The sequence below is a fragment of the Streptomyces sp. BI87 genome (genome assembly GCF_025957665.1).
Lineage (GTDB): Bacteria > Actinomycetota > Actinomycetes > Streptomycetales > Streptomycetaceae > Streptomyces > Streptomyces albidoflavus.
The window spans coordinates 2,953,016-3,005,972 of the sequence record NZ_CP110079.1 but is presented as its reverse complement, the minus strand read 5'-3'; the positions used below and the strand labels follow the sequence as shown (position 1 = coordinate 3,005,972).

Below are 52,957 nucleotides of genomic sequence, written 5' to 3'. Positions count from 1 at the left end.
GCCACCCTCGTCCTCGCCTCCGCGATCCGCGAGGGCGACGCGGTCCGCCTCGACCTGACCAGCGCCGGGCACCCGCCGCCGCTGCTGGTCCGCGCCGACGGCACCGTCGAGGCGGCCGACACCCGGGGGTCGCTGGTCGGCGCGCTGCCCGAGGTCGAGGCCACCACCGCCCGGGTCACGCTGCGCGCCGGGGAGACCTGCCTGCTCTACACCGACGGCGTCACGGAGGCGCGCGGCGGCCCCTTCGGGGACCGGCTGTTCGGCGAGGAGCGGCTGCGCGAGGCGCTCGCCGAATGCGCCGGGATGCCCGCCGAGGCCGTCGTCGAGCGCGTCCAGATGCTGGCCGCCCAGTGGGTCGGCGCCGGGGAGCACGACGACATGGCCATGGTCGCCGTCACCGTGCCGAGGAAATCCCCGGGAGGTGTGGTGACCGCCGCCGGCCGGGGCAGGGGCAGCGCATGACCACCCGTACGCCCGAGGAGACCGCCACGGCCGCCGGGCCGTTGCGCGCGCTTCTCTGGGACGCCCTGCTGGCCGGCGACGAGTACGCCGCCGTCGACCTCCTCTTCGCCGCCCTCGACGGCGGGCTCAGCGCCGAGGAGGCGCTGCTCGACGTGATCGGGCCCGTCCAGGCGGAGGTGGGGCTCGGCTGGGCGGCCAACCGGCTCACCGTCGTCCAGGAGCACGCCGCCACCGCGATGAACGACCGGATCATCGCCGCCCTCGCCCACCGCTCGCCGCCGCCCGGCGAGGGACGCGGGCGGATCGCGGTGGCCTGCGTGGAGGGCGAGTGGCACGCGCTGCCCGCCCGGCTGCTCGCCGAGACGCTGCGGCTGCGCGGCTGGCGCGTCGACTTCCTCGGCGCCCAGGCCCCCACCCCGCACCTCATCGCCCACCTCCACCAGACCGGCCCCGACCTGGTCGCACTCTCCTCCTCGATCCCCACCCGGCTGCCCACCGCGCACGCCGCCATCACCGCCTGCCAGGCCGCCGGGGTGCCCGTCCTCGCGGGAGGGGCCGCCTTCGGCGCCGACGGGCGGTACGCGCGGCTGCTGGGCGCCGACGGCTGGGCCCCGGACGCCCGGGCCGCCGCCGAGGTGGCCGCGGGTGGACTCGGGGTGCCCTCGGGCGCCGTCGCCCACGAACCGGTCGACGACCTGCCGCACCTCGCCGACCAGGAGTACACGCTGGTCAGCCGCGGCCGGACCCGCCTCGTCCGCGAGACCGTGGACGGGCTCGCCGACCGCTTCCCGGCGATGCGCGGCTACACCGAGCGCCAGCGCGAGCGCACCGCCGAGGACATCGCCCACATCGTCGACTTCCTCGCCACCGCCCTCTACGTGGACGACGACGCGCTGTTCACCTCCTTCCTCACCTGGACCGCGGGCATCCTCGACGCGCGCGGCGTCCCCGCCCGCTCCCTCACCCCGGCCCTGGAACTCCTCGGCGACCCGCTGCGCGACTTCCCCCGCGCCACCCGCCTCCTCGACCGGGGCGGCGCGGCCCTCGCCCCCCTCACCGGCGGCTGACCCCCGCCCTCGCCCGACCACCCGCCCCCACCGGCCCCGGATAACCCGCATGACCCCTCTGAACGACCCCGACGACCTCGGCGGCACCGGCCTGGCCCTCACCCCCGAGCCCGCCGCCCCCGGCACCCTCTCCGTGCGGCTCACCGGCGCCCTCGACCACGAGAGCGCCGACGCGCTGGTACGGGAGGTCGCCCGCCGCCTGGCGAAGCGTCCCGCACCCTGGCTGCTGCGGCTGGACTGCGCGGGGCTCACCGCCTGCGACTCGCTGGGCCTGGCCGCCCTCCTCATGATCGGCCGCCGCACCGGCGCCGCTGCCTGCGCCCTGCGCCTCGACCGCCGCCCGCCCCACCTGGACCGGCTGCTGGCGGTCACCGGGACCCACCGCTACCTGGTCGGCCCGGAAGAGGAGCCCGGCCCGGCCTGACGGCCGCAATTCCCCATTCCGGCCCCGGCGCCCGCCTCCCGGAAAGCGAATTCCCCGGGATTCGCAGGTTTCGATCCGGGAATCCGGGGCCTTCCCGCCGGGCTCCCGGCCGCCACCTCCGTGCGTCCTCGCTGGTCGGGGGCGGTGCGTGGCCGCCCACTTTCCGCTTCCGAACAGGACGTGAACCCCTCGCGAGGGCCGGAATCCGGGCCACCGGCGGGCCGCTCCTCCGGCGCGTCGGGACCTTTCCCGCGTACGCCCGGTGCGCTCCCCGGCATTTCCCTCTCCACGCCGCCCGCCGTTTGAACAGGGAGATCGTGGCAAAAAGCGCTGAACGGAACGGACCGTCCGAACCGAGGAGTGGGATTCGTGGAACGCCAGGAGAAGCAGTCCGGCCGCGAGAACCGCACCGTGCGCGGCCACCGGCGAGGTCCGCGGGCCCGCAGCCCGGGTCTCCGCGCGGACCGAGACAGAGGGTGCCGCGTCGTCCCGGGCGGAGAAGGAGGACAGGAGCATGCTGGAGAGATCCGGGATGGACATCACTACGAGCGCGGAACTCTCCGCCTTCGTCATCGGGGTCCACGGCGACGTGGACCTGCACACCGCACCCGCGCTGGACGCCGCACTCGCGCAGGCGCTGCGCGAGCAGGCGTCCCGGACGGTCGTGGACCTCTCCGGGACCGGCTTCGCCGACTCCAGCATTCTGGGCAGCCTGCTACGGGCCCTGCGCGACCACGGCGAACAGGGGCGGCGCCTCATCCTCGCCGGACCGATGAGCGATCTCGTCACCCGGCTCTTCGAGGTGACCGGCACCCTCGCCGTGTTCGAGACGGCACCCGACGTCCGGGCGGCCAGGGAGCAATGAACCCGGCCGCTCCCGGGTACCCGGTCTCCCGGCGGCAGCCCCGCCGGGAGACCGGCCCAGGGCCACGACCAGGCCGTACCGCAACCGCAGAGCCGAGCAGCCGCACCGACGCGCAAGGGGGCCAGTCGTGACAGTCGACGAAGGCGACGGAGACCTGATCCACTACCGGACGGGTCCCGCCCGCGCCGAGAACGGCCGCCGTCCCGCGTGGGCACCCCGGATCGTCGAGGCGCCGCAGCACCGGCCGGCCCGGCGCGCCCCGCAGGTGCCCGGCACGGCGGGCGAGGCCCGTGCCCTGGTGCAGCAGGCCCTGCGCGACAGCTTCGGCCCGGACGCCACCGGGGAGACCGGCGACGGGCTCGGCGACACCGTGGTCTTCGCCGACGCCCTGCTGGTCACCTCGGAACTGGTCACCAACGCGATCCGGCACGGCGGCGGCCTCACCGGCTTCGACGTCCAGCTGGAGGACTCCCACCTCACGCTGCACGTCAGCGACGCCAGCCCGGAGTTCCCCACCGCCACCCGCCCCGACGGCCCCTTCGACCTCGACCGCCCGCTGGTCGGCGGCTACGGCTGGCCGCTGGTACGCCGCCTCTGCCGGGAGGTCTCGGTGCGGCCCCTGCCCGACGGCGGCAAGTGCGTGACCATCACCCTGTCCCTGGTCTGAGCCGTCTGGTCTGAGCCGTCGGCGGGCTGAGCCGTCAGTCGCGGGTGGCTCCGCCGCCGGAGACGGAGGAGGCGTCGCGCAGCCGCTCGTTGACGCGGAGGGCCTCTTCGAGCTGGTCCTCCAGGATCACGATGCGGCAGGCGGCCTCGACGGGCGTGCCCTGGTCGACCAGTTCCCGGGCGCGCGCGGCCACCCGGAGCTGATAGCGCGAGTAGCGGCGGTGGCCGCCGGCGGAGCGCAACGGCGTGATCAGCCGGGCCTCGCCCACGGCCCGCAGGAACGCCGGGGTGGTGCCGATCATCTCGGCCGCGCGCCCCATCGTGTACGCGGGGTAGTCCTCGTCGTCGAACTTGTCCGCCGGGTCCGGCGGGGTCTTTCGGGTCACCTGCACCTCTTCGTGGGACGGATCGCTGCTCCTTCCGGAGGAAGTTCTCCCGGCCCATTCCGCTGCCTGCGGCGGGCTCGGGACTCCGGCGGAGCACAGCACCCGGAAGGAAAAGGCTAACTCCGGGACGGTCCCATGTCTAACGTGGCCGTGACAGTTTTTGGCGGAGTGTCGCGGGGTTCGAACCGCCGCGACGCGGGTACCGCGGGTCCTCGCGGGGTGGGAGCGGGCGGCCGGCCCCGGCGGAACCCTCGCGACCGGTCGCTGAATATCTGTCGTGGCTGGTGCAGAAAGAGGCCGCGCGGCGGGTGCGGATTTCCTCACGGGGCTGCGGACGGTAATCCGCAAGGGCCGCCGGAATGAACACTTTCGGCCCCTGTGCCGCCGGAGGGTGCGTGCTAGTGTCGGTCGAGTTGCAGTTGTGGTTGCCAGAATTTCACGCTCTTCGCGGAGGGTCCGCCGGGAAACCGACGGCCATCAGCAGGAACGCTTGTGTATTTCCGGAGATTTTTCTCCGGGCGGGGTAATCATCGCGGCGGCGCGGGATACGCACAGTGTGTGTCCCGGTGAATTGCCCCGAAGGAGAAATTGACATGGCTACTGGCACCGTGAAGTGGTTCAACGCGGAAAAGGGCTTCGGCTTCATCGAGCAGGACGGCGGCGGCGCCGACGTCTTCGCCCACTACTCCAACATCTCGGCCCAGGGCTTCCGTGAGCTCGTCGAGGGCCAGAAGGTCAGCTTCGACGTCACGCAGGGCCAGAAGGGCCCGCAGGCCGAGAACATCGTCGTCGCCTGACGACGCTCAGCACCGACGCAGCTGGGGCCCGCACCTTGGGTGCGGGCCCCAGCTCGTGCTTTCCCCCCAGCGCCCGACCGGCGCGCCCGCTCCACCGGTGAGCGGGACGACCGCGATCCCCGCACCGCGAAGGCACCCCGTGCCCGCCTGAGCGCGCTCCGCGCGCCTTGTCGCGAGTGGTCGCACAGAGCAGCACCGGCCCCGTTCTCAGTGGGCCTTCCACGGCAGTACGCGAGCGCGTCACCGGCGTATCGACGCCCCCCCTCGCGCATTCCCGGACGTTCGACCGATCAGCCGCCCGGCTCTCAGCTGTCCAGCTCTTCGGCGTTGCCCCGCATTTTCTTCGGTTCGTATCGGTGACTCTTCCGCGTTTCAGCTCCGCGCGGCCGGGATTCCCCGGCGTTCCGCAACGAGGAGGTTCCCATGAACCAGAACCGCGCGAGTCGTAGCGACGACCGCACCGGCCGACGCTCCGGCGGCGGCTACCGGGGCGTCGGCGCCCCCCGCTCCACCAACCCCGACCGCTTCCGCTCCCCGGGCCGCGGCGGCCCGCAGGGCGCCCGCCGCTCCGGCGGGGAGCGCACCCGCGCCGGAGCCCGCGGCGAGTTCGCCCCGCCCGTCACCGGCACCCCCGCGCTCCCGCCCGTCGACACCTTCGACCAGCTCGGCCTGCCCGCCCCGCTGCTGGCCTGCCTGACCGCGCAGGGCGTCACCGAGCCGTTCCCGATCCAGGCGGCGACCCTGCCGAACTCGCTGGCCGGGCGCGACATCCTCGGCCGGGGCCGCACCGGCTCCGGCAAGACCCTCGCCTTCGGCCTCGCCCTGCTGGCCCGGCTGGAGGGGCAGCGCGCCGAGCCGCGCAGCCCGCTCGGCCTGGTGCTGGTCCCCACCCGCGAGCTGGCCCAGCAGGTCACCGAGGCGCTCACGCCGTACGCCCGCGCGCTGCGGCTGCGGATGACCACGGTGGTCGGGGGGCTCTCGCTCGGGCGGCAGGCGTCGGCGCTGCGCGGCGGCGCCGAGGTCGTCGTGGCGACGCCGGGGCGGCTCAAGGACCTCATCGACCGGGGCGACTGCCGTCTGGACCAGGTCGGCGCCACCGTGCTGGACGAGGCCGACCAGATGGCCGACATGGGGTTCATGCCGCAGGTCACCGCGTTGCTCGACCAGGTGCGTCCGGGTGGGCAGCGGCTGCTCTTCTCGGCGACCCTCGACCGCAACGTCGACCTGTTGGTCCGCCGCTACCTGGACGACCCGACGGTCCACTCCGTCGACCCCTCGGCCGGCGCGGTCACCACGATGGAGCACCACCTGTTCCAGGTCCACGGGCCCGACAAGCACGCCCTGGCCACCGAGATCGCCGCCCGCGACGGCCGGGTGATCCTCTTCCTGGACACCAAGCACGCCGTGGACCGGCTCGCCGAGCACCTGCTCCGCAACGGGGTACGCGCCGCCGCACTGCACGGTGGCCGCTCGCAGGCCCAGCGCACCCGTACCCTCACCCAGTTCCGCGACGGGCACGTCACCGCGCTGGTCGCCACCAACGTGGCCGCGCGCGGCATCCACGTCGACGACCTCGACCTGGTCGTCAACGTCGACCCGCCCGCCGACCACAAGGACTACCTCCACCGTGGCGGCCGCACCGCCCGCGCCGGAGCCTCCGGCAGCGTCGTCACCCTCGTCCTGCCCGAGCAGCGGCGCTCGATGAGCCGCCTGATGGCCGACGCGGGCATCACCCCGCAGACCACCCGGGTCCGCTCCGGCGAGGCCGAGCTGAGCCGTATCACCGGCGCCCGGACGCCCTCCGGCGTCCCCGTCGTCGTCCGGGCCCCCGCGCCCGCCTCCCCGCGTCGCGGCGCCTCCTCCTCGCGCGGCCGCCGCAGCCCGGCAGCCCAGGCGCGCCGCGCGGCGGCCGTCCGGGCCCGTCCTGCCGCCTGAGCGGCCCGCTGCGGGCAGAACGCCTGCCCGAATCCTCCCCCCGCGGAGCGCGCGGACGGATACGCTCAGGCTGTCCTCGCGCTCCCCTACCCGACCGGCATCCCAGGGGCGCAGTCCGGCGCCGGTCCCCTTCGAAACCCCGTGAGTTGAGGCACCCATGCGCTGTGTCATCGCCCGCTTCCCCTTCGACCTCGTCAAGAGCGAGGTGGTGGCGAAGATGAAGGGCGTCAAGCCCGAGCCGGTCACCGGCGAGTACGTGATCATCGGCCGCCACCACTACCCGGTCAAGCAGGTCGGCGAGGTCATCACCCGCCAGGACCGGCGCGACTTCAGCGCCGGTGAGGTCACGCGGGCCCTGACCCGCCTCGGCTTCACCTGCCGCCCCGCCCCCGGCACCGAGCCCGCTCCCGTCGAGCGCACCGCCGTGGAGACGGCCTCCGCCCAGCTCGGGGGCGCCGCGGAGCAGGGCTGACGGACCCGCCGAGCCCGGCCGGACCAGGTCGCCCGCGACCGGTCCGGCCGGGCTTCCGTACGTCCTGGGCCTCCGCCCTAGCCCGCCCGGCGGGCCTCGATGGCGAGGCGGGTCTCCTCGGTGACGAGGTCCATGTTGAGCACGGCGGCGGCCCGGACGGCGGCGCCCGCCGAGATGACGACCTGGTCGGTCGGGCTGGCCACGTTGCCCGCCGCCCAGACGCCCGGGACGCTGGTCAGCCCCGTCGCGTCGGTGTCCAGACGGCTGCCGATGACCGTGCCGCCGACCTCCACCGGGACCGTCTCCAGGCCGAGCCCCGCCAGGAAACCGGCGCGGGCGGTGAGCGTGCCGCCGGTGGCCAGGGCGCGGACCGGGACGAGGCTGCCGTCGGCGAGCCGTACGCCCGTGAGGCGCCCCTCCTCGCCGGTCTCCACCCCGGTGACCTCGCCGTCGACGATCCGGGTGCCCCGGGCCTCCAGCTGCTCGCGCTCCTCGGGGGTGGGGCCGGCGGTGGTGTGGGTGAAGAGGGTCAGGTCGTCGGTCCACTGGCGCCACAGCAGGGCCTGGTGGACCGAGAGCGGGCCGGTGGCGAGGACGCCGGTCGGCAGGTCCTGGGCCTCCCAGCCGTGGCAGTACGGGCAGTGCAGGACGTCCTTGCCCCAGAGGGCGGCCAGGCCCTGGACCGGCGGCAGCTCGTCGGTGATGCCGGTGGTGACCAGCAGGCGGCGGGCGCTGACCTCGCTCCCGTCGGCCAGGGTGACGACGAACCCGTCCCCCTCCCGGCGGGCGTCGGTGACCGTGCCCTCGCGGATCTCGCCGCCGTACGCGGTGACCTCGTCCCGGCCGGTCCGCAGCAGTTCGGCGGGGCTGACGCCCTCGCGGCTCAGGAAGGTGTGGACGCCTGCGGCGGGGGCGTTGCGGGGGGTGCCCGCGTCCACGACCAGGACGGTGCGGCGGGCGCGGCCCAGGGTGACGGCGCCTGCGAGGCCGGCTGCGCCGCCGCCCACTACGACTACGTCGTAGGCGTGGGGGTGTGTGTGCGGGTGCGGGGTGGGCATGAGGGGCTCCCTTCGGTGGGTGGTAGGGCCGAGGATGCGGGTGGGGTGGCTATTCAGGCAAAGGTGGTTGCCGTTCCGGCAAGGTTCACGGGTGCGGTGCTGGTCGCACCGGGTGCTGGGGGGTGGCCTCAAGCGTCGGCCGGGCTGTCTTTGGCCGGGCTTGAATGGGTGGCCTCATGCCACGGCCGGGCTGGGAAGGTGGCCGAGGGGATTGGTGGGGCCGCTAGCCTCCTGGGGGCGTGGGCAGGGTTGGCTGGGCGGGGATCAGGAGAGGGCCGGGATGTCGGTGGTGCGGTATGTGGCGTTGGGGGACAGTCAGACCGAGGGGCTGGGGGACGGGGACGAGGTGAGGGGGCTGCGCGGGTGGGCCGATCGGCTTGCCGAGTTGCTGGACGCGGCCGAGCCCGGACTTCAGTACGCCAATCTCGCCGTGCGGGGGCAGCTGGCCGGGCAGGTGCGGGCCACCCAGCTCGACGCGGCCCTGGCGTTGCGGCCGGACCTCGCCACGGTCGTCGCGGGCATGAACGACCTGCTGCGTCCCCGTTTCGACGCGGACGCGACCGGGGCCGAGCTGGAGGCGATGTTCGCCGCGCTGACCGGGGTCGGGGCGCGCGTCGCGACCCTGACCTTCCCGGCGATGGAACGGCTGGTCCCGCTGGCCCGGCCGCTGGCGCCGCGCGTCCCCGCGCTCAACGCCCGTATCCGTGAGGCGGCCGCCCGGCACGGGGTGCTGGTGGTGGAGACGTACGGCGAGGAGGTCGTCGTCGACCCGCGCCTGTGGAGCCCGGACCGCCTCCACGCGGCACCGCTCGGGCACGCCCGCATCGCCGCCGCCTTCGCCCACGCCCTCGCCCTGCCCGGCAGTGACCGGGGCTGGGCCGTACCGCTGCCCGCCGTGGCTCCGGTGCGAGGCGTACGCGCCCTGGCCGCCGAGGCGCGGTGGGTGGCGGGGTTCCTCGGGCCGTGGCTGGGGCGCAGAGTGCGGGGCCGCTCGTCGGCGGACGGGCGGGTGGCGAAGCGGCCGGGGCTGGCGCCGCTGGGCACCGACCGGCCGGCCGGCGACTGAGGGCCCCCCTCAAGCCGGGCCGGCGTTGGAGGCCGGTCGGTGACCGGCACGGTCGAGACGGAGTCCGGCCAATGACAGCCCGGCCGGCGATTGAGGCCAGTCGGTGACCGGCACAGTCACCACCGGAAGGTCGGGGAGCCGAGCGCAGCCACACCCCACCGAATCCCAGCCCGGCCGGCGCTTGAGGCCGTCAGTGACCCGCAGGGCCAGGGCGGGCAGGCGGAGGCGGAGCCCCCGTCCCCTCGCAGCCCACCCCAGCCCGGCCGGCGTTGGAGGCCAGTCGGTGACCGGCACGGGCAAACCGGCACGGGCAAAGACCGGCACGGGCAAAGACCGGCACGGGCAAAGACCGGCACCGCACCCCAAGGCGCGGCGCAGCCCCGGCGAAGGGGTCAGGCAGGGCAAGCCGAGGGGGCGGCCGGGGTCGCGGGGGCCGGGGCCTCGTCCGCCCCCGGCCTGGTGACCTGGGCGGAGGCCAGCATCTGGTCGATGAGCTCGTCGGCGTCGAGCCGCTTCTCGAAGCCGGCCACGTCCTCGAGCTTGGTCCGCAGGGACACCTGCCGCGGAGCGAGCAACTGGCAGCAGTCCTCGTCCGGCAGGACGGAGATCTCGGCGGTGCCCACCCGACGCGCCTCGTCGATGATCTCCTGCTTCTCCCAGCCGATGAGCGGCCGCAGCACGGGCAGGGTGGCGGCCTCGTCGACGAGGGCCATGTTGCTGAGCGTCTGGCTGGCAACCTGTCCGAGCGCGTCCCCGGTGACCAGCGCCTGGGCGCGCAGCCGCCGGGCGAGGACGGAGGCGGCCTTGACCATGAGGCGTCGCTGCCCGACGACCTGGAACCGCCCGGCCCCGGCCACGGCGAGCTGCTTCTGCGCGTGCCCGAGGGCGACGATGTGGAGCTTGCCGGGCGGCTGGTACCGGTTGAGCTCGCGGGCCAGCGCGTACGCCTTGAAGGCGGAGGCGGCGTTGGTGTACGGCGCCCCGGTGAAGTGGACGAAGTCGCACCGCAGCCCGCGCCGCATGGCGCGATGGGCGGCGACCGGCGAGTCGTAGCCGCCGGAGAGGAGGACGAGGGCGCGGCCGCTGGTGCCGACGGGGAGGCCGCCCTGGCCGGTGTGGCGCAGGCCGGAGACGTAGGACTCCTTGCGGTCTATCTCGACCTCGACGCGTACGTCGGGGCGGGTCAGGTCGACGGGCAGCCCGTGGGCCTCCTGTATGCGCGCGCCGACGAGGCGTTCCAGCTGGGTGGAGGTGAGCGGGAAGGGCTTGTGGCGGCGGCGGGCGCGGACCGCGAAGGTGGTGCCGGGCGCGGCCCCGTCCAGGGCGGCGACGGCGGCGGCGACGATCGCCTCCTCGCTGGTCTCCACGCGCATCGCCGGCTGCACGGCGACGAAGCCCATGACGCGCCGGGCCCGTGCGATCAGCTCGTCCTGCGGCGCGTCCCCGCCGAGGACGGTGACGTTCTGCATCTCCTTGATCCAGGTGGAGCCGGCCACGCCGCGCAGGGCGCCACGGAGGTTGTCGTGGAGGCGCTCGACGAAGAGGTGCCGGTTGCGGCCCTTGAGGAAGACCTCGCCGTGCTTCAGCAGCACACAGGGCCCGATCGGTACGGGTCCGGCCAGATCGGGGACGCCCTGAGCGGGCACGACGGCGTTCACGGTTACTCCTCGCGTGACACGGCCCCGCCGGCGGGCGGGCCGTCTCCAGGTTAAACGGGCCCTCCCGCAGGCCACCCGGCCCCGCCCGGCCACCCACCGTGTGATGTTTCACGCGAAACACGTGGTTTCACGTGAAACATCGCGAGGTGGTACGGAAGGTCCGGGCCGAGACGTTCCGCACCACCTCGCGTCGGGCCGCCCCGCGCGGCCCGGTCTCAGCCCGGCAGCCGCAGCCTGCTCCGGCGGGCCGCCGCCACCAGTTCGGGCACGGTGGCGAACTTGGTGCGGACCCGCCCGTCGCGCCGCCCGCTCTCCCGCTCGGCCCGCTCGATGGCGGCGAGCCCCCGGGCGTCGACGAGGCGCCGGTTGCGGCGCCGGGCGAGCCGGGCGAACTCCTTGGCGGTGCCGGAAGGCGTGGGCAGCTCGCCCGCGACCGCGTCGGCGAGCAGGGTGGTCACGGTCTCGGCGGCGCAGGCGCGGTTGGCGCCGATGCCGCCGGAGGGGCCGCGCTTGATCCAGCCGACCACGTACTCGCCTGCGCGCCCGCGCACCCGCCCGCCCTCGTGCGGCACGGTCCCGGTGGTCTCGTCGAAGGGCAGTCCGGGCAAGGCCACGCCCCGGTGACCGATCGAGCGGACCACCAGCTGGGCCGGGATCTCGGTCCCGCCGGTGACCTGGACCCCGGTGACGGCCTGCTCGCCGGTGAGGGCGAGCGGCGCGGAGTGGAAGCGGAAGACGATGCGGCGGCCCGGCGCGGGCGGCTGCGACCAGTCGACGGCGGTACGGGTGACCCCGCCGAGTATGCCTGCCTTGTCCAGCGGCCCGGCGGCGTCGATGGCGGCGCCGATGCGCGGGTCGTGGTCGTCGACGACGAGGTCGACCCCGTCGAGGTGGCCGAGGGCGAGCAGTTCGGTCCGGGTGTACGCGGCGTCCTCCGGGCCCCGGCGCCCGAGCAGCACCACTTCGCGGACCCGCCGCCCGCGCAGGGCGTCCAGCGCGTGACCGGCGATGTCGGTGGCGGCGAGGGTGTCGGGGTCGGAGACGAGGATGCGGGCGACGTCGAGGGTGACGTTGCCGTTGCCGACCACGACGACGCGTTCGGCGTCGAGGGAGACGGCGTCGGGGGCGTGGTCGGGGTGGGCGTTGTACCAGGCGACGAGCCCGGTGGCGGAGACCGAGCCGGGCAGTTCCTCGCCGGGTATGCCGAGCCGCCGGTCGGTGGCGGCGCCGACCGCGTAGATGACCGCGTCGTGGTGGGCGGCGAGTTCGGCGGCGGACAGTTCCTTGCCGACCTCCAGGCCGAGCTGCATGCGGACGCGCGGGTGGTGGTGGAAGCGGGCGAACGCCTCGCCGACCTTCTTGGTGGCCGGGTGGTCGGGCGCCACGCCGTACCGGATGAGGCCGCCCGCGACGGGGAGCCGGTCGACCAGGGTGACCTGGGCGTTGGTGTGCAGCAGCAGGTCCTCGGCGGCGTACATGCCGGCCGGGCCGGTGCCGACGACGGCGACCCGCAGCGGGGCGAAGTCGGAGGGCAGGGAGCGGGCGAAGCCGGGCGCGTCCCATTCGCGGAAGAGGGGGCCGGTGCGCTCGGCCGTCTCAGCCTCGGCTTCGGCCTCGGCGCCGACCTTGGTCGCCGCGGCAGCGGGCGTCGCCGCCCCCTCCCGTTCCGTCGCCGGCTGCTCCTCGTAGTAGGCGGCGTTGAGGGCGGCGTACTCGCGGTGGGCGGGCTTGAGGCGGTCCACCGGGAAGATCGCGTCGACCGGGCAGGCGTCGGCGCAGGCGCCGCAGTCGATGCAGGAGCGCGGGTCGATGTGCAGCATCTCGGTGCTGCCGAAGGCGCGTTCCTCGGGGGTGGGGTGGATGCAGTTGACCGGGCACACCGCGACACAGGTCGCGTCGTTGCAGCAGGTCTGGGTGATGGCGTAGGTCATGGTCCGCTTCCGGCTCGGTCGTACGGGCCCGGGGCGGCCCGGACCAGGAGGGGGTGCGGGCCCGTCCAGGACGCGGACCGCGAGGGTACGGCGACGGGCGGCGGCGGGCGCTTGGCCCGCCGCCGTGGTGTCGCCGGGGCGGGTCAGAGCAGGTTGGCCCGCCGGTAGACCGCCGCCGCCGGGCGGGTGAGGAGCTTGGCGGAGGCGAGGAAGTCCATCAGCCCCGAGCAGCTGGAGCGGATCATGGACTTGTGGTGCTGGTTCTCCTTGGCCTCGGCCAGCGCCCGTTCGGTGTTCAGGCCGGCGTTGCGGTACACGTCGCGGTTCCACATGCTCGTGATGACGAAGTACGCGCAGATGGCGATGACCAGCGCCTGGACGTTCCGGCGCAGCCAGCCCGCCTTCTCCAGCCGCTTGATCGTCTCGTCCCGGGCGAACTTCATGTGCCGGGACTCCTCGACGACGTGGATGTTGTTGATGGTGCGCACGAAGGGCACCACCCGCTCGTCGCGCATCCAGTCGCGCTGCATCACGTCGAGGACTTCCTCGGCGACGAGGATCGAGGCGTACGCGGCCTCGCCGACCGCCAGCGTCTTGAAGAGGCGGCCCAGTTCCATCACCGCGCGGCGCGGCTTGTAGGCCGGGGCGCCGAGCTTGCGGACGCCGCGCGCGAACATGATGGAGTGCCGGCACTCGTCGGCGATCTCGGTGAGCGCCCACTGGAACTCGGGGCTGCCCGGGTCCTTGGCGTAGATGTCCCGCAGCACCATCTGCTGGAGGATCACCTCGAACCAGATGCCGGTGCTCGCCACCGACCCGGACTCCTGCCGGGTCAGTTCCTTGCGCTGGTCCTCCGTCAGTTCGTCCCAGTAGCGGGTCCCGTAGAGGGAGCTCCACTCCGGGCTCATGCCGTGGAAGGACTTGTCGAGCGGGGTGTCCCAGTCCACCTCGGTGGCTGGGTCGTAGGAGAGCTTCGCCGAGGATTCGAGCAGCCGGCGGGTGATGTCGTTGATGTCGTGCCCGCCCTCGTCCTGGGCGGTGGGCTGTGCGTCGGTCGTTGCCATGGGAGCGGCCCCTTCGTCCGGATTCGGGCGATACCACACACGTGGTGTTACCGATGGTAAGAAGGCGGGTCGCCCGAGGGAACCCCTTGCGCGTTGTTATTTACAGAAAGTCGACAGGGGTGTTGCCGGGGGGCGGCCGGACGGGCGGAAGCGCTGAACGGGCCCCGCCCGCCCCTCAGTAGGCGCCCACCGACCAGAAGACGCCCACTTCGTCGGCGCTCACCGCGATCAGGCCCAAGTCCTCGTACAGGTCCAGTCCGTTGACGTATACCCCGGTCAGGAAGGTGTACGAGCCGGTGCCGCGCAGCCCCGCCGCGACGAAGTCCGGGTCCGGGCCGGAGCCGGCCGCGATCGCGTTGGTCCAGTACTCCGCGTCCGGCCCGTACCGGTCGAGCAGGGTCCGCGCGTCGGCCAGGACGGCCTCGCGGTCCGGGCGGGAGCGGACGGGCGCGGGCTCGGACTGCCACTCCTCGCTCATGACGGCGAGCGCGCCGGCCGCCGCCGCCCGCTCCAGCGGCCGCAGGTACGCGGGGAACCGCTCGGCGGGCGGCGGCGCGAACGGGTAGGCGGGCACCTGCTCGCGGCCCGGACCGGCGCGGTCCGCGTCCAGCCCTTGCCAGCCGCGCGGGTCGGCCACCTCGCGCCGCAGCACCGCGAGGACGTCCCGCGCCCACTCCTCGTGGCGCCTCGGCCCGCTCGCCACGAAGACGTAGGGGTCGCTCAGGAGGCGCCGGAGGGCCACGTTCCAGCCGGGCTCGGGGCCGGGGCCCGGCGGGTCGGCGGGTGCGGGGGCGGCGGGCGGACGCATGCCGTCAGGCTAGGCCGACCAGCACGGGCGTAACCTCCCCCCATGCCCCACCCGCCCCACACCCCGGACGGCGTGGCCCCCGACCCCGCCGGGACGCACCGCGCCAACCTCCCCCTCCCGCCCCCGGAGCCGGTCGATCCCGATCTGGGGCCCGGACTCGCGCCGGGGGAGCGGCCGGAGAGGCAGTTGCCCGTGCTGGTCGCGATCTCGCTGGGGGGCGGCGTCGGGGCCGCCGTCCGGTACGGGGCGATCGTGCTGTGGCCGACGCCGACCGGGGCGTTCCCCTGGACGGTCCTCCTCGTCAACGCGGCCGGGTGCGCTGCCATGGGCGTGCTGATGTCGCTTCTCACCGAGGTGTGGACGGACGCGCCCCGGCTGGTACGGCCCTTCCTCGGCACCGGAGTGCTCGGCGGCTTCACCACCTTCTCCACCTACGCGGTCGACGTGCAGACCCTGTTCGACGGCGGTCGCCCCGGCCGCGCCCTCGGTTACCTCGCCCTGACCGTCGCCGCCGCGCTCGCCGCCGTCACCGCCGGGGCGTGGCTCACCCGGTGGGCGGTCCGTCTGCGGCCCGGCCGCGCGGAAGGGAGCACGGCGTGAACTGGCTGCTCGTCGTCGTCGGCGGCATGATCGGGGCGCCCTTGCGGTACCTCACCGACCGTGCTGTCCAGCGCCGCCACTCCTCCGGCTTCCCCCGGGGCACCCTCGCCGTCAACATGACCGGCTCCCTCGTCCTCGGCGTGCTGATCGGCGCCCTGCTGACCGGCGCCGCCTCGCAGAACCTGCTGCTCTTCGCCGGCACCGGCATCTGCGGCGCGTACACCACCTACTCGACCTTCTCCTACGAAACCCTGCGCCTCGCCGAGACCGGCGCCCGCCGGGCCGCCTTCGCCAACGTCGCCCTCGGCGTCACCGCCGCCCTCGGCGCCGCCGTCATCGGGCTCGGTCTGGCCAAGGCCGTCTGGGGCGGCTGACCTCGTAGCCCGGGAACGGACGGGTCAGCGACGGATCAGGCCGCGTTCCAGGGCCGCCGCGACCGCCGCCGTACGGGAGTCGACGCCGAGCTCGGCGTAGATGTGCACCAGGTGGGACTTGACGGTGGCCTGACTCAGGTGGAGGCGCTCGCTGATGCGGAGGTTGGACATGCCCTCCGCGACCAGCCCCAGCACCTCCGTCTCGCGCCTGCTCAGCGCCGTACCCGGGGTGCGCATCCGGCGCAGCAGCCGGTCCGCGACGGCGGGCGCCAGCGTGGTCCGGCCCGAAGCGGCCGTACGGACCGCCTCCGCCAGTTCCTCCGGCGGGGCGTCCTTGAGCAGGTAGCCGGTGGCGCCCGCCTCGATGGCCGGGAGCGTGTCGGCGTCCGAGTCGTACGTGGTCACCACCAGGACGCGCGGCGCCCCGGGCCGGGCGGTGATGGCGGCGGTGGCCTCGGAGCCGTTCATCCGCGCGCCGGGCCCGAACTGGAGGTCCATCAGCACGACGTCCACCGCCAGTCGCTCCGCCAGCGCCACCGCCTCCTCCGCGCTGGCCGCCTCCCCGGCGATCTCGAAGTCCGGCTCGGTCTCCAGCACGGCCCGCAGCCCCGCCCGCACGATCGGATGGTCGTCGGCGAGCAGCAGACGGATGGCGGTCATCGTGGGGCCTCCGGTACGGGGTCGGGGTCAGGTGCGGTCGCCACTGGCGGCACCGGCAGCTGGGCGGCGACCGCCGTGCCTCCGCCCGGCCGGGACTCGATCGTCAGCGTGCCGCCGAGGGCGCGGGTCCGGGCGCGCATCGCGGGGATGCCGAAGCCGCCCCGGTCCGGGGCGGGCGCGGGCAGGGCGGCCGGGTCGAACCCGCGCCCGTCGTCCACCACGTCCAGCGCCACCGCGTCCCCGAGCCCGCTCAGCGTCACCTCGGCCGTCCGCGCCGCGGCGTGCCGCACGGTGTTCCCGAGCGCCGCCTGCGCGATCCGCAGCAGCGCCACCTCGTAGGCGGCGGGCAGCGGGCCCGGGTCGTGGGCGAGGTGGAAGCGGACGGTGAGGGGAGCGGTCGCCGAGGTGGTGGCGCAGAGCCGTTCCAGCGCCCCGGCCAGCGTGGTCCCCTCCAGGTCCTGCGGGACGAGGGCGGCGACGAACCGGCGGGCCTCGGCGAGGTTGTCGGCGGCGGCCTGCCGGGCCTGTTCGACGTACCGCCCGGCGCCCGCCTCGCCGCCGAGCGAACGCTGGGCCGCGCGCAGCAGCAACTGGATGCTGCTCAGCCCCTGCGCCAGCGTGTCGTGGATCTCCCGCGCCAGCCGCTCCCGCTCGGCCAGCACCCCGGCCGTGTGCTGCGCCGCCGCCAGGTCGGCCCGCGCCCGGGTCAGCTCCTCGATCAGCCGCCGCCGCTGCTCGCTCTCCCGGTACAGCGCCTGGTAACCCCGGACCACCGCGACCGCCACGGCCGCACCGATCACCGGCCCGATCGCCGCGGCCGCCGTGAACCCGCCCTGGTGCGCGGCGTACGAGCAGACCGCCACCCCCGTCGTCAACGCCACCGCCCACGGCCCGGCCCGCCCCGCCAGCAGATGCAGCTGCACGAAGAACAACGGGAACGCCAGCCACATCGCGTCCGCCGTCAGCCCCAGCAGCCCCGCCCACAGCACCCCGACCGCCACCAGCCACACCACGGCCCCCCGCCGCGACCCCCGCACCCCTGGCACCAGGGGCCCGGCCGCGTACACCGCCCCGAACGCCACCCCCACCACGGCGACCGCCCACGCCTGCCCGCCCCCGGCGACCAGGGCCCGCCCCACCGCCATCACCAGCAGCGCCGCGACGAGCAGGTGCAGACACCAGGCGAGGACGCGGGGGGTCGGGGTGGCGAGTGGGGTGCGCGGGGGCGCGGGAGCGGGGGCGGGGGTGGTGCTGGGCACGGGGGTCTCCGGACGGCGGGGCGGCCGGCCACCGCGGCAGACGGGCGGCCGTTCTTCCACGGTACGGAAGGGAGGGGGTGCGGCCATCGACCGAAAGGTGGAAGGGGAGGGGGCGGGCGCCCCCGCCGGCACAGATCGTCAACTGTTCGGTTCTGGCGGGGATGGTCACCGCGCCGGTCCCGCAGGGAGGGTTTCCGGGTGAGGCCTTGACGCCGTTGACGCCGGTGCGGCGGCGGCTCCCGCGACCGCACGCACCACGACAGAAGGAGACTGACCCATGCGCGCCCTCGTGGTCGACCACGGCCCGTCCGGACCCGTCCGGTTCGCCGAGGTCGATGAGCCCGTGCCCTCCCGCGACCAGGCGCTGGTCGAGATACGCCACATCGGCCTCAACTTCGGAGAGCTGAACTACCCCGAGGGCGTGACACTGGCCGACGGTGCCGCGCCGGGGATCGCCGGGGTCACCGCGCTGCGGGTGCTGCGTACGCGTTCCCTGCTGGCGCGCGATGTCCTGATCACCGGCGCCAGCGGGGGCGTGGGGCACTTCGCCGTACAGCTGGCGGCGCTGGCGGGCGCCCGGGTGACGGCACTCGTGGGGTCCCCGGACCGGGCCGCCGGACTCCGCGCACTGGGCGCCGGCCACGTCCTGACCGGCCTGTCCGGAACGGAGCGCCGGTTCGACCTCGTCCTGGACACGGTCGGCGGGCCGCTGCTGGCCGAGGCGTGGAACCACCTCGCCGAGGGCGGCACCGTCCACGCGGTCGGCTACTCCTCGGGGCAGGACACCACGTTCCCGTCCGGGACCCTGTTCGGCTTCGGCACACCCCGCACCCTCGCCACCTTCGGAGACATGACACCGACCAGCGCGGACCTGACGGACCTGCTCGACCTCATGGCCGCCGGGAAGCTCGCGGCGCCGGTCGGACACCGAGGCGTCTGGCAGGACGTGGGCGACGCCGTCCAGGCGCTGTTCGCGCGGAAGGTGCACGGGAAGATCGTCCTCGACGTGGTCTGAGGCCGGTCGACGCGAGGGGAACGATGGACGTACTGGCGGAGGCCCTGCGCGTCTCGGGGGCGCGAGGGGCGCTCGGGGTCGTGCTCAAGGCCGGCGGAAGCTGGGGCCTGTGGCTGGACTCCTCCCCCGCGGCGGCGCTGCACGTGGTCTCCCGGGGCACGATGTGGCTCCACGTCCCGGGCGGGAAACCCCTGGAGGTCCAAGCGGGGGACGCCGTCCTGCTGGCGCCGGGCACCGCCCACGGCATTGCCGGCGGGACCCGTACGGCGATGGGCTCCTGCGACCGGGAGGCCACGGCCCAGGCCCTCACCGACGGCACCGCCCTGCACCTGGGCTCGGCCCCAGCCGAGACGGAAGTGCTCGTCCTGCGCTACGAGCAGGACCCTGAGGTGAGTACGCCGGTGTTCACCTCCCTCGTCGGCCCGGTGCACGTCACGAGCCGGGAGAACACCAGGCTCAGCATGGTCGTCTCACTCCTCACGGCGGAACTCGCGGACCCGCAGACCGGCACCACCGCCGCCGTCAACAGCATCGTCGACCTGCTCCTCGTCCAGTTCGTCCGCGTATGGCTGGCCCGTCACCCGGAAAGCCACTCCGGCTCCTGGCTGGGCGCGCTCCGCGATCCGGTCGTACGCGACGCCCTGGAACGCCTCCACGCCCGGCCCGAACACCCCTGGACCACCGAATCCCTGGCCACCGCCACAGCCGTCTCCCGCACGACCCTCTCCCGACGCTTCCGCTCCGCCCTCGGTCAGACCCCGGGCGCCTACCTGACCCAGTGGCGCATGGACCTGGCCTCCGTCCGCCTCCGCGACACCGACGAGCCGGTCGAGTCGATCTCCGGCGCGGTCGGCTACGCCTCCCCGCACGCCTTCAGCCGAGCCTTTCGACGGGCCCGGGGGGCGCCGCCGGGGGAGTACCGGGTACGCGTCCGGGCGGAAGCAGGCGCCTGGCCTAGGCTGTTCCCATGATGACCGGGACGGCCTCGCGCCACGCACGGATTGGTTACCCGGTGCTCTCCTGAGCGCCGCGCGGTCTCCGCCTCCTGCCGTGTGAGTGACGCGACGACGCTTCGACGCACGCACCACGACAGGAGAGTTCATGCTGAGCAAGACCCTGCGGATCGCCACCGCCGACGGCGAGTCCGAGGCTTTCGCCGCCTTTCCCGACGACGGGGAGCGGCATCCCGCAGTGCTGCTGTACCCGGACGCCTTCGGGCTGCGGCCGGTGCTGGAGGAGATGGTGCGGGAGCTGGCGGGGCACGGGTATTACGTGCTGGCGCCGCACTTCCTGTACCGGGACGGGCCGGTGCCGCTGGTCGAACTTCCCGCGCACATCGGGGAAGAGGCCCGTCCGGAGATCCTCGGCAAGCTCATGCCGTCGATCGAGGCGCATCTCGGCGGCGGGCAGGTCGAGCGGGACGCGGACGCCTACCTCCAGTTTCTCGCCGCGCAGCCCGAGGTGGCGGACGGGCCGGTCGCGGTGACCGGCTACTGCATCGGGGGCCTGCTCGCGGTGCGGACGGCCTCGGCGTACCCGGAGCGGGTGGCGGCCGTCGCCGGGTTCCACTCCCCGGTGGTCGCGGGCGGGCCCGGCGGGCTGCACGGGCTGCTTGCGCCGATCACCGCCGAGGTCCACCTCGGGCACGCCGAGTCCGACCTGACGCCGGAGGCGCTGGGGGAGCTGAACCGGGCTCTGGACGCGGCGGGCGTCCGGTACACGTCCGAGATCTATCCCGGGACCGTGCACGGGTACACCATGCGCGACACCGACGCCTTCGACGCGGAGGGGCTGGCGCTCCACTGGGAGCGGCTGCTCTCCCTGCTCCGGCGAAGTGGGCTCAGCGGCTGAGGAGTCGGGCCGCCACCTCGCCGAGCGGTACCTCCGGGCCGCTGGCGCGGGGCGGCTGCGCGAGGAAGGTGGCGGGGATGCCGGCGGGGATGTCGGCCCGCTCCTCGGTGAGGAGGGCGTGGCAGTCGGGGCAGAGGCCGTCGGTGAGGGGGACGGTGGTCTCGTCCTGGTCGCAGGTGGCGCAGAGCATGATCACGCGGGTGACCCGGCCGGGTTGGGCTGCGGTCTCCTCGGCGGAGGCGGGGGCCGAGTCGGCGGGCAGGGGAGGCATCTTCTTCTCCAGTCGTGAGCGCAGGAACGCGGCGGGGCTGTGGATGGGGCCCTGGGGCAGGCCCGAGGTCAGGGCGAGGGTCAGGTGCTCGGGGCGTACGCGCCGCTGGAGCCACTGGTCTGCGAGGGGTGCGAGGGCGTCGCACTCGGCGGCGGAGAGCGTCAGGCGCGGCTCGACGTGGGCGAGGCGGGCGAGGGCCCGGTAGCCGGGGGTGCTCGCGGCGGTCTCCGGGGCCGGGGCCGGGTGCTCGGTACGAGGCTGGGGGCGCGCCTCGTCGGGGTGGGCGAGCCAGGCCGGGCGGGCTGCCGGGCTGTCGACAGGGGCTTCCGGGGTCTCCGCGGGGGCTTGTGGGGGTGTCGGCGGGGCGGACGGGGGCGTGTCCGGGGCGCCCGGTGTCTCGCGTGCCCCCTGGTCCGCCCGGGCCAGGCCCTCGCCGCGAGCGCCCGTGACGTCGATGCCCTTGATCCTGCGGGCGAACTCCGCCCACCAGGCGTCGTCGTGCGGCTCGCGGGACCAGTAGGTGCGGGTGACCCAGCGCATCGTCCGGTCGTGGAGGGTCAGGTGTTCGCGGATGCGGCGCAGGTGACCGGCGGCGCTGAGGGCGCGCAGGGCCGAGGAGCACGCCTGCTGGCCGTAGGCGGGGAGGACGGAGGCGAGGGTCTTGTAGCCGATCGCGGAGCCCTCGGGGAGCCGGTCGATGTAGCAGGCGATGGCCGCCTCGCGGGGCGGGAGGCCGGTGAAGTCGGGTTCGGTGGTGGGGGGTTGCCGGTCCGGGTAGCGCTTTCCGTAGCCCTCGGAGGCGCGGGGGTGGGGCGCGGGCGGGCAGGCAGCACTAAACTGCGGAATAGCCATGTACGAAGTTCCTTCGAAGTTCTGCTTCGTGATGGTCAGACCCCGGAGTCGGCGTGCCAGCGCCGCCCGGGGTCGATTTGCTTATCGCGAACCTAGAGCTTTCTCACCGTCGGGCGCAAGCCGATCACCGATTGTCATCTCCGCTGGTGTCAGGCCGGGTTGGGGCGGGCGGGAGGGTGGTTTTCACCGCCCGGAAAGACCGGTACCCACCGGGACCCGCCGGGGAGAAAGACGGCTCGAAGCCCGAGGCCCGGGGCCCGGAGCCCGAAGCTCAAGGCTCGAAGCTCGGCACCCGGGCTGCCCGAACGGGGGCGTGCGGAACCGGTTCACGCGCGCCGGCGTCCCCCCGACCGACCCTGACACCACCCGCGCGCCCCGGCCATGCGGCCACCTGCCCACCGCGTCCGGCGCCCGCCCCGCAGCGAGGAGCACCCCGCCATGCCCGCCACCCGCTACCTCTACGTCACCCGCCACGCCGAGGCCACTTCCGACGAATCCGGGCTCACCGGTGCCGGGCGGCGGCAGGCGGAGTTGCTCGGGGAGCGGCTGGCCGGGGCGGGGCTGGCCGTCGTGCATCACGGGCCGCTGGCCCGGGCGGCGGAGACGGCCCGGATCGTCGCCGAGCGGGCCGGGGGCCCACCCGCGCAGGTCGCCGAGGAGGCGGGGGACTACCTGCCATACCTCCCCGCGCGCGAGGAGCTGCCCGCCGAGTCGGCCGACGCCACGCTCGAACGCCTCGCCGGCTTCCCCGCCGAGGAGCGCGAGCCCGGACCGGCGCTCGCCCGCACGGCCCAGCAGCGGTTCACCGGGCCGGCCGACGGGGACGAGGTCCGCCACGAACTCGTCGTCACCCACGCCTTCCTCGCCGCCTGGCTGGTCCGCGACGCCCTCGACGCCCCGGCCTGGCGCTGGATCGGCCTCAACCACGCCAACACCGGCCTGACGGTGCTCCGTTACACCCCGGGCCGCCCCGCCGCCCTGATGCTCTTCAACGACCTGGGCCACCTGCCGGAAGAGCTGCGGTGGACGGGGTTCCCGCCGGAGCTGCGGCTCTGAGGGCGTGGGTTCGGGGCCCGGTCAGAGGCGGGCGATGAGGACGGCGATGGTGGCTGTCCAGGCGAGGGCGGCGACGGTGACGGCGAGGTTGCGGGTCATCAGAGGTCGGTGACCTCGTGGAGCCTGCCGCAGCCCAGCATGGGGCAGCGGACGTAGCGGGGGGCGTCCGGGGGCTCGGGGAGGGCCGGGTCCGGCTTCGGGGTTTCCGGTTCCGGGGTGGTGTCCGGCAGGTCGGGCTGGTTGTCGTCGGGGGATGCGTTCGGTGTGGTCACGGTGTCTCCTCTGTCGGGATGAGGCCCGTCCGGCCGCCGCCGTCGCGCGGGCGGCCGGACGGAGCTGGAGGGGGTGTGCAGGGGCCGGGCGGTGAGCTGGTACCAGGCCGGGCCCTGGCGGGCGGTGAAGCGGTACGGGTGGCCGGTGGCCAGGCGGTCGGTGGCTTCCTCGGTGTAGTCCGAGTCGGCGGCCCAGAAGCGGAGTTGGGTCGGGGCGTGTTCGGCGGTGCGGGGTGTGGGGCGCAGTGCGTGTGGGGGCAGGTGGGTCGTGTGCGGGTCGGGGTCGAGGGCGTCGGCGAGGCGGTGGGCCTGGTGGTGGAGCCAGCGCAGGGCGAGGCGGCGGGTGGGGGCGATGACCCCGCCGAGGAACACGGAGGAGGCGGCTGCGCCCCCGTGGACCTCGGCGAGGTACTCGGCGCCCGTCGCCGGGCAGGCTGCGGGTGCGGTCATGTGGCGCGCCGGAGCCAGCGGCGCAGGCGGTTCTCCTCGGCCATGCGGGCCCGCAGGCGCCGCAACTGCGGGGAGTCCTCCGCCGGTTCGGTGGGTTCGTCCGGGCCGTCGGGGGGTTCGTCCGGCGGGGCCGGCGTGTTCACCGGGGCTCCCGGGCCACGCATTCCGCCGAGTCCTGGTGGCGTCTGAGCAGGACGCGGCAGTCGGTCGCCCTGCTCCAGTCCCGTTCGGCGTTGGCCTCGGTCTCGCCGAGGCGGAACTCCACGCAGGAGTCGCAGTCGACGCGGGTGCTTGCCGGGTCCTCGTCCGGGGCAACGTTCTTTCCGGGCATGCCTGTTCCTCTCTGTAGCCGTTTCGCTACCGGGAGCACTCAGGCTGGCCTAGAGTCAAAGCGCGATCAACGTGACAGTTGAGCACGGAAGGTTGGTGGTGCCTCCTTGAATCGCAAGGAGCTGAACCCGGAAAGCAGTCCCCAGGCGGCTTACGGCGCGCGTTTACGCGAGCTGAGAGAGGGGCTGGGCTGGACACAGCAGATGATGGCCGACAAAGTCGAATATGCCAGCTCGCACATGTCGGCCGTGGAAACTGGTCGGAAGCTTCCGACCTTGCGTCTCTCCCGCCGACTAGACCGGGTTTTCGGCACGCTTGGTTCGGAAGAGTCGTCGTTCGAGCGCAAGTGGCGGGAGATGAAGCAGGGGAGCTTGCTCGAAGGCTTCCCCCAGTTCATCGGCTACGAGGGGCGCGCGGCAGAGGTCCGGCTGTACGAGGTGGGCGTCATGCCCGGTCTGCTGCAGACGCAGGAGTACGCCGAGGCCCTGGCCCAGAGCGCGGTGAAACGAGGTGCCATCACCCCTGAACAGGCCGACGAGCGGGTCAGCTTGATCGCCGAACGCCAGACGGTTCTCCAGCGGCAGCCTCCGCCGCTCGTCTTCGTGGTTCTGGACGAGGGATGTCTCCGTCGGCCCATCGGGAGCCCGAAGGTCATGGACGCACAGTTGGCGCATTTGGTCGAGTTCGCCGGCCTGCACAACACCGTGCTTCAGGTGGCGACTTTCGACATGGGTGGACGCCGACCCTTCGACCTGCCGATAACCTTGCTGACGATGCCGGATCGGTCGCTCATGTCGTATGCCGAATCGGCTCAGCAAGGGCATCTGGAGCGCGAAAGTACGTCGGTGCTCCCCCTGCTGACGGCCTACCATCAGCTACAGGCCGAAGCGCCGTCGCAAGCGGCGTCCGTGGCCATGATCAGCCAGTTACGAAAGGGCTCACCGTGACGACCGAATCCCCCCGCTGGTTCAAGTCCTCCTACAGCAACAATGGTGGCCAGTGCGTAGAGGTCGCCACGAACCTCGTCGCCTCGCACGGCACCGTCCCTGTTCGTGACTCCAAGGTCGTGAGCGGCCCGGTGCTCAGCGTCCCGGCTGCCGCCTTCTCCTCCTTCGTGGCGGGCGTCAAGGCGGGCGAGTTCCGCTCGGCCTGACCCGGGCGAGCAGCGTCAAGGAAGCCCCGTCCACCTCCCTCCCGGGAGCGGTGGCGGGGCTCCTTGCTGTTCCGGCCACGGCGCGAAGGCGCTCTCGCGTGGGGCAGGGAGCGGGGCGCGGCTATCCCCCACCGGCCCCTCGCTGAGCGGGAGGCACCCCGCCCCCCGCCGCCAGCAACGCCCCCCACACCAGCGGCGCGTCCCGGCGGGCGGTGCCTATCAGTACCTCGTTGTCACCGTCGCGGCAGACCAGCACCACCCCGTCGTAGCGGTACCGCTCCAGCCAGCCGCGCGGGTCGGACGGCTCGATGGCGCGCACCCGCTCGACGGTGAGCGTGGCCGGGAGCGGGCCGCGCGCCACCTTGGCGTGCGGGTCGAGCGTCGCTACGAGGGGGCCGTCGCCGACGACGAGCAGGCCGTACCCCTCGCGGCTGTACGGGACGGAGCCGTGCACCTGGGCGCCGAGGAGCTGCCGGGCCTGTGGGGTGACGGGAGTGATGTCGCTGACGTCGGCGGCCCTGCGACTGCGGCGGCGGAAGTACCAGGCGGTCAGCGCGGAGACCAGGACGACCGGCGGGGCGCAGAGCGCGGTGAAGCGCAGCGCCTCGCCGACGTCCGTGCCGCTCATCGCGCCGAAGAGGCCGAGCGGGCCGAGCAGGGCGCTGCTGAGCAGCACCGTCAGCGGCAGGAAGAGCGCTGTCTCACGCGGCGGAGCGGCCGCGCGGCGCCGGTACCAGAGCGCGCACCAGACGAAGGCCAGGCCCGGCAGGAGCAGCACCTGCGCCACGGCCAGCGGCATCCGCCAGCCGCGCGCGGGCGAGTCGTGCGTCTCCTGCGCCGTCTCGCCGAGGCGGACCGAGGCCACCTCGCCCTGCCAGCGGACGAGGGTGACCGTGTCCCCGGCGCGCACCGCGGAGTAGACCGGCGAGGTGCCGTCCATCCGGACGCGTTCCTCGCCGGAGGCTGAGTCACCCGTGGTGTAGCGGAGCCAGTGGCGTACACCCCGGCCCATCGCCTGGTCGTGGGTGCCCTGGACCGTCGCCCGGGTCAGCCGCACGCACTCCTGCTCCGCCCGCACCCCGCAGGGCTCCGCCGCCCGGTACGCGTCCCGCTCGGCCACCGCCCCCCAGACCATGAACAGCAGCCCCAGGCCGACCAGGACCACCGCCACACCCACCGACAACGCGACGCGAAAACCGCGTCCCGGCGCCTTCACCCCCGACATCGTGCCCCCCGTCCCCGCCACGCTCGCGCGCCCATTCGCGCCTGCGTTCGGTTCGTCTCGTTCATTCTGCCGTGTCCCACCGACAACCGGGTCGCGGACCGGTCAACCGAAAGGCGGAGTGGCCCCTCCGCCCTGCGGCTCCGGGAGTGCCATCCCGCGCGCGATGCCCGCGACCCCCTCCGGCGGCGACCGTGGAGGACACAGGGAGCCGAGTGGCCGCGAGGCCGGAGAAGGGAAGTGAGGCGGGATGTACGTCGCCTGGCGGGACCTGCGATTCGCCAAGGGGCGGTTCGCGCTGATGGGGGCCGTGATCGTGCTCATCACGCTGCTGGTGGGGCTGTTGTCGGGACTGACGGCCGGGCTGGGGCAGCAGAACATCTCGGCCGTCACCCGCCTCCCGGCCGACCGGATCGCCTTCGCCGCACCGGCCGGGGACGAGGAGCTGTCGTACGCCTCCTCCGTCGTCCGCGAGGAGCAGTGGCAGCGGCTCGGCCGCGCCGACGGGGTGCGCTCCGCCGAACCGGTCGGCATCGCCTCGGTACGGGCGGCGGCCGGCGACCGGCACGCCTCGGTGGCCGCCTTCGGCGTCCAGCCCGGCTCCGGGATCGGCCCCGGGGGCGTCCGGGAGGGCGAGATCGCCCTGACCGAGCCGGCCGCCGAGGAACTGGGCATCGACGGCAACGGGGCAGAAGTTGCCGTCGCCGGGCGGGAGTTCACCGTACGGGCGATCGAGGGGGACGACGCGTACAGCCACCTGCCCGTGGTGTGGACCCACCTCGCCGACTGGCAGCACCTCGCGCCCGGCGCCGCCGAGGGCGGGCGGTCCGCGACCACCGCGACCGTCGTCGCCCTCGACGCGGACCCCGACGCGCTCCCCGCCGCCGACCGGGCCGCCGGAACCCGGACCGTCACCACCGACGACTCGCTCGCCGCCATCGGCTCCTACGCCTCCGAGAACGGCTCGCTGCAACTCATGCGGGGCTTCCTCTTCGCCATCTCCGCCCTGGTCATCGGCGCGTTCTTCACCGTGTGGACCATCCAGCGCGCCGGGGACATCGCCGTCCTCAAGGCGCTCGGCGCCTCCACCCGGGGCCTGCTCACCGACGCCCTCGGGCAGGCACTGATCCTGCTCACCGGCGGGACCCTGCTCGGCACCGCCCTCGCCGCCGGCATCGGCGCGCTGGTCTCCGGCTCCGCCGTGCCGTTCGCCCTCGCCCCCGGGACGGTTCTCGCCCCGGCCGCCGTGCTGATCGCGCTCGGCGCGCTGGGCGCCGCCCTCTCCGTCCGCCGCATCACCTCCGTAGACCCGCTGACCGCTCTGGGGAGTGCCCGATGAGCCTCGAACTGACCGACGTCACCCTCACCTACCCCGACGGCGACAGCCGCCTCACCGCCCTCGACCGGGTCAGCCTGTACGTACCGGAGGGCAGCCTCACGGCGGTCGTCGGGCCGTCCGGGTCCGGCAAGTCCAGCCTGCTCGCGGTGGCCGCGACGCTGATCACGCCGGACAGCGGCACCGTCCGCGTCGCCGGGCGGGAGACCGCCGGGCTCGGCCGCGGGGAGCTGAGCGCGCTGCGCCGCTCGCGGATCGGGATCGTCTTCCAGCAGCCCAACCTGCTGCCCTCCCTCACCGCCGCCGAACAGCTCCAGGTGATGGCCCGCATCGACGGGCGCCCCAAGGCCGCCGCCCGGGAACGCGCCCGCGAACTCCTCGACGCCGTGGGCCTCGCCGGGCAGGCCGACCGCCGCCCGCACCAGCTCTCCGGCGGCCAGCGCCAGCGCGTCAACATCGCCCGCGCCCTGATGAACGACGCGCGGGTCCTCCTCGTCGACGAGCCCACCAGCGCCCTCGACCGCGAGCGCGGCGCCGCCGTCCTCGACCTCATCACCGAACTCACCCACCGCACCGCCGCCGCCACCGTCCTGGTCACCCACGACCCGCACCACCTGGCCGGGGCGGACCAGGTGGTGCGGGTGGCCGACGGGCGGCTGACCGCGCAGGGGGCGCCCGTGGGCTGAGTACGGCGCGCGGGTCGGCCGGTGGCTGCGCGGCCCCGGCCGGAGCCGGCACCCCCGGCGTCAGCGCGAGCGAGGCCGCGACGTCCCCGCCACCCGGCGAGGGCGCCGCCGCACCCGTTGAACGGTCTGAGCCATGAAGCGCTCCTTGGGACATCTGGGGGCCCGGCGGCCCGCGATCGGCGAACACTCCCGGCGGCCGTCGCCGTCAGACGAGCCACGTCGGTGACCCGCCTCGCCTGACGGGACGACAGGAAAGAGCCCGCCCGTCCCCCAAGGGGCAGGCGGGCTCTCTGTTCGTGGCCTGGGCGGCTCAGTGGGCCGGGCCCTTGGCGAAGAGGTGGCGGGACCAGAGGTAGCCGGTCAGGGCGATGGCGGCGCACCAGGTGAGGGAGATCCACCAGGCGTTGCCGATCGGGGTGCCGGAGAGGAGGCCGCGGAGGGTTTCGGTCATGGGGGTGAAGGGCTGGTGCTCGGCGAACCAGCGCAGGCCCGGGGACATGGAGTCGGCGGGGACGAAGGCGGAGCCGAGGAAGGGCAGGAACTGGATGAGGAGGGGCTTGTTGCTCGCCGACTCGACCGTCTTGGAGATCAGCCCGAAGCCGGCCGACAGCCAGGTCACGGCGAAGGCGATGGCGGTCAGGAGTCCGGCCGCGGCCAGCCACTCCAGCGGGGTGGCGCCGGAGCGGAAGCCGAGGGCGAGGGCGACGCCGACCACCAGGACGGCGCAGGCCATGGTCTGGACGACGCTGCCGAGGACGTGCCCGGTCATGAACGAGGCGCGGGTGATGTCCATGGTCCGGAACCGGTTGATGATGCCCTCGGTCATGTCGGAGCAGATGGCGATCGAGGTCGACATCGACCCGGCGGCCACGCCCATGATGATCACGCCGGGGGTCAGGTACTCCAGGTAGGCGGCTCTGCCGCCGCCCATCCCGGCGCCGATCGAGTCCCCGAAGGCGTAGACGAAGAGGAGCAGCATGAGGATGGGGAGCACGGCGCTGCCCAGTCCCACGGCCGGGTAGCGGATGGCGTGCTTCAGGTTGCGCCGCAGCATCGTCGCGGAGTCGTGCACGGCGTAGGTGAGGGTGCTCATCGCGTGGTCTCCTTCGCGCCCTCGCCGGTGAGGGCGAGGAAGACGTCGTCGAGGTCGGGGGTGTGGACGGAGAAGCCGGCGGCGTGGGCCCCGGCGGTGTCGAGCCGGTCGAGCAGGGCGCGCAGGGTGTCGAGGCCGGCGTCGCCCGCGACGCGCAGGGCCAGTTGCTCGTCGTCGCGCGTCGCGTCGGGGAAGACGGTGGCGGCCCGCTCGTAGTCGGCGGGGCCGGTGAACCGCAGCCGGACGTGGCTGCCGGGGATGCGGGCCTTCAGCTCGTCGGCGGTTCCCTCGGCGACGATCCGCCCGCCGTCGAGCACCGCGATCCGGTCGGCCAGCTGGTCGGCCTCCTCCAGGTACTGGGTGGTGAGGAAGACGGTCGTGCCGCCGGCGACCAGCTCGCGCACCGTCTCCCACATGGTGCGGCGGCTGCGCGGGTCGAGGCCGGTGGTCGGCTCGTCCAGGAAGATCACCTGGGGGTCACCGACCAGGGTCATGGCGAGGTCGAGCCGGCGCCGCATGCCGCCGGAGAAGAGCGCGGCCCGGCGCCCGGCCACGTCGGCGATGCCGAACCGCTCCAGCAACTCCCGTGTACGGGCCCGCCCTTCACGCTTGCCGAGCCGGAGCAGGTCGGCCATGAGGAGCAGGTTCTCCTCGGCGGTGAGCAGGTCGTCCAGGGCGGCGAACTGGCCGGTGACGCCGATGGCGGCCCGTACGCGGTCCGGGGCGGCGGCCACGTCGTGCCCGGCGACCTCGGCGTGGCCGCCGTCGGCCGGGATGAGCGTGGAGAGGATGTTGACGGTGGTGGTCTTGCCGGCGCCGTTCGGGCCGAGCAGGGCGAAGACGGAGCCGGCCGGGATGCGCAGGTCGATGCCGTCGAGGACGGTCTTGTCGCCGTACGCCTTGTGCAGGCCGGTGGTGGTGATCGCGGCTGGGGGGCGGTCGTCCCCGCCGCCTCGTCGCGACGTGGGCATGACAACGGAACCCATGGGGCTCTCCCTTTTCGGAGGCGTGGTGAGTGTGGTGTGTGCGAGGAGTGGGGCGCGGGGCCGGGGCCGCCGGTGCGGGCGGCCCCGGCCGGTCAGGCGCGGGCGCGGGTGCGCCGGATCTCGACGGTGCCGAAGCGGGTGCGGGCCCGCAGTTCGAGGGTGGAGTCGGCCTCCTCGGGGCCGTCGGCGGCGTCCAGGGCGTTGACGACCTGCCCGGCGTGGGAGTTGGCGTCGATCCAGACGGCGGTGCCCTTGCGGACGCCGACCTCGATCGAGCCGTACGAGGTCTCCAACTCGGCCTTGCCCCGGACCACTTCAGCGATCCGTACTGAACCGTGGGCGGTGGTGGCGGCGACCGAGCCCTCGGCGCGCTCGACCAGGATGTCGCCGTTGGCGCCCCGCACCCGCAGGTCGCCGAGGGCGGCGGCCACGCTGGTGGTGCCGTGCGAGTTCTTCAGGACGGCCGGGCCGTCGACGGTGCCGACCCGCAGGCTGCCGTTGCTGGTGGTGATCTCGGCGTTGCCCTCGACCCGCTCCACGCTCACGGAGCCGGCGGAGGCGGTGACGTGCAGGGGTCCGGTGGAGTCGAGCCGTACGTCGCCCGCCGAGGTCTTGACGCGGACCTCGCCGAGCGGGCCCTCGCCGCGGATCTGGGCCCAGGCCCCGGTCAGCTCGGCGCGCGAACCGGCGGGCAGTTCGACGGTCACGTCGACCGAGCCGGTGCGCCCGAACAGGGCGCGCTGCTTGGGCGTCCGGACGGTCAGGAGGCCGTTCATGCAGCTGACATCGGTCTGCTCGGCGGCGCGTACGTCCTGGTCCTTCCCGGCGTCGCGCGGCCGGACCTCCACGGTGGTGTCGGTCCGGTCGGTGGCGACGAGGCGGATGGCCCCGGCTTCCACGTGCACGGTGGCGCTGATCGGCTCGGGGGTCTCGAAGGAGGTGTCGAGGGAAGTGGCGGAAGAAGGCATGGCTGTCCCGTCCTCGGGTGTCTTCGCGGCGTCCTCGCAGGTGGGACGCGGTGCGGTGGAAGTGGGGTGAGGTGGTGCGGGCGTGCCTGGCCGGGCGCGGTCAGCGTGCCCAGCCGGTGAAGCTCTGGCCTCCCGCGCGGGAGGTGCGGGTGCCCGGCGCCGGGCGGGCCGGCGCGGTACCGCCGTCGACGGCCGCCGAGACGGCCCGGACGAGCCAGGCGTTGACCGACAGGCCCTCGGTGGTGGCCGCCTCCTCGGCGCGGGCCTTGAGGTGGGCGGGGAGGCGGAGGTTGACGCGGGCGGTGCCGCCCTCGTCGGCCTCGGCCGGGGCGGGCGCCGGCGCCCTGAGCGGTTCGGTGGCGCCCCGCTCCTCGTACGCCTCCTCGCGCGGCGGCGGCGTCACGACGAAGTCCGGGTCGATTCCCCGCAGCCGCACGTCCACCGAGCCGGGGGCCAGCTCCCGGGTGATCTCGTCCATCGCGGCGGAGAGGACGTTCAGCATGGCGAGCCGGGTGGCCGACTCCAGCGGAGCGGTCAGCCGCTCGGCCAGCACGCGGGCTTCCTCACCGCCCGCCTCGGCGGCCACCGCGAGTTCGCGGTGAAGGGTTTCGACATAGGGCGTCAGATCCATGACGCCATAGTGGCACCACTGTGGCGCCATGACAACCCCGAAATGGCGCTACTGGCGCCGGACACCCTCCCTCGATTGGCTGACCTGCATCGATGCCGCGTACATCGCGTGGCGCCTAAGTGGCGCCATGTGGCGCCGCCCGGCGCCACGCGGTGCCACATGGCGCCATGGCCTCAGGACCGGACGGCCTCGTCGCACTGGTCCCCCGAGCCGTCGCGCAGCTCCTGGCTCCGGTCGTACGGGTCGATCTCGTCGCCGGTGGTGGCCTCCGGGCGGTCCTCGCCGAACGGCGGGGTGAAGTAGCCGGTGGAGTCGCCGCAGCCGCCGTTGGTGACGTGCAGGCGGTACGAGAGGAGGGAGAAGGTGCCCGGTTCGGTGACGACCTTGGCGGGGTCGTCCCAGCTCATGACGGTCTCGCGGCGGACGACGGTGCGCACGACCTCGTCGCGGGCGCCCTCCGCCCGCACCACCGGGTAGACGAAGGTGACGTCGGCGGAGACCTCCAGCGCGCCCCGCTTCCCCTCGCGGTAGGTGAGCCGCCCCCGGGTCCGGACCTCGTCCCCGACGAGGTGGGCCTGCCCGGTGTCGAAGCGGCTGACCAGCAGGAGCGGGTCGTTCCCCGGCCCTGGCTCGCGGAACGCCGTCCTCAGGAAGGTCTGGACGTCCTCCTGGTGCGGGTTGACCAGCTTCGGCGTTTTTTCGGGGCGTGCGCCGCGCAGCACGTCGGCGTCGAGGTTGGTCTCGGTCAGGAAGGTGAGGCTCCGCTGGAGGGCCTGGCGGACCTCGGCCGCGTCCATCCACCCGGTGGCCTCTGCCTTGGGCACCGTGATCCCGGCCGCGCCGCTCTCCCACCGGGCCGCGGGCGAGCCCCGGAACGGCGCGTCGAGGGTGGGTCGCGCGGCGGACTCCGCCGGGGGCGCCGAGGTGGGGCGCCCGGTCTCCGGCGCCGCCACCGGAGCTTCCGCCTCCGAGCCGCCGAACGGGCCGAAGAACCAGCCCACGGCGACCACGACGGCCAGGACGAGCGCGGCGATCAGCGGTCCCACGAGGCGCCGGCGCTCCCGCCGGACGACGGGCGGCGGCGGGCCGGGGGAGTAGGTGCGCCACCCCGGCGGCTCGGGTTCGTCGCGCAGCCGACGGGCCACGCTCCGGGCCCGCGCCGACGGCTCCTTCGGCGCGTCGGCGGTCCCCTCCACCGACTCCCGCAGAAATCTCTCCCACTCGTCGTCCGGTACGGAAGACCCGTTCCGCTCCGCCCCAGCCCCAGTCCCCACCCGAGCCCCCTTTGTCATGTCAGCTCCAGGATGATCGCACAGCGTCCGAAAGCCGCCCTGACCACGTCTCCTCCGCCGCCGACGAGTCCGCCCCGCTGCTCCCGCCGCCGGCCGGTGACGAGGCCGGCCGCACGGTGTACGGCGAGGCGAAGACCGCCTGGGAACGGGACCCCCGCGCGGCCCCTCGGCGACCGCCTGCGGCCCCGCGCGGAACTGCCGGCCGACACCTTGCGCCGGGAGCGCGGGCAGGGGGCTCGGGCGGGAGCGGCGCGGGGCGGGAAGCCGGTTGCCGGCGGCGCCGGGGCGGTGAGGCCCGGGTCACGGCAACCGGTCGCGTGTCGACCTTACTTACGGGTAAGCGGCGGGCATGGACGCGTTGATCACCCGTACCGAAGGACCGCGCCCCACCCCCGGACGAAGGAGCTGACCGCCATGATCTTCCTGGTCGCCGCCCTGCTCGTACTGGGCGTCCTGGTCGGAGCCGCCGCCTACCTCCCGCTGCCCGTCACCCTCGTCCTGGGCACGCTCATCCTGCTCTGGCTCGCCGTCTTCACGGTCCGCGAGCGCGGCCGCCGCCGAGCGAGGAGCCGTACCGAGCACCTGACGCAGAAGGGAGCCTGACGTGCGCCTCACCGCACCGCCCGCCGCCGAGACCGGCCGTCGCGACGCCGAAGGCATGGCCGTCGCCTCCTTCGTCACCGGCCTGGCCGGCCTCCTCGTCCTCAACCTCATCCTCGGCCCGACCGCCATCGTCCTGGCCGTCCTCGCCCTCCGCCGGGGCACCCCCCGCCGCTTCCGCGCCTGGCTCGGCCTGGGCCTGGGCATCGCCGACCTGGTGGTGCTGGGGGTGCTGACGCTCGTGCAGGGGACCACGCCGTGGGTGGTGTGGGGCGGGTGAGGCCCTGCTCGTGGTGCGCACCCTCGCCGAGTCCGCCGCCCGTGGGGGACGCGCCGAGGACGCGGCGCGGGAGAGCGAAGAAGCCCTCCGCGCCCGGACCTAACTGTCGGCCCCGACCCCGATCCCCTCGGCGCCCACCAGCCCCGCCACCGGCGCGAGGGTTGTCTGCTCGCCGCTCAGGAGCTCGTCCTGACCCGACAGGACGGAGAGGCCGTCGGGTCCGGTGAGGCCCGGCAGGTCCAGGGCCTGGGCGGTGCCGGTGGTGGACAGGGCGGCCCCGGCGAGGGTCAGGGCCGAGGCGATGCGCGCGAGCTTGTTCATGACCGGCTAACCGTCCCCCGGCCCGATGGTCACGGCGAGCCCCACCGGTGCCGGGCCCGCCCCAGATCCACCCGCCCACCCCGCATCGGCGTCCCCTCCTCGGCCAGCAGTGCCGGGGCCCGGCCCTCGTGGCAGGTGGCGGGGGTGCCGTCCGCGTGGACCACGCGCCACCAGGGCAGGCCGGTGTCCTCGCCGAGCAGGCTCATGGCACGGCCGACCTGGCGCGGGCCCATCCCGAGGTGGCGGCCGATCTCGCCGTACGAGGCGACGAAGCCGGCCGGGATCGTCAGGACGGCCTCCCGGACCTCGTCGACCCAGGTCATGACGGTTCCGGGGGTGGCGGGTAGGTGAGGCGGCCGTGCTCGACGTGGGCGTGTTCGTTGAGCGTGGCCGGGCGGACCGAGGCCGGCGACAGGATGTGTTCCACCTCGGCCCCGGCGACCAGCAGCGCGTCGGTGACGAGGCGGCGGTGGCACCGCCAGGGCACGGCCTCGCTGCACATCAGGGCGACGCGTTCGCGTGCGGCCAGGTCCAGCAGTTCGGCCAGTCCCTCGGCGAACTCCTCCCCGGCCATGTAGTCGGCGTAGTCGCGGAAGGCCTTGACCCGCCAGGCGCCGTTCTCGCTGGGGACGCCCTTCGGGGTGTGACGGCGGCCGCCGAGCCGGGGGAGCCAGCGGTAGCCGATGCCGGGCGGCAGGGCCTCGGCGACCGCCTCCTGGTTCCACTGGGGGTGTTTCCGGGAGGAGGGGAAGCGGCGGACGTCGGCCAGGAGGGTCACGTCGTGGGCGCGCAGCATCCGCACCACCTCGTCGAACTCCCGGGTGGAGTGGCCGAGGGTGTGGATGCGGTACGGACGCGGCACGGGCCGGGCCTCACACCTTCGTCAGGGCCCCGCCCTTGTGCAGGGCGATGTGGTCGGTCTTGTCGCTCCTGATCTCGTACTGCGGGTCGTCCGGCGAGCAGTGGTGGGTGTAGCCCTTGAACTCCACGTCCTGGGTGTGCTTCTTCACGATCACGCCCTGGACGTGTCCCGCCTCGGAGTTCCACCGCACCTGGTCACCGACGGAGAACTGCTGTGCCGCCATTCCCTTCCCTCCACTCGTGTAGGGACGCCTCCCCCTCCAGGGTGGGCCCGCCGCGCCACCTCCGCGAGTGCGCCGCCCTCCCCGCTCGCGGGCGGCCGCACTTCGTCGTACACAGGGAACATGAGCGAGGAGACAGCGACGTGGCGTCCGGGTGAGATCGTGCCCGAGAGCGGGATCTACGCGTGCGACTGCGGCCAGGGGCACCACTGGAGCACCGATGTGAAGGGGCACCGCTTCCCGCCCCTGCCGGCGGGGTGCCACGGCGGCACCTGGTCGCTGCGGATGGACGCGCATCCGGACACCTGAGCCGCCCAGCCCGGCAGCGGCCCTCCGCGCGCCTCACCGCGCTCCGCCGCCCGCCGCCTAGCGTGAGCCTCATGCGCGTACTGGTCACCGGCGGAGCCGGGTTCATCGGATCGCAGGTCGCAGCGGAGCTGGCGGCGGCCGGGCACGAGGCGGTGGTGTTCGACGCGCTGCTGCCCGCCGCCCACCCCGGCGGCCCCCCGTCGCAGGAAGCGCGGACCGTCGTGGCGGATCTTCGCGACGCCGAGCGGGTGCGGGCGGCGCTGGCCGGCATCGACGCGGTGTGCCACCAGGCGGCGATGGTCGGGCTGGGCAAGGAGTTCGCGGACGCCCCGGCGTACGTCGGCTGCAACGACCTCGGGACGGCGGTGCTGCTCGCCGAGATGGCGGCGGCGGGTGTGCGGGACCTGGTCGTCGCCGGGTCGATGGTGGTCTACGGCGAAGGGCGGTACGACTGCGCCCGGCACGGCACCGTCCGCCCGGGCCCGCGCGCCGCCGCCGACCTGGAGGCAGGCCGCTTCGAGCCGCCCTGTCCGGAGTGCGGCGCCCCGCTCCGCCCCGGCCTCGTCGCCGAGGACGCGCCGACCGACCCGCGCAACGTCTACGCGGCCACCAAACTCGCCCAGGAACACCTCGCCTCGGCCTGGTCCCGCGCCACCGGCGGCCGGGCCGTCGCCCTGCGCTACCACAACGTGTACGGGCCGGGGATGCCGCGCGACACCCCGTACGCCGGTGTGGCCTCGTTCTTCCGCTCGGCGCTGGCCCGGGGCGAGGCGCCCCGGGTCTACGAGGACGGGGCGCAGCGGCGCGACTTCGTCCACGTCCGGGACGTGGCGAGCGCCAACACGGTGGCGCTGGCGGCGCTGGCCGGGCGGGAGCCGGGCTTCTTCGCCGCGTACAACACCGGGAGCGGGGAGCCGCACACCATCGGGGAGATGGCCGCCGCGCTGGCCGCCGCGCACGGCGGGCCCGCGCCGGTGGTCACCGGGGAGTACCGGCTGGGCGACGTCCGGCACGTCACCGCCGACTCCCGGCGGCTCCGCGACGAACTGGGGTGGAAGCCGCAGGTGGGGTTCGCCGAGGGGATGGCGGAGTTCGCGGCGGCACCGCTGCGGCCCGGTGCGGGCTCGGGGCCCGTCCCCGGCTCCGGCTGACCGGTCGTCCGCCACTCGGTCTACGGCGGCGGCACACGGGACGCGATGCCCGGAATGCACCCTTATCATCCGTAGGATGATCGGTGTGAACGAAGATCCGACCGGCTCCACCGTGTCTGCCCGCGCGGACCTCGTCCTGCCCTGCCTGAACGAGGCGGAGGCCCTGCCCTGGGTGCTGGGACGCCTGCCCGAAGGATGGCGGGCGATCGTCGTGGACAACGGCTCCACCGACGGCTCCGCCGACCTCGCGCGCGGCCTCGGCGCCACCGTCGTCCACGAGTCCCGGCGCGGCTTCGGCGCCGCCTGCCACGCCGGGCTGCTCGCCGCCACGGCGCCCTACGTCTGCTTCTGCGACTGCGACGGCTCGCTCGACCCGGCGCTGCTGCCCGGGTTCGTCGCCCGGATCGCCGCCGGGGAGAGCGACCTCGTCCTCGGACGGCGCCGCCCGCAGAGCCGGGGCGCCTGGCCCGCGCACGCCCGCGCCGGGAACCTCGCCCTCTCCCGGATGCTCCGCTCCCGCACCGGGCTGTGCCTGCGCGACCTCGGGCCGATGCGCGCCGCCCGCCGCGAGGCCCTGCTCGACCTCCACCTCACCGACCGGCGCAGCGGCTACCCGCTGGAGATGGTGGTGCGCGCCTCGGACGCCGGGCTCCGCGTCACCGAGACGGACGTGCCGTACCTCGCCCGTACCGGCCGCTCCAAGGTGACCGGGACCTGGCGCGGCACCTGGCAGGCCGTCCGCGACATGCGCGCCGTCCTCCACGCGCCCCCGGCCGCCCCCGCCACGCCCCCCGCGCCCACCCCCGGCCCGGCGGAGGTGACCCGGTGACCCCCGGACCGACGACCCTGCTCGTCCTCGCCAAGGAGCCCGTGCCCGGCCGGGTCAAGACCCGCCTGACCCCGCCCTTCTCTCCCAAGGAGGCCGCCGAACTGGCCGCCGCCTCCCTCGCCGACACCCTGGACCTCGTCCTCACCCTGCCCGCCCGCCGCCACGTCCTCGTCCTCGACGGACGCCCGGGCCCCTGGCTGCCGCCGGGCATCGAGGTACGCGCCCAAGCACCGGGAAGCCTCGACGAGCGCATCGCCGCCGCCTTCGCCGCCTGCGCGGGCCCCACCGTGCTGATCGGGATGGACACCCCGCACCTGACCGCCTCCCACCTCGCCCCCGCCCTCGCCCCGGCCGCGTGGGACGGCTGCGACGCCTGGTTCGGGCCGGCCGAGGACGGCGGCTTCTGGGCGCTCGGCCTGGCCAGACCCCGGCCCGGCCTCGTCCTCGGCGTCCCCATGTCCCGCCCGGACACCGGCTGCCTCCAGCGCGCCCGGCTGACCGGCGCCGGCCTCGCCGTCCGCGACCTGCGGGAACTGCGCGACGTGGACGAGGCGGCCGACGCCGAGCACGCCGCCGCGGAGGCCCCCGACGGGCGGTTCGCGGCGACCCTGGCGAGGCTGACCGGCGCGGCGGCCCTGCGATGAGCACCGCCCTGCCGCCGACGGGCGCGGGCCGGCCGGCCGACTGGGCCACCGACCCGTACGCCAACGCGCTGCGCTCCGGGCGGGGCCCGCTCTACCTGCGGCGCAGCGACGGCTGGCTGCTGCCGCTGGACGTCGAGCGCTGGTGCGCCGAGGCCGACGCCGCCGACCTCTCGGCCGTACGCCGCTGCGAGGGCGCGGTCCTCGACATCGGGTGCGGGCCCGGCCGCCTGGTCGCCGCGCTGGCCGGGCGCGGGCACCGGGCGCTCGGCATCGACGTCAGCGAGGCGGCCGTCGCCCACACCCAGCGGCTGGGCCGCACCGCGCTGCGCCGCTGCGTCTTCGACGAGGTGCCCGGCGAGGGCACCTGGGGCACCGCCCTGCTCCTCGACGGCAACATCGGCATCGGCGGCGACCCCGGCGCCCTGCTCGCCCGCATCGCCGCCCTGCTCGTCCCCGGCGGCCTCCTCGTCGCCGAGACGGCCCCGCACGACGTGGACGAACACGTCCGGGTACGCCTGGACGACGGGCGTGGCCCCGACGCCTCCGCAGGCCACTTCCCCTGGGCCCGCGTGGGCACCCCGGCCCTGCTCCGGCACGCCCGCGCGCACGGTTGGCGCATCGCCGATCAGTGGGAGGCCGACGGGCGGCCCTTCGTCGCCCTGCGCCGGGAGCGCACCGCCCGTACGGCGAGCAGCAGCGCGGAGAGCGCGAAGAGCCCGGCGGTGATCAGGAGCCAGTTGCCGAGGAACCTGTCGGGGGACATCCCGCTCGCGGAGACGTAGGCGCCCGGGGGGTGACGCGTGATCAGCGGCCACCACAGCAGCAGGAGCAGCCCCGACAGGAGCGCGGGCACCCGGACGAAGTTCACCAGCGTCCGGCGCCGCCCCAGCGCCCGCGTCACGGCCCGGTCCGCCAGTGAGTACAACGGCACCAGCACCAGGTCGTGCGCGAGCGCGGCCCCCGCGAACCACACCACGACCAGCCACGCCTGACCGCCCGCCAGCAGCCGCACCCCGGCGTACCCGGCGAGCGCGAACGAGGCCGCCATCAGGACCAGGTGCAGCGGCCCCTCCCCGTACCACCGCGCGGCCCGCCCCCGGCTCATCGCGGATCTCCGAAGGTCATCCGGGCCACCCATTTCGTGTTCATCACCCCGGGAGCGGCCGGGACGATCACCCGTGCCGGAAAGCCGTGGTCGAGGGAGAGTTCCGCGCCGTTGACGGTGAGGGCGAGCAGGGAGCGCGGGTCGGCGACCTGGTTGTCGCGCAGGGCCACGGACCGGAACGGGCCGCTGACCTGGAGCGATTCGACCAGGACGGCGGGGGGTGGCCCGCTTCCGTCCTCGTACCCCGCGAGCGCGGCCAGGTCGCGCAGCCGCACCCCGCGCCAGTGCTGGTCGGCGGTGGACCAGCCCTCGACGCAGGCGATCGGCAGGGCGGCGGTGTGCTGCTCCAGGGCGAGGAGCTGGGCGCGGGAGAGCCGCAGCCGTCCGGCCGGGCCGGCCAGGGTGAGCCGCCACCGCTCACCGGTGTCGGCGGCCACGATCCCCGCCTTCCGGGCCGTCTTGTTGATCTGGAAGCCGTTCGGCCCGCCGCCCGGCTCGGCGCCGCCGCGCGGGGTGAGCAGGGCGACCCGGCGCCAGGTCCCGTCGAAGCTCCGCCCAACCGAGGTCACCAGGAGCAGCAGCGAGCCGGCCCCCACCACGACCAGCGCCCCGCGCCGCGACACGGTCGCCCCGGCCGGGGCGGGCGCGGCCAGTTCGTCCCGCTCGCCGGGCGCGACCCCGTGCCGCAGCACCCGTACCGTCCTCGGCAGCCGCAGGGCGACGTGCGCGACGAACGCGCCCATGAACACCCACGCCCCGTAGAAGTGCAGCACGTAGAACGAGCCCGGGAACAGGTACTCCAGCTGGATGTCGAGCAGCCCGGTGGCGAACTGGAACAGCGCCCCGCCCACCAGCAGCAACAGCGACACCCGCTCCAGCGCCCGCCCCGCCGACCGGGCCGGCGGCAGCGCGAAGAGGCGCGGGATCACCGACCACAACTTCGCCAGCAGCACCGGGACGAGCACGATGCCGAGCGTGACGTGCACGCCCTGCGTGACCCGGTACAGCCAGTGCGGCCCGGTCGGCCAGGCGAACAGGTAGAAGCCCAGCAGCCCCTTCTCCGGCGTCTTGTCGTTCACCGCCGCGAGGTCCGGGTTGTACGCCGCGTACGACAGCAGCCCCGTCACGAACAGCACGGTGATCCCGCCGAGCAGCACCAGCCCCAGCACCGAGGTGAACCGGACCCCGCGCACCGGGCTGCGCCAGAACCGGGGGTCGGAGGGGAGCCGCGCGGGGGCGGCGGACGGCTGGCGGGAGGCGGGCATGGGGCGACGGTAAGCCGGACAAGCCGCCGCGAAAGGGGTACAGCGCCGCGCGGACGCGTACGTCACCCTTCGGTCCCGGCGTCCGCGTGACGTGGCGGCGTCGCACCGCCGCCCCGGGTGCCCGCGTGCATAGCGTGCCCGTGTGAAGACCGAGGAGCGCAGCGACAGCAGCCGGCCCGCCGACGAGCCCGCCGCCGGGGCCGGGCGCGCGGGCCACCGCCCCGACCTGGTCGCCGCCGGGGTGGGCGCGCTGCTGGTGGCGGTGGCCTGCGGCGTCGGCTGGGTGTGGCAGAGCGCCGACGGCCGGCTCCAGGCCCAGTGGCCCCCGCTCCTCGCCTCCTGGCACCCGCACGCCGGCCCCGGCACCCCGGCCGCCCTCGCCGTCGCCGCCGCCGTCGTCGCGTACGGACCGGCCCTCGCCGACCGCCTGCCCTGGCGCCGCCTGCTCCTGACCGCCTGGGCCACGGCGCTGGCCTGGATCTTCTCCCTCGCCCTGATCGAGGGCTGGTACCGGGGCGTCGCCCGCCGCCTCACCACCAAACACGAGTACCTGCGCGTCATCGACCGCTTCGACGACATCCCCGCCGCCCTGCGCAGTTTCACCGACCACATCGTCGTCGGCCCGCCCGGCAACTGGCCCGCCCACGTCGCCGGCCACCCGCCCGGCGCCACCCTCACCTTCGTCTGGCTCGACCGGATCGGCCTCGGCGGCGGGGCCTGGGCGGGCGTCTTCTGCATCGTGCTGGGCGCCTCGGGCGTCGCCGCCGTGCTGATCGCGGTCCGCGCCCTCGCCGGGGAACGCCTCGCCCGCCGCGCGGCCCCTTTCCTCGCCCTCGCCCCCTTCGCCGTCTGGACCGGCACCTCGGCCGACGGCTACTTCGCCGCCGTCGCCGCCTGGTCGATCGCCCTCCTCGCCGTCGCCGCCACCCGCCGCTCCGCCCCGGCCGCCTGCGCCTCCGGCCTCCTCTTCGGCTGGACCTGCTACCTCAGCTACGGCCTCCCCCTCATCGCCCTCCCCCTCGCCACCGTCCTCCTGATCACCCGCACCACCCGCCCCGTCCTCCCCTTCCTCGCCGCCGCCCTGACCGTCCCCCTCGCTTTCACCCTCACCGGCTTCGCCTGGTGGGAGGCGTACCCCCTCCTCGTCGAGCGCTACTACCAGGGCGCGGGCGGCGTCCGCCCCTACGCCTACTGGGTCTGGGGCAACCTGGCCGCCGCCACCCTCGCCGTCGGCCTCGCCACCGTCGCCGGCCTCCGCCGCACCCTGACCGGGACCCCCTCCGCCGCCCTCCGCGCCCTGCACCCCCGCCGCCCCGCCCCGACCGGCGAGGCCGCCCTCACCCTCCTCGTCCTCTCCGCCCTCCTGGCCCTCCTCGCCGCCGACTTGTCCGGCATGAGCAAGGCCGAGACGGAGCGGATCTGGCAGCCGTTCTACTTCTGGCTGCTTCCGGCGACGGCGTTGCTTCCGGTGAGGGGGCGGCGGGGGTGGCTGGGGGCGCAGGCGGGGGTGGCGCTGCTGGTCAATCACCTGGTGTGGACGGGGTGGTGAGGGCGCTGGCGCGCCGTAGCCGCCTTGCGAGGCCCGGGTTGAGTACACTCCGCGACGAAGACCCTGGAAACGTCCCTGGTAGCCCGGCCTACGGGCAGGCCACACCCCAGGGTTCAGGCACGACGAAGGCCGCCCCGATCGGGGCGGCCTTCGTGCTGTCGCAGCACACGGCCCGCCGACACCCCAGTCCTGGGCTGGCGACGGGCTCACGTGCGTGATCAGGCCGGGAAACCGTTGGCCTTGATCCCCGCGACGAAGGCGGAGAACGACGGGGCGGGCAGTGCCAGGACGGGGCCGGACTAGACCTTGGAGTCGCGGACGGGGACCACTCCGTGCGAGGTGACCAGGTCGGCGGCCACCTCAACACACTGGCCGCCATCGGTGCTGTACGAGGACTTGAACCAAGTGAAGGAGCCGGTCGTCATGGGGTACCCCTTTGCGGCTGGTTGATCACGAATGTTCAGCGACGGTGCACCAGAAGAGGATCAGGCCGAGAAGTCGCCCGCCTTGACCCCCGCGACGAAGGCCGAGAAGGCCGAGGCGGGCAGCGCCAGGACCGGACCGGCCTGAATCTTGGAGTCTCGGACCGGGACTACCCCGTGCGAGGCGACCAGGTCGGTGGCGACCTCTACGCAACTGCCGCCGTTCGAGCTGTAGGAGGACTTGAATCAGGCGAGAGACTCGGTCGTCATGGGGTGCCCTTTCGTGAGGGATCGATGACGGTGAGGGTGCGCCAGCGGTTGCTCAGGCCGAAAAGTCCCCGGCCTTGACGCTCGCGACGAAGGCGGAGAACGAGGAGACGGGCAGCGCCAGGACGGGGCCGGACTGGATCTTGGAGTCGCGGACGGGGATCACTCCGTGCGAGGCGACCAGGTCGGCGGCGACCTCTACGCACTGGCCGCCGTTGGCGCTGTAGGAGGACTTGAACCAACGGAGGGATTCAGTAGTCACGACATGCCCTTTCGTACCTGATTGATCACAGCCACCGACTCGGCCTGTGAGAGCGCTTCAGCCTGAAGTTGATGGTAGGCCGTAAACAGTGGGCCGACGAAGCGTGATTCACGCTGCAGTTGGCCCGAGAGCGCGGACTCCGCGTAGGCCACTTGGGATCGGTCAGGCATGGTCACCAGCGTTACCGGTGTGTAGAACGAGCGGCGTGCTCCCAGTCCGAACCGAGCGACCTGGATCACCGTATTAGGCAGGCTGGCGAGGTCCAACAGATGGCCCAACGCCGTGCTCATCACCCTGGGTCCGCCGACCTGCTGCATCAGACAACTTTCGTCGAGCACCGCGTAGATCTGTGGCGGCGGTGTGCGCTCCAGGGACCGCTGTCGCCGGTCCAGCAGCGCCAAGCGTTCGTCCCCTTGCTCCTCCGTGATCGCACCCCGCAGTAGGGCTCCCTCGGTGATGGCGGCGGCATACGCAGGGTTCTGGAACAGTCCCGGTAGGACACCCAACTCGAACAGCCGGATCTCCACCGCGCGCCCCTCCTGCACGACGAACTGAGGAAAGCCGTCGAGTATCGCTGGGTTCAGGACGGCGTCCCCCTGCCGAGTCAGCGACTCCCCCGTCCCGAGGGCCTTGTCGGCACTTGCGGTGAACCTGGGAGTTGGAGTTCGCCTGCCAATTTCGACACCCGAGATGTGCGTGGCGGAGTAGCCCATGCGGTCGGACAGGTCTTCCTGTGTCCAGCCCCGACCCTCCCGCAAGGTGCGCAGTCGCACTCCGAAGGCCGCACGCGGGCTCTCATCGGGGTTCAGTTTCTTCCGGTTCGCCACTCTGGAAGCAACTCCCACTCATTTGCCCGGAGGTTGATGCCCTGCTGAGAGTAGGTCACCGTGGGCGCTCCCGGTAGCGGTTTCGCTACAGAGAGGAGTTGACCATGTCTGCGCAGCGCCCGGAGGGCCCACCTGTGCGCCCTGAAATCACCGTTCCTGGAACGCAGTTCACCCCCTGCGACACCTGCCACCACCTCACCCTCGCCGAGGCCGAAGCCAACGCCGAGTTCGACTGGAGCAAGGCCACCGACTGCCGTGTCCTGCTCAAGCTGCACCGGGCGGCGGGGGAGTGCTCGGCCCCTGAGCCGGTGTGATGGCGGCGCCTCCGGGGCTTGGGCGTCCGGTCTGCGGGGCTGACTGTGGTTGTCCGTGTCATGGTCCCGGTTCTGGTCACGGTCCCGGTCCCGCCCCCGAACCGGACGAGGATTCCCCTGCGATGCGCGCCCTTAGGGCTCGTATGGCCGAGGAGAACCGCTTACGCCGCTGGCTGCGGGGGGCCTCGTGAGCGGCGCCGTCCGCTACCTCGCCGAGGTGTACGGCGGGGACGGCGCCCGGAGTCTGTGCCTCGGCGGCACCGTCGCCCCCAGCCGGTGCCTCGCTCTCCGCTGGCTCCGGGGGCAGGCTCTCCGGTTCGCCGATGGCCTCGACCCCGGCCCGGACAGCGCGTGGGCGCCGCCCGGGACCCTGTGGCCGACGCCCCACACCGGCGCCGACGCCCCGACCCAACTCCGTTCCTGGGCCGCCAACATGGGCCTTCAGGGAGCCGCCGCCCGCCGCCTCGCGGACGGAGTGCCGTACGGATTCCTCGCCCGCGACGCCTCCGGCTGGTACCGGCTCTACGCCCGCCCCGTGCGCATCCTGAGCGCCCCCACCCCTCCCGAGGAGCTGAGCCGTGCAGACCGAGCCCGACGATGACCACGCTGAAGAAGCCGAAGACCAGGACAAAGGCGGCCACCACGACGACACGGCGCCCCGCTACGTCCGTTGCCCCATGCTCGCCTGCGGCCGTCTCCACGAGCTGCCCCCGGACTGGGAGTGAGGCGGGACCTCCGCAGCCCGCCCCCTACCCCCGCCCCGAAACCCGGTCCGCCACCCGCGCCATCCAGGCCGTCTCCGCGTCCGGGCGGGCCAGTTCCCGCCGGTCGGCCGAGCGGTAGGCGGCGTACAGGGAGTGGACCCCGAGCCACCGCAGCGGCTCGGGTTCCCACTTGCGGACGCGGTGGTTGACCCAGGGGAGGGTGGTCAGGTCGGTGGCGGTGCCCTGGCCGGCGTCCTGCTGGACGAGGTCGCGGAGGGTGCGGGCGGCGAGGTTGGCGGTGGCGACGCCGGAGCCGACGTAGCCGCCGGCCCAGCCGAGGCCGGTGGAGCGGTCCAGGGTGACGGTGGCGCACCAGTCGCGGGGGACGCCGAGGACGCCGGACCAGGTGTGGGCGATCTCGGTGCCCTCCAGGACGGGGAAGAGGCGGACCAGCAGTTCGCGCAGGGCCTCGACGGTGGCGGGCAGGGTGCGTCCGGCGGTGTCGGTGCGGGACCCGTAGCGGTACGGGACGCCCCGGCCGCCGAGGGCGATGCGGTCGTCCGGGGTGCGCTGGGCGTACAGGTAGGCGTGGGCCATGTCGCCCAGCGTCTCGCGGCCCTCCCAGCCGATCTCCTCCCAGACCTCGGCGGTGAGCGGCGGGGTGGCGACGAGCGAGGAGTTCATCGGCAGCCAGGTGCGCCGCTCGCCCTTGAGGGAGGCGGTGAACCCCTCGGTGCAGCGCAGGATGTAGGGGGCGCGGACCGTGCCGTACGGGGTGACCGCGTGCTTGGGGCGGATCTCGGTGACCGGGGTCGCCTCGTGGATGACCACGCCCAGCGCCTCGACGGCCGCCGCCAGGCCCCGGACGAGCTTCACCGGGTGGATGCGGGCGCCGTGCGGCGTCCAGGTGGAGCCGACGGCGCCCGCGACGCGTATCCGGCGGGCGGTCTCGGCGGCGCCGTACAGCTCGCGGTCGCTCTCGCCGTAGCCCAGCTCCGTCTCGTGGAAGGACTTCAGGCGCATCAACTGGGCCGGCGTGTACGCCACTTCGAGGACGCCGCCCTGGTGGATGTCCGCCTCCACGCCCTCCTCGGCGGCGACCTTCACCACCTCGTCCACGGTCGCGTTCATCGCCCGCTGGAGGCGGATCGCGGCCTCCTTGCCGTGCAGTCGCGCGTACCGCTCGCGCCCGGCGATGCCGTTGTACAGCCAGCCGCCGTTGCGCCCCGAGGCGCCGAAGCCGCAGAACCGCTGCTCCAGCACGGTGATCCGCAGGTACGGCGCGGCCTTCTTCAGGTAGTACGCCGTCCACAGCCCGGTGTAGCCGCCGCCGACCACGCACACGTCGGCGGTCGTGTCGCCGGGCAGCGGCTCGCGGGGGTCGGCGGAGCCCTGGTCGGCGTGCCAGAAGGAGATCCCGCCGTTGACGGTCACTGTGCTCATGTGTCCTGTGTCCCCGTGTGGTCGGCGCCGAGGCGGCGCGGTCGGCTGGACAGGACGGTACTGCGCGGGCGGGCGGCGCGGGAGAGGGGCCCGGCGGCTGGGCGCATTGCCGCCCCCGGGCCCCGTCCGGCTCGTACGATTCCCCGCGTGACCCACCCCGGCGCCCTCCCGCACCCGTACCCGTACGACCCTCCCGCCTGGCCGGGGCTCACGATTCCCCCGGAACTCGCCGCCAGTCAGGCCCGGTTCAACGGCGAGCGGGGGCGGGAGTTCATCGCCGGCCTGCCCGGCCGCGCCGCCCACTACCGCGACGCCTGGGGCCTGCGCCCAGACGGCCCGGCGATGCACGGCATGGTCTCGCTCGTCCTCCCCGTCCGGCTGCCCGCCCACGGCGACGCTCCCGCCGTCCTCAAGCTCCAGCTGCTGGACGAGGAGAGCGCGGGCGAGGGCGCCGCCCTGCGCGCCTGGGACGGCGACGGGGCCGCCCGGCTGCTCGCCGAGGACCCGGCCACCGGCACCCTGCTCGTCGAACGGCTCGACCAGGCACGCCCGTTGGAGGCGCTGGCCGACCCCGACGAGGCCGTCACCGTGCTCGGCACCCTCCTCGCCCGGCTCTCCGCCCACCCCGCGCCGCCGGGCCTGCGGAGCCTCGCCGACATCGCCGCCCGGCTGGTCCGGCACGCGCCGCGCGCCGTCGCCTCGCTCAGCGACCCCTTCGAGCGGGCCCTGCTCACCGACATCGCCGCCGCCGTCCGCGAGGTCCTGCCCGAACCGGGCGACCGCCTCCTCCACTGGGACCTCCACTACGGCAACGTGCTCGCCCCGCACCCCGGCACCGAGGCCGCCACCCGTGGCCCCTGGCTCGCCATCGACCCCAAGCCTCTCGCGGGCGACCCGGGCTTCGACCTGGCCCCCGCCCTCTACAACCGCTTCGACCCCGGCGCCGTCCGCCGCCGCTTCGACGCCCTCACCGCGCTGGCCGGGCTCGACCGGGCCCGCGCCGCCCGCTGGACGCTGGCCCGCGTCCTCCAGGAGACCCAGTGGAACGTCCTCGACGGCGCCCACCGCCTCCAGCCCGACCAGGCCCACATCGCCCGCGTCCTGCTGGGCCGCGCGTGAGCGGCCACGGCTAGCCTTCGCCCATGATCCGCACCGCCCGCGCCACCGACATCCCGGCCCTCCACGCGATGATCCGCGACCTCGCCGCGTACGAGAAAGCGCTGGACGAGGTCCGCGTCACCGAGGAGCAGCTGCACACCGCGCTCTTCGGCCCGCGCCCGGCCGCCTTCGCCCACCTCGCCGAGGACGACACCACCGGCGAGCCCGTGGGCTTCGCCCTCTGGTTCCTCAACTTCTCGACCTGGCGCGGCGTCCACGGCATCTACCTGGAGGACCTCTACGTCCGCCCGGAGGCCCGGGGCGGCGGCCACGGCAAGGCGCTCCTGCGCGAACTGGCCCGCACCTGCGTCGAGAGGGGCTACCAGCGCCTGGAGTGGTCGGTCCTCGACTGGAACGAGCCCTCGATCCGCTTCTACGAGTCGCTGGGCGCCCGCCCGCAGGACGAGTGGACGGTGTACCGGCTGACGGACGGCGCGCTCGCCGAACTCGGCGCCCGGTAGGACGCCGTCCGCCGGGCCGGACCAGGATCACCGGACCAGGATCAGCAGGGCGGGTCGACCTTGGCACCGCGCTCCGGGAGCAGGTCGGCGCGGGACGGGTCGGTGGTGGCGAAGGAGCCGTCCGCCAGCGACCCCGCGAGGGACTCCATGGCCGTCTGGGCCTCGCGGATCAGCGGGCCCGCGCCCTTCTGGCCGGCCTCCTGCTGGCCGCGCTGTTCCAGGAGGAGCGTGGGGTAGCCGTCCAGGCCCAGGCCGTTGCGGGCGGTGGAGGCGGTGTCGCTGCGCGGGTAGAGGGTGAGGTGGGAGCGGGGGTCGTCCGCGAGGGCGTCGCCGACCACGGCGGCAGCCCGCTTGCCGTCGGCGGCGACCTCGGGGGCCACGTCCGGGTGGGTCGACCAGAGCACGGACATCGTCACCATGCGGCCGTCGGGCGTCGCGTACGTGACCTGGTGGTGGTAGTCCAGGACCAGGTCGGGGGCGAACCCGTCGACCACGCCGTGCACCGCCGCCGCCTCCGGGGCGAGGGCCAGGTCGTACTCCGGAGCCGGGCCGAACATGCGGTTCAGGTCGACCTGGTGGGAGTTGAGGCGCGGATCGATCCCCTCGCGGAAGTCGGGGTCGTGATACCGCTCCCAGCCGTCCGGGTTGACGCGCGGCACCACCTTGATCGTGACCTCCTCACGCAGCTCACGGGCGGCCCGGCCCGGTCCGGCCACCTTCTTCAGCATCCGCAGGGCCGCCTCGGTGCCGAGCGGCTCGTCCCCGTGCATCTGGGTCAGGATCAGCAGCTTGCGCGGGCCGGTTCCGGCCGTCGCCGTGTACAGCGGCCGCCCGTCGACCGAGCGGCCTATCGTCTCCACGTCGAGCGTGCGAGGGTGGCGCTTGGCCAACGTACGCAGCTCAGCGGCGAGTTCGGCGTTGCTGGTCAGCCGGTTCAGCTTCACCGGCTCGCCCTCGCAGACCCAGGGGCCGGGCTCCAGCGGGGGCGGGGGAGCGGCGGCGGCGGGGCTCGCGGCGAGCGGCGAGGCCAGCAGGGCGGCGGCGATCACGAGGGTGGCGGAACGGCGTCTGCTCACGGTCATCTCCTGGGTGGGGCACGGAGGCGGCGTACGGGCGGGGCCCGGCCGTCATCGGGCCGGGCCCCACTGGACCGGAACCGTTCCATCCACCCATCGGGCCGTCAATGGCCGTGAGCAGGGCGCCTCTTGGGCGCTTTCGCTACGAAACAGGGCGAAGGCCGGTCCACCCACCTGCTCGGGCGGACCGGCCTCTCCCCAGGCGCGGCATCGACTCCGCGCTGGGGGCAGCCTGCAACCTCAAGCCGGGTCGAGGTCAAGGGGCGGGGCGGCAGTGGGCCGGTACGGCCTCACACCACGGCGTCGGCCCGGTCCGCGTGGTCCACTGCCCCGGCGGCGGCCACGGCGGCCCGGTGGCGGCGCAGGGTGTGGAAGGACCAGGCGGCGTGGGCCGGCCAGAGCACGGCGCCGACCGCGTTGGTGACCAGCAGGAAGAGGTCCGCGCCCCAGGAGCCGGTGACGAGCGCCGTGATCACCACGGCCCAGGTCAGCGCGGCCAGCGTCAGCGAGAACCAGCGGCCCCAGCGCAGTACGCGGACCGTGGACGGGGAGAGCGGGTACTTGGTGTTGCCCCGGCGCGGCGGCCGGGCCCGGTGCGGGGTCATCCGGGTCGTGCCGGGTGCGGCGTGCGAGTGGTTCACGGTGCCTTTCCCTCCGTCGGCCTCGGACGTGTCCTGGCTGGACGCGTACCCGTCGGCGGCGGGGTCAGGCCCGGGCGGCGGGCTCAGCGGGGTGCGGGCAGGCGGGGGAAGCGGGCCTGGAGGTCCCAGATCACCGGGTTGTCCGCCAGGGAGTCGTGCAGGTCGCAGAGGTCGGCGACCACGTCGTGCAGGAAGTCGCGGGCCTCCCGGCGCAGCTCGGTGTGGGAGAAGGTCAGCGGCGGCTCGTCGGCCTTCATCCAGTCGGCCTCGATGTCGACCCAGCCGAACCGCCGGGTGAAGAGCATCCGGTCGCTCGACTCGGTGAAGTCCAGCTCCGCGTACTGCGGCCGCGAGGCCCGGCTGCCCCGGGGGTCCTGGTCGACCTGCTCGACGATGTCGCAGAGCGCCCACGCGAAGTCCAGCACCGGCACCCATCCCCAGGCTGTGGACAACTCCCGGTCGGCCTTGGTGTCCGCCAGATACACGTCCCCGCAGAACAGATCGTGCCGCAGGGCATGCCGGTCGACCCGGGCGTAGTCCAGGTCGGAGGGGTCGGGGAAGCGGGGGGAGAGGGCGTAACCGATGTCGAGCACGCGTCCATTGTCCGGCACCCGGTGGCCGCGGAGGCCACATCCCGACAGAGGTGTCGTTAAGTTCATCTATGATGCCGACAGTGGAGTCGTCAAGTTCAGGTAAAGCCTTGAGGGCTCCCGTCGTCATGCCCGGCCGTCCTCACGCCTCCCCGGAGATCCTGTGTTCCTCGCCCTGCGCGACCTGCGCTTCGCCCGCGGGCGCTTCGCCCTCATGGGTGCGGTGGTCGCCCTCATCGCCGTGCTCGGCGTCCTGCTGTCCGGACTCGCCTCCGGCCTGGCGGACGCCGGCATATCCGGTCTGCGCGCCCTGCCCGTGACCCACCTGGCCTTCGACGAGAAGGCGACCAGCGAGCAGTTCTCCCGTTCCACCGTGGAACAGGAGGACTGGGAGACATGGTCCGAGGCGCCGGGGGTCGAGCGGGCCGAGCCGTTCGGGAACACCCTGGCCAACGCCCGGGTGACGCAGGGTGCCGAGAAGGGAGAGCAGGTCAACCTCGCTGTCTTCGGCGTGGAACCGGGGTCCCCCATGGCGCCCAGCCCCAGCAGGGGTGAGGGGCTCGCCGACGGCGGTGCCGGCATCGTGATCACCCAGGAGATCGCCGACCTGGGTGTGGCGATCGGGGACGAGCTGACCGCGGACAAGAGCGAGGTGCGGCTGAAGGTGGTCGGCCTGGTCGACGAGACGGTCTCCTACGGCCACATCGGCGTCGCGTACGCCGACCTCGACACCTGGCGACACCTGCACTACGGCCTGCCGGGCGACCTGCCCGAGGCTGCGAAGCGCCAGGCCACGGCCGTCGCCCTGACGTTGGAGCCGGGCGCGGACACCGCCTCCGCGGAGAAGGCGACCGCCACCCGCGCCGACACCAAGGAGACCACGTTCGGCGCGTCCCCCGGCTACACGGCGGAGTCGAGCACCATGGCCCTGATCAAGGGCTTCCTCTACGCCATCTCCGCCTTGGTCGTCGGCGCGTTCTTCACCGTCTGGACGGTGCAGCGCAAAGCCGAGATCGCCCTGCTGAAGGCGCTCGGCGCCCCCACCGGGTACATCCTGCGCGACGCGCTGGCCCAGGTCGTCGCCGTGCTCGTCGGTGCGACGGTCCTCGGTACCGCCGTCGGGCTGGCCCTGGGCAGCGCGATGATCGGCAAGGCCCCCTTCTCCCTCTCCGCCCCGGCCATCGCCACCTCCTCCGGCCTCCTCATCGGCCTGGGCACCGTCGGCGCCGTCGTCGCCGTCCGCCGCATCACCGCCGTAGACCCTCTGACCGCGCTGGGAGCCAGCCGATGACCACGACCTCCACCGATCACCGGGCCGACCGGAACGCCGCCGGAGGCGGCCTGCGGCTGCTCGACGTCACCCTCACCCTGGGGGACGGCGACACCGCTGTCACCGCTCTCGACCATGTCGGCCTGAGCGTCGCTCCCGGCGAGTTCGTGGCCGTCGTCGGCCCCTCCGGCTCCGGCAAGTCCAGCCTCCTGGCCGTCGCCGGCGGCCTTCAGCGGCCGACCACGGGGACCGTGCACGTCGCCGGCGCCGAGCTGACGGCTCTGCGGGACAAGGAACGTACCGCCACCCGCCGCCGCCACGTCGGCTTCGTCTTCCAGCAGTCCAACCTGCTGGCCTCCCTCACCGTCAGGGAACAGCTCCTGCTGCCCCTGCACATCGACGGCCGCCTCGACAACACGGCCCGGGCCCGCGCCGACGAACTCATCGAGGCGGTAGGGCTCGCGCACCGTGCCGGCTCCCGCCCGCACCAGCTGTCGGGAGGGGAACGCCAGCGGGCGGGACTGGCACGCGCGCTGATGACCTCCCCCGCCGTACTGCTGGTGGACGAACCCACCTCCGCACTGGACCGGGTACGGTCGGCCGAGGCGGTACGGCTGATCGCCGAGCAGACCCACGAGCACCGGACCGCCACGGTCATGGTCACCCATGACACGGCGATAATGGACGCTGCCGACCGGGTCCACGAGATGGTCGACGGCCGCCTCTCCTGAGGGTGGCCGCAGGCGGGTCTCGCTCCTGGACCCGCCCCGCCCCCCCCCAGGAGTCCGTCCCGCATGCCGAAGATCAACGCCTCCACCGTCGCCGAACACCGCGCCCGGCAGCGCGAGGCGCTGGTCGGGGCGGCGATCGACATCCTGGTCACCGAAGGCGCCGCCGCCGTCACACCGGCGGCGGTCGGCGCCCGCGCGGGCCTGGCCCGCTCCAGCGTCTATCAGTACTTCGACTCCTCGGCGGCTCTCCTGGCCACCATCACGGAGGAAGCCTTCCGGCGTTCCAACGAGGCACTCACCGAGGCGATGGCCACCGCGGACGGCCCGCTGGAACGCGTCGAGGCGTTCTTCCGTGAAAGCCTCCGGCTCGGTGCCGAAGGAGCGCACCGCCCCGCCGCCGCGCTGATGGGCGCCGGCCTCCCTCCCGCCTGCCAGCAGCGGCTGATGGAGTTGCACCTGGAACAGGTGGAACCCTTCCGCGCTGCCGTCCGGGAGCTCGACGTACCCGAGCCCGCGCTCACGGCGGACCTGATCGCCGGAATGCTCCACACGGCTCTCGCCGCCGTCGAGAACGGCGCCGCGCTCGAAACGGTCACCCGGCGCACCCTCGCACTGGTGCGCCGCTGTCTCACCCGCTCCG

At 74.3% G+C, this 52,957-nt stretch carries 62 protein-coding genes and 3 pseudogenes (2 of these 65 cut by a window edge); 34 read left to right on the top strand and 31 right to left on the bottom strand.

Annotated features, from left to right (window positions below; genetic code table 11):
- The 5 genes from OIM89_RS13105 to OIM89_RS13085 form a co-directional block, all read left to right on the top strand.
- Positions 1-462: the final stretch of a PP2C family protein-serine/threonine phosphatase gene (locus tag OIM89_RS13105; RefSeq protein ID WP_264491287.1), read on the top strand. It extends 1,227 nt beyond the left edge of the window; only the last 462 of its 1,689 coding nucleotides appear in the window; the start codon falls outside the window, past its left edge; the stop codon is at positions 460-462.
- A complete protein-coding gene (locus tag OIM89_RS13100; protein WP_030699857.1) occupies positions 459-1,529 on the top strand; it encodes a B12-binding domain-containing protein in 1,071 nt (356 codons plus the stop codon). The genes OIM89_RS13105 and OIM89_RS13100 overlap by 4 nt, the downstream gene beginning before the upstream one ends.
- A gap of 49 nt (positions 1,530-1,578) precedes the next feature.
- Positions 1,579-1,953, top strand: coding sequence for an STAS domain-containing protein (locus OIM89_RS13095; protein ID WP_030699856.1), 375 nt, complete (start codon positions 1,579-1,581; stop codon positions 1,951-1,953).
- A 514-nt stretch (positions 1,954-2,467) separates the two neighbouring features.
- Positions 2,468-2,818 carry an STAS domain-containing protein gene (locus OIM89_RS13090; protein ID WP_047465834.1) on the top strand — a complete coding sequence of 117 codons (351 nt, stop codon included), beginning with the start codon at positions 2,468-2,470 and terminating at the stop codon, positions 2,816-2,818.
- Positions 2,819-2,945: 127 nt separating this feature from the next.
- The gene (locus OIM89_RS13085) at positions 2,946-3,485 is read left to right on the top strand and encodes an ATP-binding protein (protein WP_047465832.1); all 540 of its coding nucleotides are present in this window, start codon (positions 2,946-2,948) and stop codon (positions 3,483-3,485) included.
- A gap of 34 nt (positions 3,486-3,519) precedes the next feature.
- Here OIM89_RS13085 and OIM89_RS13080 read toward each other — a convergent pair whose 3' ends face one another.
- A complete protein-coding gene (locus tag OIM89_RS13080) occupies positions 3,520-3,876 on the bottom strand; it encodes a MerR family transcriptional regulator (protein ID WP_030699853.1) in 357 nt (118 codons plus the stop codon).
- A gap of 587 nt (positions 3,877-4,463) precedes the next feature.
- On the opposite strand from OIM89_RS13080, the gene OIM89_RS13075 reads away from it, so the two are divergent.
- The 3 genes from OIM89_RS13075 to OIM89_RS13065 all read left to right on the top strand — a co-directional run bounded on the left by OIM89_RS13075 (position 4,464) and on the right by OIM89_RS13065 (position 7,074).
- A complete protein-coding gene (locus OIM89_RS13075; RefSeq protein ID WP_023417942.1) occupies positions 4,464-4,667 on the top strand; it encodes a cold-shock protein in 204 nt (67 codons plus the stop codon).
- 423 nt (positions 4,668-5,090) lie between these two features.
- Positions 5,091-6,602 (top strand): DEAD/DEAH box helicase, encoded by a 1,512-nt coding sequence (locus OIM89_RS13070; RefSeq protein ID WP_030699852.1) that lies wholly within the window; start codon positions 5,091-5,093, stop codon positions 6,600-6,602.
- A 157-nt stretch (positions 6,603-6,759) separates the two neighbouring features.
- Positions 6,760-7,074 (top strand): SCO5918 family protein, encoded by a 315-nt coding sequence (locus tag OIM89_RS13065; RefSeq protein ID WP_030699851.1) that lies wholly within the window; start codon positions 6,760-6,762, stop codon positions 7,072-7,074.
- Positions 7,075-7,151: 77 nt separating this feature from the next.
- Here the strand turns inward: OIM89_RS13065 and OIM89_RS13060 are convergent, their stop codons facing one another.
- Positions 7,152-8,132 (bottom strand): NAD(P)/FAD-dependent oxidoreductase, encoded by a 981-nt coding sequence (locus OIM89_RS13060; RefSeq protein ID WP_264491286.1) that lies wholly within the window; start codon positions 8,130-8,132, stop codon positions 7,152-7,154.
- A 280-nt stretch (positions 8,133-8,412) separates the two neighbouring features.
- On the opposite strand from OIM89_RS13060, the gene OIM89_RS13055 reads away from it, so the two are divergent.
- A complete protein-coding gene (locus OIM89_RS13055) occupies positions 8,413-9,198 on the top strand; it encodes an SGNH/GDSL hydrolase family protein (protein ID WP_030699849.1) in 786 nt (261 codons plus the stop codon).
- A gap of 392 nt (positions 9,199-9,590) precedes the next feature.
- Here the strand turns inward: OIM89_RS13055 and thiI are convergent, their stop codons facing one another.
- The 4 genes from thiI to OIM89_RS13035 all read right to left on the bottom strand — a co-directional run bounded on the left by thiI (position 9,591) and on the right by OIM89_RS13035 (position 14,659).
- The gene (gene thiI, locus OIM89_RS13050) at positions 9,591-10,856 is read right to left on the bottom strand and encodes a tRNA uracil 4-sulfurtransferase ThiI (RefSeq protein WP_030699848.1); all 1,266 of its coding nucleotides are present in this window, start codon (positions 10,854-10,856) and stop codon (positions 9,591-9,593) included.
- 215 nt (positions 10,857-11,071) lie between these two features.
- A complete protein-coding gene (locus tag OIM89_RS13045) occupies positions 11,072-12,787 on the bottom strand; it encodes an FAD-dependent oxidoreductase (RefSeq protein WP_264491285.1) in 1,716 nt (571 codons plus the stop codon).
- Positions 12,788-12,930: 143 nt separating this feature from the next.
- Positions 12,931-13,851, bottom strand: a complete 921-nt coding sequence (locus OIM89_RS13040; protein WP_030699846.1) for an AurF N-oxygenase family protein — start codon at positions 13,849-13,851, stop codon at positions 12,931-12,933.
- Between the two features lie 175 nt (positions 13,852-14,026).
- Entirely contained in the window at positions 14,027-14,659 is a 633-nt protein-coding gene (locus OIM89_RS13035) for a hypothetical protein (RefSeq protein WP_030699845.1), read from the bottom strand.
- A gap of 42 nt (positions 14,660-14,701) precedes the next feature.
- Here OIM89_RS13035 and OIM89_RS13030 point away from each other — a divergent pair, with 42 nt between their 5' ends.
- On the top strand, positions 14,702-15,259 hold the full coding sequence (locus OIM89_RS13030; protein ID WP_047465817.1) for a FluC/FEX family fluoride channel: 558 nt from the start codon (positions 14,702-14,704) through the stop codon (positions 15,257-15,259).
- Complete coding sequence (gene crcB / locus OIM89_RS13025) at positions 15,256-15,633, top strand: fluoride efflux transporter CrcB (protein ID WP_030700253.1); 378 nt, start codon at positions 15,256-15,258, stop codon at positions 15,631-15,633. Before OIM89_RS13030 ends, crcB begins: the two co-directional genes overlap by 4 nt.
- Positions 15,634-15,657: 24 nt before the next feature.
- Here the strand turns inward: crcB and OIM89_RS13020 are convergent, their stop codons facing one another.
- Positions 15,658-16,293 (bottom strand): response regulator, encoded by a 636-nt coding sequence (locus OIM89_RS13020; protein WP_264491284.1) that lies wholly within the window; start codon positions 16,291-16,293, stop codon positions 15,658-15,660.
- Positions 16,290-17,552: a sensor histidine kinase gene (locus OIM89_RS13015; protein ID WP_264491283.1), complete on the bottom strand. Its 1,263-nt coding sequence runs from the start codon at positions 17,550-17,552 to the stop codon at positions 16,290-16,292. Before OIM89_RS13015 ends, OIM89_RS13020 begins: the two co-directional genes overlap by 4 nt.
- Before the next feature lie 277 nt (positions 17,553-17,829).
- Here OIM89_RS13015 and OIM89_RS13010 point away from each other — a divergent pair, with 277 nt between their 5' ends.
- The 3 genes from OIM89_RS13010 (at position 17,830) to OIM89_RS13000 (ending at position 20,418) form a co-directional block, all read left to right on the top strand.
- The gene (locus OIM89_RS13010) at positions 17,830-18,567 is read left to right on the top strand and encodes a zinc-binding dehydrogenase (RefSeq protein WP_264491282.1); all 738 of its coding nucleotides are present in this window, start codon (positions 17,830-17,832) and stop codon (positions 18,565-18,567) included.
- A gap of 23 nt (positions 18,568-18,590) precedes the next feature.
- Positions 18,591-19,538, top strand: coding sequence for an AraC family transcriptional regulator (locus OIM89_RS13005; protein ID WP_264491281.1), 948 nt, complete (start codon positions 18,591-18,593; stop codon positions 19,536-19,538).
- Positions 19,539-19,668: 130 nt separating this feature from the next.
- Positions 19,669-20,418 carry a dienelactone hydrolase family protein gene (locus tag OIM89_RS13000; RefSeq protein WP_151168584.1) on the top strand — a complete coding sequence of 250 codons (750 nt, stop codon included), beginning with the start codon at positions 19,669-19,671 and terminating at the stop codon, positions 20,416-20,418.
- Here the strand turns inward: OIM89_RS13000 and OIM89_RS12995 are convergent.
- Positions 20,408-21,541, bottom strand: coding sequence for a hypothetical protein (locus OIM89_RS12995; RefSeq protein ID WP_226964195.1), 1,134 nt, complete (start codon positions 21,539-21,541; stop codon positions 20,408-20,410). The two genes, OIM89_RS13000 and OIM89_RS12995, sit on opposite strands and share 11 nt — an antisense overlap.
- 438 nt (positions 21,542-21,979) lie before the next feature.
- Here OIM89_RS12995 and OIM89_RS12990 point away from each other — a divergent pair, with 438 nt between their 5' ends.
- Entirely contained in the window at positions 21,980-22,597 is a 618-nt protein-coding gene (locus tag OIM89_RS12990) for a histidine phosphatase family protein (RefSeq protein WP_264491280.1), read from the top strand.
- Positions 22,598-22,914: 317 nt separating this feature from the next.
- Here OIM89_RS12990 and OIM89_RS12985 read toward each other — a convergent pair.
- From OIM89_RS12985 to OIM89_RS12975, 3 genes and pseudogenes are all read right to left on the bottom strand, one after another.
- A pseudogene (locus OIM89_RS12985) lies at positions 22,915-23,319 on the bottom strand (hypothetical protein); the annotation flags it as partial.
- Positions 23,316-23,462, bottom strand: coding sequence for a hypothetical protein (locus OIM89_RS12980; protein WP_175459135.1), 147 nt, complete (start codon positions 23,460-23,462; stop codon positions 23,316-23,318). The pseudogene OIM89_RS12985 and the gene OIM89_RS12980, both read right to left, overlap by 4 nt.
- Positions 23,459-23,650, bottom strand: coding sequence for a hypothetical protein (locus tag OIM89_RS12975; RefSeq protein ID WP_151168580.1), 192 nt, complete (start codon positions 23,648-23,650; stop codon positions 23,459-23,461). Before OIM89_RS12975 ends, OIM89_RS12980 begins: the two co-directional genes overlap by 4 nt.
- 106 nt (positions 23,651-23,756) lie before the next feature.
- Here OIM89_RS12975 and OIM89_RS12970 point away from each other — a divergent pair, with 106 nt between their 5' ends.
- Together OIM89_RS12970 and OIM89_RS12965 are read left to right on the top strand one after the other, a co-directional pair.
- Positions 23,757-24,596: a helix-turn-helix domain-containing protein gene (locus OIM89_RS12970; RefSeq protein WP_151168578.1), complete on the top strand. Its 840-nt coding sequence runs from the start codon at positions 23,757-23,759 to the stop codon at positions 24,594-24,596.
- Positions 24,593-24,802 (top strand): DUF397 domain-containing protein, encoded by a 210-nt coding sequence (locus OIM89_RS12965; RefSeq protein ID WP_095710294.1) that lies wholly within the window; start codon positions 24,593-24,595, stop codon positions 24,800-24,802. Before OIM89_RS12970 ends, OIM89_RS12965 begins: the two co-directional genes overlap by 4 nt.
- A gap of 121 nt (positions 24,803-24,923) precedes the next feature.
- On the opposite strand, the gene OIM89_RS12960 is transcribed toward OIM89_RS12965, so the two are convergent.
- The gene (locus OIM89_RS12960) at positions 24,924-26,027 is read right to left on the bottom strand and encodes a hypothetical protein (RefSeq protein WP_264491279.1); all 1,104 of its coding nucleotides are present in this window, start codon (positions 26,025-26,027) and stop codon (positions 24,924-24,926) included.
- 247 nt (positions 26,028-26,274) lie between these two features.
- Here OIM89_RS12960 and OIM89_RS12955 point away from each other — a divergent pair, with 247 nt between their 5' ends.
- Positions 26,275-27,363 (top strand): ABC transporter permease, encoded by a 1,089-nt coding sequence (locus tag OIM89_RS12955; protein WP_226964200.1) that lies wholly within the window; start codon positions 26,275-26,277, stop codon positions 27,361-27,363.
- Complete coding sequence (locus OIM89_RS12950) at positions 27,360-28,046, top strand: ABC transporter ATP-binding protein (protein ID WP_030697134.1); 687 nt, start codon at positions 27,360-27,362, stop codon at positions 28,044-28,046. The genes OIM89_RS12955 and OIM89_RS12950 overlap by 4 nt, the downstream gene beginning before the upstream one ends.
- A 310-nt stretch (positions 28,047-28,356) precedes the next feature.
- Here the strand turns inward: OIM89_RS12950 and OIM89_RS12945 are convergent, their stop codons facing one another.
- The 5 genes from OIM89_RS12945 to OIM89_RS12925 form a co-directional block, all read right to left on the bottom strand.
- Complete coding sequence (locus OIM89_RS12945; protein WP_264491278.1) at positions 28,357-29,139, bottom strand: ABC transporter permease; 783 nt, start codon at positions 29,137-29,139, stop codon at positions 28,357-28,359.
- Positions 29,136-30,110, bottom strand: a complete 975-nt coding sequence (locus OIM89_RS12940) for an ATP-binding cassette domain-containing protein (RefSeq protein WP_047470882.1) — start codon at positions 30,108-30,110, stop codon at positions 29,136-29,138. The genes OIM89_RS12945 and OIM89_RS12940 overlap by 4 nt, the downstream gene beginning before the upstream one ends.
- 107 nt (positions 30,111-30,217) lie before the next feature.
- Positions 30,218-31,093: a DUF4097 family beta strand repeat-containing protein gene (locus tag OIM89_RS12935; RefSeq protein ID WP_030697137.1), complete on the bottom strand. Its 876-nt coding sequence runs from the start codon at positions 31,091-31,093 to the stop codon at positions 30,218-30,220.
- A gap of 100 nt (positions 31,094-31,193) precedes the next feature.
- On the bottom strand, positions 31,194-31,724 hold the full coding sequence (locus tag OIM89_RS12930) for a toxin-antitoxin system HicB family antitoxin (protein WP_030697138.1): 531 nt from the start codon (positions 31,722-31,724) through the stop codon (positions 31,194-31,196).
- A gap of 173 nt (positions 31,725-31,897) precedes the next feature.
- Entirely contained in the window at positions 31,898-33,016 is a 1,119-nt protein-coding gene (locus OIM89_RS12925) for a hypothetical protein (protein WP_195730604.1), read from the bottom strand.
- Positions 33,017-33,430: 414 nt separating this feature from the next.
- On the opposite strand from OIM89_RS12925, the gene OIM89_RS12920 reads away from it, so the two are divergent.
- Together OIM89_RS12920 and OIM89_RS12915 are read left to right on the top strand one after the other, a co-directional pair.
- The gene (locus OIM89_RS12920; RefSeq protein ID WP_047470879.1) at positions 33,431-33,619 is read left to right on the top strand and encodes a hypothetical protein; all 189 of its coding nucleotides are present in this window, start codon (positions 33,431-33,433) and stop codon (positions 33,617-33,619) included.
- Position 33,620: 1 nt separating this feature from the next.
- Positions 33,621-33,896 (top strand): hypothetical protein, encoded by a 276-nt coding sequence (locus OIM89_RS12915; protein WP_003949896.1) that lies wholly within the window; start codon positions 33,621-33,623, stop codon positions 33,894-33,896.
- A gap of 99 nt (positions 33,897-33,995) precedes the next feature.
- Here OIM89_RS12915 and OIM89_RS12910 read toward each other — a convergent pair whose 3' ends face one another.
- The 4 genes from OIM89_RS12910 to OIM89_RS12895 are packed head-to-tail and all read right to left on the bottom strand — an operon-like array spanning position 33,996 to position 35,302.
- Entirely contained in the window at positions 33,996-34,217 is a 222-nt protein-coding gene (locus OIM89_RS12910; protein WP_030697142.1) for a hypothetical protein, read from the bottom strand.
- Positions 34,218-34,246: 29 nt separating this feature from the next.
- Positions 34,247-34,540: an MGMT family protein gene (locus OIM89_RS12905; RefSeq protein ID WP_238470120.1), complete on the bottom strand. Its 294-nt coding sequence runs from the start codon at positions 34,538-34,540 to the stop codon at positions 34,247-34,249.
- Positions 34,537-35,079 carry a DUF488 family protein gene (locus tag OIM89_RS12900; RefSeq protein WP_030697144.1) on the bottom strand — a complete coding sequence of 181 codons (543 nt, stop codon included), beginning with the start codon at positions 35,077-35,079 and terminating at the stop codon, positions 34,537-34,539. Before OIM89_RS12900 ends, OIM89_RS12905 begins: the two co-directional genes overlap by 4 nt.
- Positions 35,080-35,089: 10 nt before the next feature.
- Complete coding sequence (locus OIM89_RS12895) at positions 35,090-35,302, bottom strand: DUF2945 domain-containing protein (RefSeq protein WP_047470877.1); 213 nt, start codon at positions 35,300-35,302, stop codon at positions 35,090-35,092.
- Between the two features lie 120 nt (positions 35,303-35,422).
- Here OIM89_RS12895 and OIM89_RS12890 point away from each other — a divergent pair, with 120 nt between their 5' ends.
- The 5 genes from OIM89_RS12890 (at position 35,423) to OIM89_RS12870 (ending at position 39,014) form a co-directional block, all read left to right on the top strand.
- On the top strand, positions 35,423-35,608 hold the full coding sequence (locus OIM89_RS12890) for a hypothetical protein (protein ID WP_030697146.1): 186 nt from the start codon (positions 35,423-35,425) through the stop codon (positions 35,606-35,608).
- 71 nt (positions 35,609-35,679) lie between these two features.
- A complete protein-coding gene (locus OIM89_RS12885) occupies positions 35,680-36,759 on the top strand; it encodes an NAD-dependent epimerase/dehydratase family protein (protein WP_226964203.1) in 1,080 nt (359 codons plus the stop codon).
- Positions 36,760-36,835: 76 nt separating this feature from the next.
- On the top strand, positions 36,836-37,588 hold the full coding sequence (locus tag OIM89_RS12880; protein WP_030697148.1) for a glycosyltransferase family 2 protein: 753 nt from the start codon (positions 36,836-36,838) through the stop codon (positions 37,586-37,588).
- On the top strand, positions 37,585-38,232 hold the full coding sequence (locus tag OIM89_RS12875) for a DUF2064 domain-containing protein (protein WP_264491277.1): 648 nt from the start codon (positions 37,585-37,587) through the stop codon (positions 38,230-38,232). The genes OIM89_RS12880 and OIM89_RS12875 overlap by 4 nt, the downstream gene beginning before the upstream one ends.
- Positions 38,229-39,014 (top strand): class I SAM-dependent methyltransferase, encoded by a 786-nt coding sequence (locus OIM89_RS12870; protein WP_217467585.1) that lies wholly within the window; start codon positions 38,229-38,231, stop codon positions 39,012-39,014. The genes OIM89_RS12875 and OIM89_RS12870 overlap by 4 nt, the downstream gene beginning before the upstream one ends.
- A 319-nt stretch (positions 39,015-39,333) precedes the next feature.
- On the opposite strand, the gene OIM89_RS12865 is transcribed toward OIM89_RS12870, so the two are convergent.
- Positions 39,334-40,602: a molybdopterin-dependent oxidoreductase gene (locus tag OIM89_RS12865; RefSeq protein ID WP_226964204.1), complete on the bottom strand. Its 1,269-nt coding sequence runs from the start codon at positions 40,600-40,602 to the stop codon at positions 39,334-39,336.
- Between the two features lie 142 nt (positions 40,603-40,744).
- On the opposite strand from OIM89_RS12865, the gene OIM89_RS12860 reads away from it, so the two are divergent.
- Positions 40,745-42,151, top strand: a complete 1,407-nt coding sequence (locus OIM89_RS12860) for a hypothetical protein (protein WP_047470872.1) — start codon at positions 40,745-40,747, stop codon at positions 42,149-42,151.
- A 218-nt stretch (positions 42,152-42,369) separates the two neighbouring features.
- Here OIM89_RS12860 and OIM89_RS12855 read toward each other — a convergent pair.
- The 4 genes and pseudogenes from OIM89_RS12855 to OIM89_RS12840 all read right to left on the bottom strand — a co-directional run bounded on the left by OIM89_RS12855 (position 42,370) and on the right by OIM89_RS12840 (position 43,929).
- Positions 42,370-42,576: pseudogene (locus OIM89_RS12855) on the bottom strand (DUF397 domain-containing protein).
- Between the two features lie 60 nt (positions 42,577-42,636).
- Positions 42,637-42,843: pseudogene (locus tag OIM89_RS12850) on the bottom strand (DUF397 domain-containing protein).
- A gap of 52 nt (positions 42,844-42,895) precedes the next feature.
- Positions 42,896-43,102: a DUF397 domain-containing protein gene (locus OIM89_RS12845; protein ID WP_151168566.1), complete on the bottom strand. Its 207-nt coding sequence runs from the start codon at positions 43,100-43,102 to the stop codon at positions 42,896-42,898.
- Positions 43,099-43,929 (bottom strand): helix-turn-helix domain-containing protein, encoded by an 831-nt coding sequence (locus OIM89_RS12840; RefSeq protein WP_023417893.1) that lies wholly within the window; start codon positions 43,927-43,929, stop codon positions 43,099-43,101. Before OIM89_RS12840 ends, OIM89_RS12845 begins: the two co-directional genes overlap by 4 nt.
- Positions 43,930-44,033: 104 nt before the next feature.
- Here OIM89_RS12840 and OIM89_RS12835 point away from each other — a divergent pair, with 104 nt between their 5' ends.
- Both OIM89_RS12835 and OIM89_RS12830 read left to right on the top strand, forming a co-directional pair.
- Complete coding sequence (locus tag OIM89_RS12835; protein ID WP_195730601.1) at positions 44,034-44,243, top strand: hypothetical protein; 210 nt, start codon at positions 44,034-44,036, stop codon at positions 44,241-44,243.
- A gap of 187 nt (positions 44,244-44,430) precedes the next feature.
- Complete coding sequence (locus OIM89_RS12830) at positions 44,431-44,844, top strand: hypothetical protein (RefSeq protein ID WP_151168564.1); 414 nt, start codon at positions 44,431-44,433, stop codon at positions 44,842-44,844.
- Between the two features lie 148 nt (positions 44,845-44,992).
- Here the strand turns inward: OIM89_RS12830 and OIM89_RS12825 are convergent, their stop codons facing one another.
- Entirely contained in the window at positions 44,993-46,390 is a 1,398-nt protein-coding gene (locus OIM89_RS12825; RefSeq protein ID WP_175458278.1) for an NAD(P)/FAD-dependent oxidoreductase, read from the bottom strand.
- Between the two features lie 213 nt (positions 46,391-46,603).
- Here OIM89_RS12825 and OIM89_RS12820 point away from each other — a divergent pair, with 213 nt between their 5' ends.
- Positions 46,604-47,509, top strand: coding sequence for an aminoglycoside phosphotransferase family protein (locus tag OIM89_RS12820; RefSeq protein ID WP_047470906.1), 906 nt, complete (start codon positions 46,604-46,606; stop codon positions 47,507-47,509).
- Positions 47,510-47,532: 23 nt separating this feature from the next.
- The gene (locus OIM89_RS12815; RefSeq protein WP_030697162.1) at positions 47,533-48,009 is read left to right on the top strand and encodes a GNAT family N-acetyltransferase; all 477 of its coding nucleotides are present in this window, start codon (positions 47,533-47,535) and stop codon (positions 48,007-48,009) included.
- 41 nt (positions 48,010-48,050) lie between these two features.
- On the opposite strand, the gene OIM89_RS12810 is transcribed toward OIM89_RS12815, so the two are convergent.
- The 3 genes from OIM89_RS12810 to OIM89_RS12800 all read right to left on the bottom strand — a co-directional run bounded on the left by OIM89_RS12810 (position 48,051) and on the right by OIM89_RS12800 (position 50,319).
- Positions 48,051-49,091: a M14 family zinc carboxypeptidase gene (locus OIM89_RS12810; protein WP_217467581.1), complete on the bottom strand. Its 1,041-nt coding sequence runs from the start codon at positions 49,089-49,091 to the stop codon at positions 48,051-48,053.
- Between the two features lie 284 nt (positions 49,092-49,375).
- Positions 49,376-49,726, bottom strand: coding sequence for a hypothetical protein (locus tag OIM89_RS12805; RefSeq protein ID WP_195730598.1), 351 nt, complete (start codon positions 49,724-49,726; stop codon positions 49,376-49,378).
- An 83-nt stretch (positions 49,727-49,809) separates the two neighbouring features.
- Positions 49,810-50,319 (bottom strand): hypothetical protein, encoded by a 510-nt coding sequence (locus OIM89_RS12800; protein WP_030697165.1) that lies wholly within the window; start codon positions 50,317-50,319, stop codon positions 49,810-49,812.
- Positions 50,320-50,479: 160 nt separating this feature from the next.
- On the opposite strand from OIM89_RS12800, the gene OIM89_RS12795 reads away from it, so the two are divergent.
- From OIM89_RS12795 to OIM89_RS12785, 3 genes are all read left to right on the top strand, one after another.
- Positions 50,480-51,607, top strand: coding sequence for an ABC transporter permease (locus OIM89_RS12795; protein ID WP_151168559.1), 1,128 nt, complete (start codon positions 50,480-50,482; stop codon positions 51,605-51,607).
- A complete protein-coding gene (locus tag OIM89_RS12790) occupies positions 51,604-52,317 on the top strand; it encodes an ABC transporter ATP-binding protein (RefSeq protein ID WP_030697167.1) in 714 nt (237 codons plus the stop codon). Before OIM89_RS12795 ends, OIM89_RS12790 begins: the two co-directional genes overlap by 4 nt.
- Before the next feature lie 63 nt (positions 52,318-52,380).
- A protein-coding gene (locus OIM89_RS12785) for a TetR/AcrR family transcriptional regulator (RefSeq protein WP_030697168.1) crosses the window boundary here: on the top strand, positions 52,381-52,957 show its 5' portion. It continues 35 nt past the right edge of the window; only the first 577 of its 612 coding nucleotides appear in the window; its start codon is at positions 52,381-52,383; its stop codon lies off the right edge, out of view.

Excerpts from the sequence above, each read along its gene's own strand:
- OIM89_RS13100 (WP_030699857.1), top strand. The coding sequence starts at position 459 with ATGACCACCCGTACGCCCGAGGAGACCGCCACGGCCGCCGGGCCGTTG.
- OIM89_RS13095 (WP_030699856.1), top strand. The coding sequence starts at position 1,579 with ATGACCCCTCTGAACGACCCCGACGACCTCGGCGGCACCGGCCTGGCC.
- OIM89_RS13090 (WP_047465834.1), top strand. The coding sequence starts at position 2,468 with ATGCTGGAGAGATCCGGGATGGACATCACTACGAGCGCGGAACTCTCC.
- OIM89_RS13075 (WP_023417942.1), top strand. The coding sequence starts at position 4,464 with ATGGCTACTGGCACCGTGAAGTGGTTCAACGCGGAAAAGGGCTTCGGC.
- OIM89_RS13070 (WP_030699852.1), top strand. The coding sequence starts at position 5,091 with ATGAACCAGAACCGCGCGAGTCGTAGCGACGACCGCACCGGCCGACGC.
- OIM89_RS13065 (WP_030699851.1), top strand. The coding sequence starts at position 6,760 with ATGCGCTGTGTCATCGCCCGCTTCCCCTTCGACCTCGTCAAGAGCGAG.
- OIM89_RS13060 (WP_264491286.1), bottom strand. The coding sequence starts at position 8,132 with ATGCCCACCCCGCACCCGCACACACACCCCCACGCCTACGACGTAGTC.
- OIM89_RS13055 (WP_030699849.1), top strand. The coding sequence starts at position 8,413 with ATGTCGGTGGTGCGGTATGTGGCGTTGGGGGACAGTCAGACCGAGGGG.
- OIM89_RS13045 (WP_264491285.1), bottom strand. The coding sequence starts at position 12,787 with ATGACCTACGCCATCACCCAGACCTGCTGCAACGACGCGACCTGTGTC.
- OIM89_RS13040 (WP_030699846.1), bottom strand. The coding sequence starts at position 13,851 with ATGGCAACGACCGACGCACAGCCCACCGCCCAGGACGAGGGCGGGCAC.
- OIM89_RS13035 (WP_030699845.1), bottom strand. The coding sequence starts at position 14,659 with ATGCGTCCGCCCGCCGCCCCCGCACCCGCCGACCCGCCGGGCCCCGGC.
- OIM89_RS13030 (WP_047465817.1), top strand. The coding sequence starts at position 14,702 with ATGCCCCACCCGCCCCACACCCCGGACGGCGTGGCCCCCGACCCCGCC.
- OIM89_RS13020 (WP_264491284.1), bottom strand. The coding sequence starts at position 16,293 with ATGACCGCCATCCGTCTGCTGCTCGCCGACGACCATCCGATCGTGCGG.
- OIM89_RS13010 (WP_264491282.1), top strand. The coding sequence starts at position 17,830 with ATGCGCGCCCTCGTGGTCGACCACGGCCCGTCCGGACCCGTCCGGTTC.
- OIM89_RS13005 (WP_264491281.1), top strand. The coding sequence starts at position 18,591 with ATGGACGTACTGGCGGAGGCCCTGCGCGTCTCGGGGGCGCGAGGGGCG.
- OIM89_RS13000 (WP_151168584.1), top strand. The coding sequence starts at position 19,669 with ATGCTGAGCAAGACCCTGCGGATCGCCACCGCCGACGGCGAGTCCGAG.
- OIM89_RS12995 (WP_226964195.1), bottom strand. The coding sequence starts at position 21,541 with ATGGCTATTCCGCAGTTTAGTGCTGCCTGCCCGCCCGCGCCCCACCCC.
- OIM89_RS12990 (WP_264491280.1), top strand. The coding sequence starts at position 21,980 with ATGCCCGCCACCCGCTACCTCTACGTCACCCGCCACGCCGAGGCCACT.
- OIM89_RS12975 (WP_151168580.1), bottom strand. The coding sequence starts at position 23,650 with ATGCCCGGAAAGAACGTTGCCCCGGACGAGGACCCGGCAAGCACCCGC.
- OIM89_RS12960 (WP_264491279.1), bottom strand. The coding sequence starts at position 26,027 with ATGTCGGGGGTGAAGGCGCCGGGACGCGGTTTTCGCGTCGCGTTGTCG.
- OIM89_RS12955 (WP_226964200.1), top strand. The coding sequence starts at position 26,275 with ATGTACGTCGCCTGGCGGGACCTGCGATTCGCCAAGGGGCGGTTCGCG.
- OIM89_RS12950 (WP_030697134.1), top strand. The coding sequence starts at position 27,360 with ATGAGCCTCGAACTGACCGACGTCACCCTCACCTACCCCGACGGCGAC.
- OIM89_RS12945 (WP_264491278.1), bottom strand. The coding sequence starts at position 29,139 with ATGAGCACCCTCACCTACGCCGTGCACGACTCCGCGACGATGCTGCGG.
- OIM89_RS12940 (WP_047470882.1), bottom strand. The coding sequence starts at position 30,110 with ATGCCCACGTCGCGACGAGGCGGCGGGGACGACCGCCCCCCAGCCGCG.
- OIM89_RS12935 (WP_030697137.1), bottom strand. The coding sequence starts at position 31,093 with ATGCCTTCTTCCGCCACTTCCCTCGACACCTCCTTCGAGACCCCCGAG.
- OIM89_RS12930 (WP_030697138.1), bottom strand. The coding sequence starts at position 31,724 with ATGGATCTGACGCCCTATGTCGAAACCCTTCACCGCGAACTCGCGGTG.
- OIM89_RS12925 (WP_195730604.1), bottom strand. The coding sequence starts at position 33,016 with ATGACAAAGGGGGCTCGGGTGGGGACTGGGGCTGGGGCGGAGCGGAAC.
- OIM89_RS12920 (WP_047470879.1), top strand. The coding sequence starts at position 33,431 with ATGATCTTCCTGGTCGCCGCCCTGCTCGTACTGGGCGTCCTGGTCGGA.
- OIM89_RS12910 (WP_030697142.1), bottom strand. The coding sequence starts at position 34,217 with ATGAACAAGCTCGCGCGCATCGCCTCGGCCCTGACCCTCGCCGGGGCC.
- OIM89_RS12905 (WP_238470120.1), bottom strand. The coding sequence starts at position 34,540 with ATGACCTGGGTCGACGAGGTCCGGGAGGCCGTCCTGACGATCCCGGCC.
- OIM89_RS12895 (WP_047470877.1), bottom strand. The coding sequence starts at position 35,302 with ATGGCGGCACAGCAGTTCTCCGTCGGTGACCAGGTGCGGTGGAACTCC.
- OIM89_RS12890 (WP_030697146.1), top strand. The coding sequence starts at position 35,423 with ATGAGCGAGGAGACAGCGACGTGGCGTCCGGGTGAGATCGTGCCCGAG.
- OIM89_RS12885 (WP_226964203.1), top strand. The coding sequence starts at position 35,680 with ATGCGCGTACTGGTCACCGGCGGAGCCGGGTTCATCGGATCGCAGGTC.
- OIM89_RS12880 (WP_030697148.1), top strand. The coding sequence starts at position 36,836 with ATGATCGGTGTGAACGAAGATCCGACCGGCTCCACCGTGTCTGCCCGC.
- OIM89_RS12870 (WP_217467585.1), top strand. The coding sequence starts at position 38,229 with ATGAGCACCGCCCTGCCGCCGACGGGCGCGGGCCGGCCGGCCGACTGG.
- OIM89_RS12865 (WP_226964204.1), bottom strand. The coding sequence starts at position 40,602 with ATGCCCGCCTCCCGCCAGCCGTCCGCCGCCCCCGCGCGGCTCCCCTCC.
- OIM89_RS12835 (WP_195730601.1), top strand. The coding sequence starts at position 44,034 with ATGTCTGCGCAGCGCCCGGAGGGCCCACCTGTGCGCCCTGAAATCACC.
- OIM89_RS12825 (WP_175458278.1), bottom strand. The coding sequence starts at position 46,390 with ATGAGCACAGTGACCGTCAACGGCGGGATCTCCTTCTGGCACGCCGAC.
- OIM89_RS12815 (WP_030697162.1), top strand. The coding sequence starts at position 47,533 with ATGATCCGCACCGCCCGCGCCACCGACATCCCGGCCCTCCACGCGATG.
- OIM89_RS12810 (WP_217467581.1), bottom strand. The coding sequence starts at position 49,091 with ATGACCGTGAGCAGACGCCGTTCCGCCACCCTCGTGATCGCCGCCGCC.
- OIM89_RS12790 (WP_030697167.1), top strand. The coding sequence starts at position 51,604 with ATGACCACGACCTCCACCGATCACCGGGCCGACCGGAACGCCGCCGGA.